This is a genomic window from Heyndrickxia sp. MSNUG (genome assembly GCF_049532715.1).
Lineage (GTDB): Bacteria > Bacillota > Bacilli > Bacillales > Cytobacillaceae > Mesobacillus.
In genome coordinates, this window is sequence record NZ_CP150978.1 from 4,162,443 (window position 1) to 4,220,113 (window position 57,671).

The window sequence follows — 57,671 nt, forward strand, 5'->3', positions numbered from 1 at the left end:
TCCGCGCTTTCGAGTCGGCTTCGAATTGAAAATTCTGGCACCCATGGTCGCGGACAATCTCACTTGCAAATTCAAGATCCCGGGCAAGGCCAGCTTCGTTACCGTGAAATTCCATAAATAGCGTCGTGCTTTCCTCATAACTAGTATCCATATACTGATTTACTTTTTTAATCGATTCAGCATCGACAAATTCTATTCTGGCTACAGGAATGCCAGCTGATAAAATCCCGACTACAGCGTCAACGGCATTTTTAACAGTCGGAAAAGCAGCTCTTGCCGCTGTAATTGCTTCCGGAATTCCATAGACCTTTAACGTTAATTCAGTTATGACGCCAAGTATTCCTTCAGAACCAACGAACATGCCGTTCAGGTGGATACCAGAGGATGATTTGGCTGACATGCTGCCGGTATGGATAATGTCCCCGTTTGCCAGTACCACTTCAAGGTCCCTGACCTGGTCTCTCATTATCCCATATCGCACCGAGGTCGTACCCGCTGGCATTCGTTGCAGCCATCCCGCCGAGCGTTGCATCTGCACCAGGGTCAACCGAAAAAAACAAGCCGTATTTTTTCAGCTCTTTATTCAACGCTGTTCTCGTTACGCCGGGCTGCACTTTTACAAGAAAGTCATTTTCCCTGATTTCGAGAATCGAATTCATCTGTGATAAATCTAGGGAGATGCCACCATGAACAGGGATTACATGACCCTCCAGACTCGTGCCCAGTCCAAACGGCACGACTGGAATCCTGTTCTCATTCGCAAACTTCAGTATCCGGCTTACATCCTCTTTCGTTTGTGGAAAAACAACTGCATCCGGGAGGCATGGTGTGTGCGATGATTCATCTTTGCTGTGAAGCTCAAGCACCGATTCATTCATAGTCACGTTCTCAGCGCCAACCATTCTTTTAAGATCTTCAAGATAGTTAGCCAAACTCATCTCCCCTTTTGATTGTTTGGTATGCAAGATTTCGTAATTAATTTTTGATTGTATTAGGAACCAAGATACCTGGCGTAATACGATTTTGCTTTTACCGTATCATTTGTTCCATGGACTAAAACCCTTCCATCCTGGAAGATGACCATTGTGATTTCAGCATCTGGCATGAAACGGAGCAAGTACGGATTTCCTTTTACCACACCATTGTTTTTCAAACGATCTGCGAGCTTCTCCAAATCGGTCTTTGCTTTTTGCCGCGGATTGATTTGTATTGTGTTCCTTCCGCATAACGATGCATAGTTAATTTGCTGTTCGGACGAACGGTCCAGGAACTCATATTGATGATGGATACAGGCTGGGCATTCAGGATTGCGGCCCTGGCTTACATCCATTTGCAAAAAGGAGTTAAACCAGATATCCATTTGCTCCAGATTTGGATTTGACTCAGCACCCACTAGTAGTTTAAGAGCTTCGACTGCTTCGAAGGAACCGATAATATCGGTGATTGGGGAAAGGACCCCTATGCTGTCACACGTTTCTCCCAAGCCCGCAGGCACTGAGGGAAACAGGCAGCGGTAACATGGTGTCTCACCCGGCTTGATGACAGCGAACATCCCCCTTGAGCTGACCGCGCCGCCGTATACCCAGGGAATTCCATGTTTGACTGCAACATCATTGATCAAATAGCGGGCCATGAAATTATCGGTCCCGTCGACGATGACATGGAATCCGGTGAGCAAGTCCTCGGCATTATCTAAAGTCAGGTCCGCGATGATGGGCTCTACTTTTACGCCGGAATTGATTTTCTTCAGTTTCTTTTCAGCCGCGATGACCTTCGGCAGGCTATCCTTCGCATCGTCCTCATCGTAAAGCGTCTGGCGCTGAAGATTCGACAGTTCCACGAGGTCCCTGTCAATAATCCGGACATGTCCTACTCCCGAACGGACAAGGTGATTTGAAATAACTGTTCCGAGCGCGCCCATGCCAACGATGACAGCAGAACTATTTAACAGCTTTTCCTGGCCTTCGCTGCCAATTTGCTTGAATAAAATTTGCCGTGAATAACGCTCCATTTCTGTCATAAAAAAATCCCCTCACTTCTAAGTTAAATTATAAGGTAAATAATGCTTTTTTTTGTAGATAAATTTAACTATACTAAATATTAAGAGATACTAAATTCTCTTAATAATCAAAAAGAAAGAGGTGGATTAGTTAAGATGAATCTTGGAGGATTTAAAAACAAAGAAGTTTTAGTTGATTTGACGGATGGTTCGATTGATTACAGAGGCATTAATGAAGAGGATGTTCGAAAGTTTATCGGCGGACGCGGTCTAGGTGTTAAGTATGTTTTGGACAATGGCCCTGAGGTTGAGCCTTTATCAGAAGAAAACATCCTTTGTATCATGACAGGACCTGTTACAGGATCACGTTCTTCGATGAGCGGACGCCTTGCAGTCGTAACGAAGTCTCCATTGACTGGTACGGTTACTGACTCTCATATGGGCGGCTGGACTGCAGCCCGCTTAAAATGGGCTGGAATTGATAATGTTATTTTTAAAGGGAAGAGCGACAAGCCTGTTTACCTTTACATCGAAAATGGCCAGGCAGAGCTTCGTGATGCTTCTGAATTCTGGGGCTTGAGCACACGTGCGACAGTCCAGGCTATGAAGGACCGCTATGGCGCGGATGACCTTAGTGTCATGACGATTGGCCAGGCTGGTGAAAATGGCGTGCGCTTTGCAGGCTTCATGAACGAGCATGACCGTTCAGCTGGACGCGGCGGCACTGGTGCGGTTGCGGGCTTCAAGAAATTGAAGGCAATCGTCATCAAGGCAGCTCAAAAGGGCAATATGCCTGAGCCAGCACAAAAGGATGACTACAACCAAGCTAACAGAAAAGCTGTTAAAGCGATTCTTGAAGGCGGATTGACGGCTCCGAACAAGGGCGGATTATCTGTATATGGAACAAACGTCCTTACTAACTTGATCAATGAAGTGGGAGCGCTTCCAACAAGGAACTCTCAGTTAACACACTGGGATGAGGCAGAAAAGCACTCAGGCGAGTATGTAAACGAGCACCTGCTTGTTGCGAACAATACATGCCACGCTTGTCCTGTCGCTTGTAAAATTGAAGTTGAAGTTAAAGAAGGAAAATACAAGACTCGCGTTGAGAGCTTTGAGTTCGAATCTGCATGGGCGCTTGGAGCAAACAGCGGACTAAGCGATTCTGAAGCGATCGCATACTTAATCGATATTTGTAATGAATACGGAATGGATACAATTGAACTTGGCCACGCAATTTCTGTCACGATGGAAGCGTATGAAAAAGGCCTAGTTGGCGAAAAGCTTGATTGGGGCGATGCAGACGGCATGATCGAAATCGCACGCAAGATCGCTTTCCGTGAAGGCTTCGGCGGCATTCTTGCTGAGGGACCTGCGCGCGCAACAGCTCTATGGGGAGCTCCTGAGCTTTCGATGTCTGTTAAAGGCCAGTCTATCCCGGCTTACGATCCACGCGGCATCCAGGGTATCGGCCTTGGCTATGCAACTAGTAACCGTGGTGCTTGTCACCTTCGCGGCTACACGATTGCGAGTGAAATCGCCGGTATTCCTGAGCCAACTGACCGTACTGTGGCAGAAGGAAAAGCTGAGCTTCTGAATGTATTCCAGAACTTGCTTTCATTCTCTGACTCTATGAATATCTGTAAGTTCTCTTCATTCTCAGAAAATGCAGAGCACTATGCAGAGCAGTACAGCACGATGACTGGTATTCCAATGACTGCTGATGAAGTAATGCTTGCAGGTGAAAGAATCTATAACCTTGAGCGCTACTACAATAACCTGGCTGGCTTCAATAAGCGTGAGGACGACTTCCTTCCTAAACGCTTCACAGAAGAAGCAGCTTCAGGAAACAGCTTAGGCTTGGTAAGCCGCATGGACATCATGCTTGATGATTACTATAACGTACGCGGCTGGGTAGACGGTGTTGTACCTGAACAAAAGCTTCGCGAACTAGGAATCATTGACGGATCAACGACTCCTGCTGCTGAAGAGGTTTAATTAGCTGATAAATCTGCTCCTGTTTTCAGGAGAGAGGCTGATTGACTGTAAGAATGATAGAAAACCAGGCGATATTGCCTGGTTTTTTATTTTAAATTGGTGACAACATGAATGTTTGAGAGGTTTTCTTTTAAAACGGGAGCTCAGACTAGGGATTATTTTAAAAGATAGCGGTAGGCCTGAATCTGGCGAAAATGAGGGGGAATCTGGCGATTATGAATGATAATCTGGCGAAATGGAAGATATTCTGGCAAATTGGAAAATAGACGCTATTATTTCCAATTCAGCCGCGCCCAAAGCTTTTTGCTGGAACAAAAAAAAGGCCCCAGCTAAATATTGCTGAACCCTTTCCTCTATCTACCCGCCAACCCGGGTCGTTTTATAACGGTACTTTTTAATGAGTTGTTCCAACTCTGCCAAACTCTCAGCAGCAAATCGAATATGTATGGCATTGACAATGAAGGTTTTTGTGAACGAGATTTCTTCCTCGCTTAAAATCTCCGCGCGCCATCCTTCTCCGTCATAAACAAACGGGAAAGTATTCGAGGTAAGGACTCCGCCCAATTCCTCGAAATAGGTACCGAGATGATCTCTATTGATACCACGAAACTCCAGGATTCGTTCAGCCATATTAACCCCCGGCTACCGGAGGGAATAACGCAAATTGGTCGCTATCCTTAACGAATGTCTCAAGTTCATTGTCATGGACGATGTTTCTGCCATTTATATAGACATGGACAAACGGCTTGAGCTGCTTTTCCTCCGTGAATATTTCCTCATCCAAATCTGGAAACATCTCGATCATTTTATCCAGAACATCAATCACGCGATCTCCATCCGGCTTGACTTCGACCGTCACGCCCCCGCAAATTTGCCTCAGATTCGCAAACACCTTCACCTGCATCCAAACCGCCCCTTTCTACTACCCTAATAATAAAATGAAAATTGCAAAATGTCATTATCTCTTTCTATCAAATTGGAAAGCTGACGGCGCTTCACCGCATTACCGTATTGGGGGTCAGACCCCCGCCGCTTCACCGCATTACCGTGCCGGGGGTCAGACCCCCAGCGCTTTAATGCGTTACTTTGTTATGGTTTCGGCGAATTGTTTGATGATGGAACGGGTTTCTGCATCGGCATGGGTGACGATATAGAAGGCTCTTTGATATGGCTCGAAGTGATCGATAATCTGGATTCGCCCGACTTTGGATGCTGGAAGTGCTGCAAGGCGTGAAATGAAACTGATGCCCAGCCCGGCTTCTACTGCTGCAATGACGGATTCGGTGCTTCCGGTGGAAATGGAAGTTTTTAAATCGGCAACGGAGAATCCTTTTACAGCAAGGAATTCTTCCATCATCTTTCTTGTGCCAGATCCCTCTTCCCTCATAACAAAGTCGTACCTTTTAATCTGGTCAAATTCTGGACTCGGCGATTGGACTAATGGGTGGTCAACCGGTGTGATCAGCACGAGTGAATCCGTGGCAATCGGCTTGCTCTTAATATTTTTGGAATCGTCATGCAGTCCGATTATGCCCACATCCACTTGATTAGCATGAATTTTGTTCAGAACTTTTCTTGAATCACCAATTTCCACACGTACCTCTACCTTAGGATATAGGCTCCGGAACTTCTTGATCCAACCTGGCAGCAGATACGTGCCGGGAATTGTGCTTGCACCGATTGTGAGAGTCCCGGTCAGTGTGCCTTGAAATTCACCCAGCTCGTCCTCAAGTGTTCTCCACCTTTTAAAAATGTCTTTTGCGGCGGTATACACGAGCATACCTGCAGGTGTCGGCCGAATTCCCGCTGCGCCTCGATCGAGCAGCTCGAATCCCAAATCTTCTTCAAGACTCTTGATTTTCAGGCTGACTGTTGGCTGGGAGCTTTTCAAGGCCGCAGCTGCTTCTGAGAAGCTATTTTTTTCAACAACCATTATGTACGCTTCTAGTTTTTTAAGATTCATTTTCAAACTCCATTTGAATTCCGACTTATTTAAATTTATTTTAATACGCAAAGTACCTTTTGGGGAAAGAGATTTTATGAGGACCGAAAACTAAAAGTAAAAATTTACATTACATATAGTGTTGACATATTATTGTCTGAATATTATTATAGTTCTTGTAAATGATTTCAGAATAATAAAATCGATGAAGAGAACACATCCTTTATGGAACTGATCCACAGAGAGCCGGTGATTTGCTGCAAGCCGGTGTTCAGCGAATAACAGGGTATCATCTCCGAGATGCAGAGCTGAATTGCAGTAAGCTTTCGCCGGTCTGTCCGCCGTTAAATGGAACACGTATGATGGTACGTTGATGAGGGCCGCATGTTTATGCGGAATCAGGGTGGTAACGCGAGCATGACTCGTCCCTATTTACAGGGGCGAGTTTTTATTTTTCTCTATATAATATTCCGTTCCGAAATTCCTATACTCTCAGTGCCAAAACATAATATTAGGAGGAGAAAAAGGATGGGAAGCTTGAAAAGAAAAGATACGTTAACAATCGGCCTTATGTTATTTGCATTATTTTTTGGGGCAGGAAATTTGATTTTCCCTCCATTTTTAGGACAGGAAGCTGGAGCTAACTTTTGGCCGGCAATGCTTGGTTTTGTTGTAACTGGTGTCGGACTGCCGTTACTGACCGTTGTCGTCATTTCAATGGCAAAGGATGGAATCCAGGAAATCGGTTCACGTGTTCATCCATTATTCGCTGTCGTGTTCAGCGCAGCGGTTTATTTATCGATTGGGCCATTCTTCGGGATTCCGAGAAGTGCCAATGTTGCATTTGAAATGTCTGTTAAGCCATTCCTGGCTGAATCAGGCTCACATTCTATGATGCTCATGATTTTCACGGTTGTATTTTTCGCTCTTGTGTACTGGGTGTGTCTAAACCCTTCCAAAATGGTGGAACGGATTGGCAGTATTTTGACACCTGTCCTGCTTGCTGCGATTGTCCTGCTTGTAGTAGCGAGTATTTTTAAGCTTGATGGTTCATTTGGAGCCGTATCTGAAAAGTACACAGCCACTCCATTTGTTACCGGGTTCCTTGAAGGTTACCTGACAATGGATACAATCGCGGCTCTCGCCTTTGGGATCATTGTCATCAGCGCAGTCCAGCACAAGAAACAACTTGAAAGATCTCAAGTGGTCAGAGAAACATTAAAGGCTGGATTGATTGCTGGGATTGGACTTACTTTCGTCTATGTTACAGTTGGAATGCTTGGAGCTAAGATGGCTTCAGTCGGCACTTTCGATAATGGCGGTACCATTTTAACAGAAGCAGCAAAATTGGTGTTCGGCACTCCTGGCATGCTGCTGCTCGGATTGATTGTAACCCTCGCCTGCTTTACAACGGCAGTTGGCCTTGTTGCAGCTACGAGCCAGTTTTTTGCCAAAATGATGCCAAAGGTTTCATATAAGACATTTACTCTCGCGATCACAGTGATCAGCTTGTTAATTGCGAACCTTGGTCTTAACCAAATCATTTCGATTTCAGTGCCTGTGTTGATCGTCCTTTATCCGATCACGATCGTGCTTGTTGTACTTTCCTTCCTTGACCGTTTCTTTAATGGTTCAAGAGGAGTTTATATCGGAGCTGTTTTCACGGCGGGAATGGTTAGTGTGATTGACGGCCTTAAATCATTCGGAATCGAATCAGAAGCACTTGCCTCCACGCTAAAATCGCTGCCGCTCTATGCGGAAGGGCTCGGCTGGCTATTGCCTGCCTTGATTGGCGGACTTGCTGGATGGGCATTTGAAAGATTCTTTTTATCCCGTTCTGTTAAAAAGAGTTTAAAACCAGCATCAGAATAATAAATGAAGCTATGATCTCTGCACAGCTTTTACAAAAGAAGCCTGACTGCACTTCAATTGTGCAGTCAGGCTTCTTTTTATTTATTGACCATGTAAAACTTGATTTTTGCTTCAATCAATAGAGTTTTTCAAATCAACAATCTAATGATTATTCTTTATGCCTTCCCATTCTGATCCCAAGATTCCCATCATAATCCGATCATGAATCTTGCCGTCACGGTGAACGGCTTGCCTCATCCTGCCCTCTATCTGGAATCCGGCTTTTTGGTAAGCTCGGATCGCTCCGGCATTGTATTCAATGACGTCAAGGCCGACGCGATGTAGATTCAGTTCATGGAAGGCATAGCGAAGAATCAGCTTCAAGGCATCCGATCCATACCCCTTGTTTCGATCCCTGGCATCACCAATTCCGATGGCCAGCATCCCCGCCCGGTTGTTCCACTCAATACTGTGGATTACGACAAATCCTATGAGCCTGTCCTCCTCAATCGTTCTTAAACGGAAATAAAAACTGTTCGGGCTTGGATTCCCCTCATTTTCAAAGCTTTGGTGCGGCCGGGGACGAGCAATGTCCGTATCAACATTCCGAAGGTATTCTGGATCTTCATCCCACTTGGCAATAATTTCAGCATCTCCGTCCCTTTTAGCTGTCAGCTTTAAAAATTGCCCTCGAAATAGATTGGTTGTCATTTGTAATCTCCTATTCTACTGTTATTGTCACCTCTTCATATGAAAAAAACGTTTTATATATCCGCAATATTCTATCCCCTTTATGGTTTGATATTCTTATCTTAAGATGCTGTCTTAACATTTGCAATATTGCATGATCCACCATTTCTTCTTACTTCCAACTCTCAAAACATAATTAATATATTACAATAACATTTCATTCGCGCTGCATCTCTCAAAAAAACCATTTCAAATTCCATTATTAATCAATATAAAAGGAAATATATCCTTATAGCACATAATTATCCACTCCTATGTGTCGTTATATTGCAATAACTAAACCGAAAGTCCTCATTCAGATTACTTTTCTTACAAATTAGCACTTATGAACCAACTTGAATCCTGAGTCGAATCGCTTTCATTTTTCAAAGGAATCGTTTCCATTCTTGTCAGAATCATAATTATGGGACTTATGACTAATCGCTCTAACTAGTATATACAGGCATTGACGTTAGTCTGCTAAATCAATAAAGTCAGAGAGGTGAAAACAATAGAATGGAGAGTTGTGAATATGAGAACAATGAACAGCACGCTCAGAGTGTTCGTCATTATAAGTACAGTTATGATGCTTGCACTTTCAGCAAACTTAACGTCTGCCTTCGCAGCTGTTACACAGCCAGAAGCCGATACTCCTTTAAAGAAGGAAAATCTGCAAAAGCTGTCAGCTCAAAGTGTCAAGAAATTGGACAATGGTGTTCAATTTGATTTAGGAGAATACAATGCATTTATCCGTATTTTTTCAAAGGATCTAGTAAAAGTCTCTATTCTAAAAGATGGAGAGAAGGAAGAGTTTTCTCCTGCCATCAAAAAGCAGGATTGGAAGACTCCTAGATTCAGTACACAGGATGGTAAAAAAGAGTACACAATTTCAACAGAAGAATTAACAATCAAAATCAGCAAAGCACCATTTGGTGTTAAGTTTTTAGACAAGCAAGGCAATGTGATCAACGAAGATTACTTGCAAAACGGAGCAGCTTCCGGCTATGAAAACGGCAAGCCTTATGTTTTCAAGAAAACGGAAAAAGGCGAAAACTTCTATGGTTTCGGTGAACAGGCTGGCTTGAATTTTAACCAGCGCGGCGAGAGCATCGGAATGTGGAACACGGATGCTTATTCATATAATAAAGATACAAAATATGTTTACACTTCTATTCCTTTCTTCATGGGACTGAAGGATAAAAAAGCTTACGGAATTCTTTTTGATAACTCATACCGCTCATACTATGAAATGGCGAGCGAGTCGGATGATTACTACTACTTCTATGCAAATGGCGGTCCGCTGACATATTACTTCATGAACGGACCTGAGATTTCTGATGTATTAGATATTTATACTGAGTTAACAGGTAAAATGGACCTTCCAGCTGAATGGACATTAGGTCTTCACCAAAGTAAATGGGAATACCAAGCGGAAGAGATCGTCAAAGTGGCGAAAACATACCGTGAAAAGAAAATTCCTTTAGACACGATGCACTTTGATATTGACTACATGGACGGCTACCGTGTCTTTACATGGAGCGAAAAATACAAGCAAGCTCTAAAAGAATTGAAATCAATGCCTGGATTCCACGCAATCGCGATTAACGATCCAGCTGTTAAAAAAGATGAAAACTACCGCCTGTTCCAGGAAGGCACAAAAAATGATTATTGGGCGAAAAACGCTGATGGCACTCCGTTCATCGGTCCAGTATGGCCTGGCGATTCTGCTTTCCCAGATTTCTCTAAAAAAGAAGTCCGCGACTGGTGGGCAAAGAACCATAGCGTACTTTTCGATGCTGGCATTGACGGCATCTGGAACGACATGAATGAACCAGCTGTATTCCTTGATGGTCCGGAATTCAATCACACAATGCCATTGAATTCTTATTTCGGTTATGAAAATGATAAGAAATTGCAAACTGAGTACCACAACCTATATGGACATGATGAAGCTGAAGCTACTTATAATGCTTGGGCTATGAACAAGCCAGCAGATCGTCCATTTGTTTTGACTCGTGACATGTTCGCTGGAACACAGCGCTATGCTGCGCTTTGGACTGGCGATAGCGTAAGTAACTGGGAACACCTGCAAATGTCGATTCCTATGAACACGAATATCGGTCTATCTGGGGTTTCATTCGTAGGTAACGATATCGGCGGTTTCGCTAAGCGTCCAGACGCTGAATTATTCGCTCGCTGGATGGAAGTCGGCGCATTCCTGCCATTCTCTCGTATCCACTATGATAGTGATGCAAAATCTGAGATCAAACAAGGTCAAGAGCCTTGGGCATTTGGTCCAGAAGTTGAAAAAATCTCTAAGAAATATATCGAAATGCGTTATCAGTTATTGCCTTACCTATACAATGCGTTCCAGGATTCTGCAGAAACAGGTAAGCCGGTTCAGCAGCCGCTTGTCTACCATTACCAGGAAGATGAGAACACATACAATATCAACGACCAGTTCATGTTTGGCGATTCAATGATGCTTGCACCTGTTGTGACACAAGGACAGACAAGCCGTAATGTTTACCTTCCAAAGGGTGAAACATGGGTAGATTTCTGGACAAGCAAAGAATATAACGGCGGACAGACAATCAAGGTGGACGCTCCACTTGCCCATCTGCCAATCTTTGTGAAGAAGGATTCTATGATCCCAACTCGTGAAGTCCAGCAGTATACTGGTGAAAAGGATCTTACAAATCTTGTTTTAGACACTTACCTTAAAAATGAAGCAACATACAGCTTCTATGAGGATGATGGTGAATCCCTTGACCATCAAAAAGGCGAATTCGATGTGACGGACTTCCACATCACGAAAAAGCATAACAAAATCGAATTCTCTAAAAAGATGTCAGCGGACAACTTCGATTCAGCACTTAAGCAGTACACACTTAAGCTGAATAATGAAAAAGCACCGAAGAAAGTCCAAGCTGCACGAAATCAATACAAAGCAGTTAAATCTATGAACGATATGACGAACACAAAGCGTTCATACTTCTACGATGCTGGTACGAAAACACTTTATGTGAACATTCCAGTTGAAGAAAGCAAAAACGTTCAAATCAAATTTTAATAGATAAGACGGAGGGACTAATCAAACGTTTGATTAGTCCCTTCTATTTCTTTTGCAGCAACACTTTTTAAGGCTGGTGAACAAATGATGAAGCTTAAAAAGAGGATATGGATTTTCCTTTTACTCCTTATTATTGGGGTATTGCTCCTTACCATAGAATGGCCAACTCCGAAAAAACTCCAACCCACTAAGAAAGGAACAGAGGTTTCCGGCCTGTTTTCCGATCTGCAAACGGACAAAGCCCGATACAATCCTGGTGAAAAGGTTATTTTCCGCCTGAATACAGACTATGATCCTATTAAATTTCAGGTCAGCTATTTTCATTTAAATAAGAAACTGAAAACAGAAACAATCACCAACAAACACTCCTGGTCCTGGCAGCCCCCTGAAGATGATTTTAAGGGTTATCTGGTTGAAGTGAAAATGACAGAGGAAAAGAAAGTTCATACCGAGACAATTGCTGTGGATGTTTCAAGTGATTGGAGCAGGTTCCCCCGTTACGGATTCCTGTCGGAGTTCAATGAAAAATCATCACAAGAAATGAAGAATACAATTGCTTCTTTGAATCGATATCATCTTAATGGTATACAATTTTACGATTGGCATTTTGAACATCAGCAGCCTTTGAAAATGGACGACGGCTCCCCTGCCCCACATTGGCAGGATGTTGCAAATCGGGATATTTCTCTTCAAACCATTGGGCAATATATTGAACTGGCGCACAACCACGGCATGAAAGCAATGGCCTATAATTTATTGTATGGATCGTTTGAAAACGGAGGATTGCCGTACGAATGGCATCTATTCAAAGACAATGAACGGAAAGAAATCGATCAGCATCCCCTTCCTGACCAATGGAAAAGCAATATTAACATCATGAATCCAACCAATCCTTGGTGGCAGGATTATATCATCAATCAGCAGCGGATGGTCTATGATCATCTATCGTTTGATGGCTGGCATATTGACCAATTAGGGGACCGCGGTGAAGTGTTTAATGAATGGGGAGACACCGTCTCGATTGCCGACAGCTTCGCTCCATTTTTAGCAAAAATAAAGGAGCAGCTTCCTGAAAAGGATATTGTCATGAATGCGGTGAATCAGTTTGGACAGAAGTCCATTTCCGATGCATCCCCTGCTTTTCTCTATACAGAAGTTTGGGATGAGTATAAATTTTACAATGACCTTAAAAGGATACTGGATGAAAATTTATCTTTGTCTGACGGTGCCGGCTCCGTGCTTGCTGCCTATATGAATTACCAGCTTTCAGATAATCCGGGTGAATTCAATGAACCTGGTATCCTGCTGGCTAATTCAGTGATCTTCGCAAATGGCGGTGCCCACCTTGAACTCGGGGAGCACATGTTGTCGAAAGAATATTTTCCGCATAATCAATTGAAAATGCCTGGGACACTGGAAAAACAGCTGATTACTTACTATGATTTCCTGACCGCCTATGAAAATCTCTTAAGAGATCAAGTGAAGGATTCATTTGTCAGCTTAGCTTCACAAGAAGGCATTCCTTTATCATTTAATATGCCCGAGCGAAATAAATTATGGATTATCCCTAAAGAGAAAGATCATAGAAAAATCCTTCACTTTATCAATTTCCTTGATGCCACTTCGATGGAATGGCGCGACACAGATGGAAAACAGGCAAAACCAGCGGTAAGAGAGGATCTCCGCTTCACTTATAAAGAAGCCCTGATGGTAAAAGAAATCTGGCTCGCTTCACCTGACATTCAATCTGGAAAAGCTGTATCCCTGGATTTCAATCAAAAAGAAGGAGAAATAAGCTTCACCCTCCCTTCACTCAGTTATTGGGATATGGTTGTTATTGAGTATGAATGAGATATTAGATCTTAACAAAATAAGAAAAGCGCAAAGGCATGACAGTGAAGTCGGTTTGACTTCATGTACAGAACCGAGGCGGCTCAAGGTGTTATAGGCTCTGGAGCTCGACAACTCAAAGTGAAGTTTATATTTTCTCCTTTTAAAAACGCCCAGAGTTTATTGCTCTGGGCGCTGATTATTTTATGGGTCCATTAAAATGGAAATTATTTTATCAAATACGACATAGGCGTAAACCTAATGCCATTCACAAACTGCTCATTGTCTGTTTCGATAAAACCAAGCCTTTTATATACAGTAACTGCAAATGGAGATGAATTAACGGTGATCTCGCTGATTCCATTCGTGTTTTTACATGCTTCCTCAACAGCTTGAAACAACCTTCTAGCTATACCCTGCCGATGATATTCTTTTTTAACAAAAAGCATACTGATATGATTCTTCCCCTTCGTTGCGATGACTCCTGCCATTTCACCATCCTCTTTCCAGCCCCAAAAGGATACCTTTCCATCTTTATATTGCTCAATATTAGAATGATAAAATATAAATTTTTGGAACTCCTCAATGCCTTGTTCAGAGTAATCCGGTGCCTGGAATTCCTGGAATACGGCCCATACTAAATCTAGAGCTGCTTTGATTTCTTCTTTTTGAAGCTGTATAATCCCCATCCTGATTCCCCTCCTTACTCTTTTATTCTATTCTTCCAGGGCATCTGGATTCCCTTGTTCACTTAAAAACAGGTTCAGTTCTTGTACTTCAAAATTCTTTTTGATAAAAATACTGTAAAATTGGCTGCAAACCATATGAAAAAGGCTGCCCACACGGACAGCCTTTTCCCATTGATTCTTATGCTCTTTTAAACGGCCACCAGTTTGCCTGCCCGAAGTTTTTCACGAGAACAGGAATAAACAGCGGCAGCATGACAAACGCATATAAGAAGAGGCCAACTAAAATAATCGATGCAATCTGGAGCAGTGACATCATTCCAGATGGCATCATCGCGGCGAATGTTCCGCCAAGGATGACGGCAGCGGAAATGATGACCGTGCCCATTTTTTTCATTGAGAGAAGCATGGCATCAGATACTGAAAGCTCCTTATATTCGTTGAATCGATCCATCAGGAAGATACTGTAATCGACGCCTAGTGCAACGAGAATGACAAAGGCGAAGAACGGAACAGCCCAGCTGATTCCTGAGTATCCAAGAATATTCACGAAGATAGTCTCATTGATTGCCATCGAAGTATAATACGTTAAAATCAATGATCCAATAATGTAAATCGGCATGATCAGTGAACGGAACAGGAACACAAGAATGATGCCAATTCCTAAGAGCATCAGCACGACTGTGCGCGAATAATCCTGATCTGACAATGCATCAAGATCAGCATTCGTGCTCGTGATTCCACCTACGGCAACATCAGCATTCTCAAGCTTCGTGCCCTTTGTTGCCCGGTCTACAGCTGCCTTGATTTCATCCACCTGGGCAATCGCTTCATTTGAATAAGGATTCGCCTCAAATATAACGTCCATCGTCATGACTTTGCGGTCCTTCGACATATAGACATCAAACACTTGTGCAAACTCTTCATTTTCTAAAGCGTCTTCCGGCAAGTAGAAGCTGTTTGAGTCTGAGTTCGACAGGCCTGCGAGATATTCCTGCGCTGAACCAAGACCTTCAGATACTTGATTCAACCCGTCAGCACTTTGAGAGAGCCCATCAGTCAGCTGGCTCAACTGGCCGCCCAGCCCTCCAAAACCAGCAAGGAGCTGCTGCTGGCCAGCATTGATTCCTGTCAATCCATTCGTCAATTTAGGGAAGTTGTCAACAAATTGCCCCTGGCCGTTTGCCAGCTGGTCCAAGCCTTGCTGCTGTTGTTCGATTCCATTGATCAGCTGCTGGAGTCCTGGGCCTATTTTCTTCTGTTCTTCAAGGATGGTACTGAATCCGCTGTTCGCTTTCTCCATACCATCAATTACCTTTGATAAATATGTGTTAATTTGGGATATTCCTTCAGAGGCTTCCCCCACTTTACCTTGAAGGACACCAAGACCGCCTTTCAATTCTTGATATTGTCCGTCGGTTTTTAAGCTCTCATCCCGAGATTCTAAATAAGTAAATAAAGTGTTATTTGTTTCTTCCAGTTTTGTTGATAGTTCGAACAAACCGTTGCTCACACCAGCGTATTGGCCTTCAAGCGAGACTAAACCACCTTGGGCCTCTATATATCCAGCTTGCAGTTTTTTATATTCGTTTAAAAGTCTCTCTGCGCCAGCCTTCGCTTTAGCCAATTCGGCTAACATCTGGTCTGAACCGGCAGAACCTTTGCGGATTCCATTTTCGATTTTCGCAAGGTTGTTCTGAATTTCTCCAAGTCCTGATTTAATTGCAGTAGTACCATTGATCAGCTCGTTGATGCCGTCTGCAGCACCGCTTAATTCAGGCTCTGATTTCGATAGCTCGCTTTCCGCTTCCTGCAAGCCTTCACTGATTTTATTCAGACCGTCCTTTCCTTCTCCAAGTCCGGACTCAAGTGTTTCAGCCTGTTTGGAAACGAAGAAGTCCTCAATTGGTTCTCCCGTCGGTCTTGTTACAGAGCGCACGGTCTCAACTAAATCAACCTTTTCTAACTCTTGGCTGATTTTTTCTGCGAGTTCAATGTATTCAGCAGAATCCATTCTTTCATCATTTTTCAAAATGACCTGGGTTGGCATGGATTCCCCTGGTCCAAAGCTATCGGCAATGGCATTGAACGCCTGGATGGAGTTCACATCGCCGCTGATTTCGTCCAATGAGTTGTAGCTAAGCTTCCCATCATAGGCAACCAGGAATGGTACACAAATTGCAGCTACAACCAGCAATGCCAGGAACGGACGTGCCAGTGAAAAGCGGCCGACAGTGCCCCACAGCTTGCTTTCACCATGCTCGGCACTGCTTTTCGAAGGCCAGAAAATCTTTTGGCCTAATACAGCCATGAAAAACGGCACAATGGTGAATAATCCAATTAGCAGGAACGCAACACCAATGGCTACAGCTGCAGCTGATTTATAGAGAATGAACTGTGAGAAACCAATCGCAGCGAAACCGATCATAACCGCCAGACCGCTGAAGAAGACCGTGCGGCCAGCGTTTTTATAGGTTTCTACAATGGCTGTCCCCACGCTTTCATGATGTGCAAGCTCTTCTTTAAAACGGCTTAACAGCAAGATACAGTAGTCTGTACCGATTCCAAACAGCACCGCAACAAGGAAGATTTGCGTGTAGTTGGATAACGGAAAATCCAGTTTATCGACGAGTACTGCTACTACTGATTGAGAAACGAGGTAGGCAAATCCCACTGTCACGAGCGGAATGACTGGCGCAATGACCGACCTGAACACGAGCAGAAGTACGACGAGGATAAAGACAACCGTGATTCCTTCTGTTTTCTTTACCCCTTCTTCTGAGCTCGTCATCAAGTCTTCATTGATCAGCCACTGGCTAGTATAGTAGTGATCGACTTTCACATCTCCAATTGTGTCATATAGAAGCTTGCTTACTTCTTTTGGTTCGCGGTCATTCCAGCTGACGGTCACCTGAGTCAAAATCGACTTACCGTCCTCAGAGACTAGCTGTTCCTTCAGGCTTTTTTCATTAAAATGAGTAAGGATATCCGTAATTCCAATCTCATCACTATTTTCTTCAAGCTTCCGGATTGCTTTCTCCGCTTCCTTGATCTCATCATCACTAAGCTTTTTCTCATTATGAAAGACTAAAGCGACCTTGGTTTCATCCCCGCCGCCTTCCTGCTTCCGTACGTCATCCATGATTTTACCAGCGAGAGTCGATGAATACTCATCCGGAACAGTAATCTGCCCTTTTTCACGAACTAATTCTGCCATGTTCGGGGCGGCCATAAACAGTCCTGCGGCAACCAATATCCACGCGATAATCACAAACCATTTTTGTTTAATTATGAAGTTCACGTTTATTCCACCTTACTCTTTCTTTCTAGTAAAATTTCATTCACTTTGTCATACGTCTTCAAGAACTGGACAATTTCATTCTGCTCGAATTTTGAAATAAAGGATTCCACCAGTGAGTGGATACGCTCCTCTGTTTTAAGGAACAATTCATTTCCTTTATCAGTCAGCGTCAAATAAACGACTCGGCGATCATTTTCATCACGTGTCCGCTGGATCAGCCCTTTTTCCCACATTCGCGTAATAATAGCTGTAATCGCACTTTTCTTTACGTCAAATACTTCAGCCAGCTCAGATGAGGTACATGTGCCAACCTTGTTGATATACCTTAATGTGTAGTGCTGGTCATTCGTTAAATCCGAACCGATTTGCTCTTTTACAAGACCCTCGGCAATTTTGTTAACGGAAAAGGAAACATTGATATAATGATCCACTAATTCCTTGATCGATTTTTCACACATATTTATATATTCACCTCGCAAAAAACTTATTCATTTGTTTAACTGTTCAACTATTTAACTATTAACCTTTTTAACTTTAATACGATTGGTTTTTTGTGTCAATATTTTTGAAAAAGAAAAGACTGCCCTTTTGAGGCAGCCTGAACTTTAAAACGTATTATAGATATTTTCGCATTCGGCTCCTGTTGGTTCATAAAAACAATGAAGTTTGAAGCGGCCTGCAAATGGCTGATTGTACCATGTTGGCGGACAGTCCCCTGGCGGCCTGAAATACCATAGACTGAATTTCGACGGCCACACGCGTTCGCCCCTGATCGCCCGTCTTGCGAGTCTTCTCTCGGCTTCCCTCGCCCGCTGATAAAAATATCCTTTTTGGACCGCTTCAAAGGCGTGCTCCTGGTAAACCATCTGCGGGATCGTCCTCAAATTTTTAAAATCCGAACAATTGGCTCTTATTCGGTTAATTCCTACATTTCCAACCATCAGCATTCCCTGCTGGCCTTCACCTTCAGCTTCCGCCCTCAACAGCCGCGCCAACAAATTCAAGTCCGCCTCTGTATGCTTTACTACTGCCATGGCATAACCTCCACCATTTTATTATTACATCATATTTTTCGACAGCTTGTGCTATAACTGATTTAATTTTCCCGCAGTAAACAGCAGCTGTTCCACTTCCGGCCTAACGATGTAAATCCAACTGATTCACCAGTTCCAGGTGTTTTGTCTATCGGCCGTCCTTGGATACTCCTCCATACATCAGCATGAACATATAGGCGAAGGTATGCATATAGTACTTTCAAAGACGTATTAAGGATGAAAAAACATGTCAATCACAATTAACCTGTTTTACATCAAAGTGAACAGTATCTCAGGAAATGGTTCGATTACGATAGGTAATGGAATTCATAACAGTCATACCGCCAATGATAAATCCCAAGGAATCAATGCTTCTTATGGAGATACATCACCAGCCGAGGCATTAATGGAAAATGTCTATATAGATCCTGATGTAAACGACCAGGCTGCCATCGCAACTGCAGATTCTACTTATCAAGGGGTTCCCCTCATCCCAGTTGACGAACCCATTCTTTAATGCTGTTTCAGACAGCATCTGTCTATCCTGCATGCAAATATTTTAATGTTCTTCCTGCATGTCTGATAGCATCATTATAAAAATTAAGGAGTTTTCCGATGCCTTATCAAATTAATGTCTTCAACATCAAGGTGAATGGTGTAACGCAAAATGGAAACTTAGATATTGGCCCCACCGTCCACAATAGCCATACCGCGAACAGTAAAAATTTTGGTGTCAATTTTTCACTAGGTGATTTTTCACCATCGTCCTCATTATTGAATACTGCCATATTGGATCCTGATTTCAGCGATCAAGATCAAATCGCAAACCCTTCTGCTCCAATAGCTAACCAGATATAGACAGGGATTTCAAAACAAACGGAGGGCCGTCATGGATATTGATAAAGTAAGGAAATGGCTTGAATTGACAAACCAATATCAGAAAAATGATTTTTGGCGGAATCTGTTCAGTCATTCTGTTCCGGAAAAAATGTTGAGAGCAGACGAAGCATTTCCCCTCTATGATATCTATCAAAATCAATCCTCCGTTTGCATAGTCATCGAAATTTCTGGAATGAACAAAAATGATCTTTCGATTTCCTTGAGACAGAAATCAACTTTAGTGGTAAAGGGAAAGGCCGTCCCCCTTTTCCCGGATGAAATGACGATTAAAAAAGAACGATATTACGGTGAATTTGAACGGCTGATTCCCCTGCCCGAACCTACAGATCCACAGCATATGCAAGTTCATTTCTTTGATGGGCTAGTGCAGGTCACCTATCCCCGGAAAAATGAAAACCTATCTGCAGCCGATTATGATGAATCATTATTTAATTAGAATCCATTAAGGGTTCCAGTGGCTGATGGCCTGTCAAAAAGTTAGGATTACCTTCATTTATGAGACTGTGAAGCAATTCCTTCAAAACAATAAAAAATGCCTTGCAGCTTTTGAACTGCAAGGCATTTTTTTCTATGCTTTTAATACATCATGGTCTACATAACGTTCGCCATTCAGTTCACTGATGACATTAATGGCAACCTTGGCGCCATCGCCTGCTGTGATGATGGTATGCATGCTCACGCCTGCGCATGTTCCTGCTGCCCAAACGCCTTCAACATTTGTTTTACCAGCGGCATCGACATCAAAAATAGTCTTGATTCTTGGCTCTGTGCCATCCTTTGTTAAAAGGCCAGATGCTTCCGCAACATCGGTCATCATGCCTGTTGCCAGGATGACATGCTTCGCTTCGAATTCGCCGTTTTCAGTTGCAATCTTAACGCCATTGTCTGTCTTGCTAATGGTCGTTACGGATGTTTCTACGAACTCTGCCCCAAATTTTTTCGCCTGGCTGATTCCTGTCTCAACCAAGTCCGGTCCTGTAACTTCAGGTGTGCCGTAGTGATTTTCAATCCATGCACGCTTCGTTACGCTTTTATTGCTGTCAAGAACGACTGTTTTCTTGCCTGCCTTTGCCGTAAAAATGGCTGCACTTCCTCCAGCAGGGCCTGCTCCAATAATTGCAACATCATACATAGGAAAATTCCTCCTTAATTTCAATTCATTTCTATCATATCAAACTTTAATTCTGTATACTAAATATTTTAAACTAGGACATTAGCAGTGAAAAACTCATCATAACGGATGAGTTCACCCTGCTATTCTACTTTTATACGGGGATCAACGACACCATATAAAATATCTGCAATCAGGTTTCCGATGATCATGATCGTTGAAAAAAGCATCGTCAAATTCATGACCATCGCAAAATCTCTCATATTGATCGACTTGATAAAGAGCTGGCCAAGTCCCGGATAAGTAAAAATGGTCTCGACAATGATGGCGCCATTCACGATATTTACCATATCAAAGCCAAGGAAGGTGACGATCGGGATCAATGAATTTTTCAGGATATGGACATTGTAGATCCTTTTTTCCGGTACGCCGATTGAACGCGCTGTGCGGACATATTCCTTACTGCTGTTTTCAACAATATCATCTCTCAAAAATTGCGTATAGGTTGCTGTTCCAACCACCCCGAGGACACATGCCGGCAACAGAAGGTGATGGATTCGATCAAGCCAATACTCGAACGTTCCCTCTGGAACTGTGATATCGACTGAACCATTGGATGGAAACCAGTTGAGTTCAAAAGAAAATAGATAGATAGAATATACGGATACCACAATGATCGGGAGTGATAATCCTGTATAATTCACACTGCTGATCAACCGGTCCCCAAGTTTATTTGGGTTGCGGCCTGCATACTTGCCCATAAAAAATGAAAGAACATACGTGATCATTAAGGAAGTAAACCCTAGAATAAGTGTATTCGACATTTTTTCCTTTAAAATCAGTGAAACGTCAACACGGTAATAGGAGGAAAAACCCAGCTCCCCTGTAATAAAATGGACAATCCATTTTTTATACTCCACCCAGATTATCGCCAAATCATAGCCTGTGCCCATTACCCCCGGCATCATCATGAATAGAAAAAAAACGACGATCGACGTAAGGATCAGGCTCGGAACAGCCAGTAAAATTCTTTTTAGAGAATAGTTTAAAACGGTCATGGTGAATCCTTTCAGAAACCAGCTTCTTTTTGTTCCTTATTCACAAATTGAAAGGAAGGATTGATAATGTCTCTTCTTTTAGAAGTGTCTTCTTCTCCTTCTTTTTCTTTATTTTACCAATAAAATCAATACTTTCATATGCCAAATGTCCCTCGAGTTCTTTTTTCATCATGTTCGTCACGGCGATGAGGAAAAAGAAAAAGAACATGGTACTTAATACAATCCATGGATATTGAATCATAACTTTGAAATTTTGGCCAATGAGGCCTCCCCATTCATTAGAAAGAGTTTCTGGTTTCGGTGGTCCCGGGTCCGGGCTGAAGATTCCTCCCTTTGTCTGTCCCCCAAGAAAAACATTGAAGATGCCAAGATGCATCATGATGATGATGGTGCTGAGCATCTGCTGGACGATCATCAACAATCCAATTGTTCTCAGGAACGGCCATATATGTTTTTTCAGTACGTGAAAACGGCTGCCTCCCATTAAATAGGAGGACACGACAAAGGATTTGCTTTGCAGTTCTTCAATAAAGTCGATTGTCAGCAGCACTACTGCAGGAAAGGCAACCAAAATGAGGACACCAATCTGATAGGCAGCTGCTGTCCAGACTGGAATGCCTGTGTATTTGTAGGTAACGGGAAACATCAGGAACAGAGCAATAATCAATGCTGGCACATATCTGAACCCAAGGAAAAAGTCCTTAAAATATATTTTCATTCGCGGCATCCAGATAGAGATGATGATTCCCGTTAGAACTCCTGTAGCTACTCGAAATAAAGTAATTACAAATGTGGCGGCAATGGTGAATTTCGCACCGTACAAATGAATGTACATCATGTCATTCCCATTTCGGTCTGTACCGAGAAGATGATCAAACGTTGGTGGTGTTGGGGCCTTGCCAATGACTTGCCCCTGTTCATCATAGAGAAAAAACTCTTCGTTATATTCCTCGTCGCCATATAAAGGATACGCCAAACTTACAAAGAAAAGAAACAGGATCAACGCAAAACCAATGAATGTTTTTTTATAGTTTTTCATAGCTGGACCCCATTTTTCCCTTGATAAAAGCTCGTTGTCATCCTTGCAAGCAAATCAATGAAAAGAATAGGTGCCGCAACCAGCAAGCAGAAGATGATGACTTCAGGAGCATCCATCGTATAAATGGTATTCAAATCCTTTGTAAATCCCTGCATGGCAAAGATGTATTCAATCAACACGAGATTCGAAAGCAGCACCCATATCAGCGTCCTTAATTGAATGACGGCCAAAGGGAAAATGTTTCGCAAGATGTGCTTGAAATAGATGGTCAGGTTGGGCAATCCCTTTGATTTTGCAAAAATCACATAATCCTTTTCCCACTCTTCTTCAATCTGTTTGATCAAAAATTGCGCCATAAAAAAGGACGGCAAAAGAGAAACAGCTACGACAGGCATGAGATAGGATCTTTCACTCAATCCATAAAGCCTGAACAGTTTTATCCCCGTTTCTTTGTATAAATAAAGGACCACGTACTGGAGGACAAAAATAATCAACAAATCAGGAACAGCTTCACTGAAATTAATAAAATCCTTCACTCTTGACTGGATTTTTTTCGGAGTCATGATAAAAATACCTGTCAGGATCACCCCGCCTATGATCATCGCCAGTAGTGAAAGCCCCAATATATCCAGTGTGTAAACATACCGATCAGCAATACTTGTCGTCAGCCACTGGCTGATAATCGGTGCAGCATCGAAATTATAAATTTGCTGGATCACTTCCCTCATTGATTGGATAAAAAATTCCGGACCATACAGCAGCATACTGCCATCAACGTAAAAAAGCCGAGGAATCGATAAGAACAGGATAACTCCTCCCAGAATGCAAGCAGCTCTTATTATGTAATGAATGAATAACTTCATTGGCTGTCTCCTTTTTGTGATGATAATTTTATGTATTTTAACGAAGGATTTAAATGGATTGTTACATGACTTTTAAAAATAATGGTTAAAGAATTTACACGGGGCTGTTAAAGGAAAGAAAGGCGTGGTGAGTTGTTATGAGAGGAGGTCCGTGAACAACTCATGCAGAAAAATGGGCGGCGAGTTGTTATGAGAGGAGATACGAGAACAACTCAAGTAGAAAAATGAACGTCGAGTTGTTATGAGTGGAAGTACGAGAACAACTCGAGCAGAAAAATGGACGGCGAGTTGTTATGAGAGGAGATACGAGAACAACTCATGCAGAAAAATGGGCGGCGAGTTGTTATGAGAAAGGGTTGCGAGAACAACTCATGCAGAAAAATGGACGACGAGTTGTTATGAGAGGAGGTCCGTGAACAACTCGAGCAGAAAAATGGACGGCGAGTTGTTATGAATCGAGATACGAGAACAACTCAAGTAGAAAAATGAACGGCGAGTTGTTATGAGAAAGGGTTGCGAGAAAACAGCTCATAGTTCCATTAGCTGGCCCTCTTCCTGGTGCTTTCATAACCCTGCTTCATCCCATATTCTTAAGGGAATCTGCTGATCGTATTAGCAATGCATATTCTCTCCCTCAAAAATATAATCGCATGACCTGTATGCAAATTAAAATTCAGATATGTCTGTTAATATGTTAGAGTAAGGGAAAACAGTGAAAAAATGGGAGTGAATAGCGGCGATGGGAGCATTCTTTGAACCTGGCAGTGAAAATGTCTTTCAACTTTTTTCAGCTGTGCATCTTTTGACATTAGGTGTTTTTGCGGCAGTGATTTTGTCTATGTTCTTGTTCCGCAAAACATTAAGAAAGGAATATGCTAATCGAACGGCTCGCATAGCATTATTCCTCATGTTGATTCTTTCCGAGGTGAGTTTGCAAGTCTGGCTCTGGTGGAGCGGACACTGGACTTCTCAATATTCCTTGCCATTACATCTCAGCAGCATCAGCATAATCCTCTCCGCGATCTTACTTTTAACAAGAAATTATCGACTATTTGAATTTACGTACTTTGCAGGAGTCGGCAGTGCTCTACAGGCCATGATTACTCCGGATATTAGCCTTTACACCTTTCCACATTACAGATACATTCACTTTTTCGTATCCCATGGAGGAACGGTCATAGCAAATCTGTTCATGGTATTTACAGCGGGGTTCAAGCCCACCGGGAAGTCTCTTTGGAGGGCTTTTTTATGGTTAAACGCGTACACTTTGATGATCTTTATTGTGAACTTCCTGATTGAAGGAAACTATATGTACATTTCTGAAAAACCGGTTAATCCCTCTCTCATTGATTATCTGGGGCCATGGCCCTGGTATATTCTATCTCTGGAGATAATCACGCTGGTGACCTTTACGATTCTGTATCTTCCTTTTTGGTTGTTAAATATGAAGGAAAATGAAAAGGCATTACCTCAGGAGGAGAAGTAATTGCCTTATAACTAGAGGTTCGTTTGATTATACAATTTTTCCCGGTCAGAAGATAATGGCGGCTGCTCCAGCCATCCTCTTTTAATCAGGAGGTCTCTGCCTTCATCTGCAAATGCAATAATTTCCGCAATGAACTTAGCATATTTAACAGCTAAATCCGACCTCATTGAAACAGATAAAGCAGTTGCCATTGCCTGTATGCCGATTTGATTGGAAGCAGAGATGAAGAACAGCATCAGCCTTTCAGAAAATGGAGAGACCGTTGAATTTGTCACCTCCATTGTCACTGGGTGAATTTCAAAACCATCATTCATTTTCAGGAACTTATTGAATTGCTCAATCTTTTTTTGCGAAAGTTTTTTACCCTTAAATAGAAACTCCATTATTTCCTGATCTTTTGAAGCCTGCAGGAGCCCCATAATCAATACAAGACCAATTCCATTTCTTTCGATGGCAAAAAATAACTCAGAGAGCTCGATTGCGTTAAGCGGCCTGCGGTCACCAAACCAATTTTCGATCAAGGAAGGTTCTTGCTTCACAATATGAGCCTGTTGAGGATAATCCATTTTAGGGGGCCGGTCATAAATTCCTTTTTCCAGCATTAGATTTAGAGATTTTTTATAAAGACTTACGGTCTTCGCCGAACACTCACTATAAAAATCCACAATATCTTTCCTGCCCACCTTTGACAGAGCATCAGCATAATACACCATGATCATTTGTCCGCCTCTGTAAACAAAGCTTAGAGCAAACAAATCAGTAAAAAGGGCAGGTGCAGAAAAATTATTATCCTCATCAGCGAAGCCTTTAGGTAAAGGGAAATTCTCTGCATCAAAAATCTCTTTAATTTTTAGGACAAATTCTTCAGAGAGAGTTAATGCTTCTTGAACAATCTGATTAATTTCCGGATCATCGAGATGCTGGAGGAAATGTTTATAGAAGCAACGAGTTGCTGTATTCTGTATATATGTAGACCATAACGATCCAATTTCGGCACTGGTCAACTTAATGTTATTTTTATCCATTGCATCGAACCCCTCGTTATATTACTTGTTAGGTTGTTCTAAATCAGAGAGATTATTCAAGTTACATGACATTAACGTAAAGCAAGCTCATAGTATAAACGGATAAAAAAATCCCCTTTCTCGCAATTGAGAAAGGGGATTTTTTATTTTGGCTCTGTTTAACAAGGCTGTTGATTTTCGTTCCAGGCGCTTCGCTTTCCACTACAATCAACAGGTTTTAAAAAACAACATTGGGCTTTAACATAGCCTTTATTTTTAAAGGAATAGCCCTACAATCGTTCCAGTCAATACTGATCCCATTGTAGCTACTAACAATACCTTTAATCCAACCTTAGCTAACTGACTTGCCTTTTCACCATTGATCGCTTGTACAGTTCCTAAGATAATTCCGATAGAAGAGAAGTTAGCGAAAGAAATCAAGAATGATGAAACGATCCCTACTGTCTTGTGATCCAATTTAGGAATCATTTTCATGAAGTCCATCATTGCAACGAACTCATTCGCAGCAACCTTTGTTCCCATCACTGAACCTGCTTTAACGATTTCAGATGAAGGGATACCCATCATGAAAGCGACTGGAGCAAACACATATCCGACAATTTCCTGGAATGACATTCCTACTAATTTATCAAGTATAAAGTTCAGCATCGCAAGCAATGCAATGTAGGTGATTAACATCGCGCCTACGATTAAAGCAGTTTTACCACCGATTAAAGCACCGTTACCAATTGCTTCGAATAAAGACTTTTCTGGAATCATTTCTTCGATGTCAATATCCTCATCTTCTTCTTTTGTTACTGGACAAACGATTGAAGAAAGAATCAAGCCGGAGAATACGTTAATTGGCAATGCTACCAATACAAACTCTGCAGGCACCATTTGCATGTAAGCACCTAAGATCGAGCATGACACAGCAACAAGTGATGACGTAACAACGATGAACAAGCGGTTTGGAGAAAGCTTGTGCAAATATGATTTAACCGAAAGGATTGCGGTTGTATCCCCGAAAACCATTGAGTTAACAGCCACGAAAGATTCTACCTTAGGAAGGCCAGTAACTTTGGCCACTGCACCGCCAATGTATTTAATGGCTAATGGTAAAATTCTTGTATACGTTAAAATTGAAAGTAATGCAGATACGAAAATAATCATCATCAGTACGTTGATAAAGAAGTACCCTTTTGTTGACAAATCACCGAAAACGAATGCGATACCTTCATTTCCGAAAGAAAGAACTTTGTTAAAACCATCAACTATTGCTTGCAAAACCTTTTTACCGATTGCAGTGTTAAGCATAAACCATGCTAAAAAGAGCTGAACAGCTAGCATGATTCCTGCTGCACGATAGTTTATGTTTTTCTTATCGTTTGACATTAGCCAAGCGATCCCGATGAGTGCAATGATCCCTAAAATTGCGATTAAGATTGACATATTATTTTACCTCCATAAGCGGATATTAGTGAGTTATTGGCTACTATTTACTCTTTACTCAAATAAACATTTTCATCCGAAAGGATTTACAACAAATATGAGTTTTTACAGGATACTAATACAGATCCGTCCTCTCTTTCCACCGATTCGTTAACGCTTTCATTTTTTTAATCATTATTTCACTATAAATATATCACACGAACTGAACAATTGTTAAGATTGATTTGAACAAAAATAAAGCATATTTTTTACCATTTTATGAATTATCACCCTGACAAAAAGAATTCTGTTGAAAAGTCATTATTTTTTAAAAAATACAGAAATTTTGTAAAGTAATTATAGAGCAATTGTAAATAAACATAATATTAAATCATACTTTTGTATCACACGTGTTACAAACGTTCATTTAGCTCTTATAACGGCACTTAGTCTGATCATTTTCCCCCAAAAATAAGACTCGCTCCAAAGAGCTCTTGGCTCTCTCAAGAGTCTTAAATACACTTATTACGAAATAACATTTGTAACCAGGAATAACTAATGAGGTCGATCCTTTGTTACTTTAGTTTGAATGATTAGCGTAGGCGAATTGCGCTGCCAAACAAATACTTTCCTCTAGAAAGGCTCAGATAAAAAACAATCAACAAGGAATATGTTGACAGTTCAATTTTCCCTCTGTTACAATAAATTCCAATAAAAGCATACAAATTCGTTGATGAGAAAAAGTAGCGTTTCTTCTTGATCCACAGAGAGCTGACATTTTGGTGCAAGTCAGTGTTCGAGTGTTACGTGAAAATCCTCTCTGAGAAGCCAGGCTGAATGTTTAGTAAGCTTGGACGGGAGTCCGCCGTTACAAGGAACGCGTATGATTGTACGTTGCTAAGTGCTATTGATCGGATCAATAGAATTAGGGTGGTATCGCGGTTAACCCCGTCCCTTACTAGGGACGGGGTTTTTTGTATGTTTTTAGACAGATCATTGTTAAATAGGAGCGATATCTATGAAGGCTGATGAGAGTAAGGAAACTGTTGTACAGCGCGAGGACCGGATCCGTAACTATTGGACAAAGGAAAACACATTTAAACAATCTATACAATTTAGGGAAGGCAGGGAACCGTTTGTTTTTTATGAAGGACCACCGACCGCAAATGGTCTTCCCCATGTTGGCCATGCCTTCGGGCGAACAATTAAAGATGTTGTCGCACGTTACAAGACCATGAAGGGGTTCCAGGTTGAAAGAAAAGCTGGCTGGGATACACATGGCCTCCCTGTCGAGCTTGGTGTTGAGAAGCAACTCGGCATTTCAGGGAAACAGGAAATTGAACGCTATGGTGTGGAGCCTTTTATCAGCAAATGCAAGGAGAGTGTATTTACTTACGAGAAGAAGTGGCGCTCTTTTACCGAAGAATTAGGTTATTGGGTAGATATGGACAGTCCATATTTGACCTTAAGTAATGATTATATCGCAAGTGTCTGGAACATTTTAAGTAAGGTCCACAAAGATGGCCTATTGTATAAAGGTCACCGTGTATCTCCTTACTGCCCTAGTTGCCAGACCACTTTAAGTTCTCATGAAGTTGCACAAGGCTATAAGGATGTAAAAGATTTATCAGCTACCGTGAAATTTAAACGCCTTGATGCAGACGAAGAATATTTCTTAGGCTGGACAACAACACCCTGGACCCTGCCTGCCAATGTTGCACTCGCTGTGAATCCTTCTTTAACGTATGTTCGTGCACAAAAAGAAAATAAGATCTATATTCTTGCAAAATCTCTCGTAGAAAAAGTTCTTGGTGATCACGTAAGTATTTTAAGTGAGCATAATGGAACCGAATTTGAAGGAATACGTTATGCCCCACCTTTCAATTATGCAACTGTCGAGAAAGGACATTATATCGTATTAGCAGATTATGTCACTGAAGAAAGCGGAACAGGTCTTGTCCATATTGCCCCGGCTTATGGTGAAGATGACTATAAAACTGTTCAGCAGAATGGGTTATCTTTTATCAATGTTGTTGATCAGCAAGGTCGCTATACAAGCGAAATCACAGAGCTGACTGGAAGATTTGTCAAAGACTGTGACGTGGACATTATTAAAATGCTGTCGGAACAAGGCACCCTTTTTCACAAGGAAAAATACGAACATAGCTATCCGCATTGCTGGAGATGTGATTCCCCATTACTTTACTATGCAACCGATAGCTGGTTCATCAAAATGTCCTTCTTAAAGGATAAAATGCTTGCAAACAATGCAACTGTTAATTGGTATCCAGAGCATATTAAAAATGGACGGTTTGGAAATTTCCTTGAAAATCTTATGGACTGGAATATAAGCAGAAACCGGTATTGGGGTACCCCTCTAAATGTTTGGGTCTGTTCTGTTTGCAATCATGAGGAAGCTCCTGGCAGTATCAAGGAGCTGCAAAAACTCGCGGCAAATCCAATAGCAAATGATATCGAGTTACACAAACCGTATATTGATGAGGTACAGTGTTCCTGTCCGAAATGCAAAGGGCCTATGCATCGAACGCCTGAAGTGATTGATGTTTGGTTTGACAGTGGATCGATGCCATTCGCACAGTATCACTATCCGTTCGGAAATAATGGAAAATTCGAATCGCAATTTCCTGCAGATGTAGTGATCGAAGGTATTGATCAGACGAGAGGATTTTTCTACAGCTTGCTTGCAGTTTCTACCCTTTTTACCGGAAAACCATCTTATAAAAATGTCTTATCACTAGGACATATACTCGATGAAAATGGCCAGAAAATGTCTAAGAGTAAAGGAAATGCTTTAGAACCTGTAGAACTGATCGGAGAATACGGTGCAGATGCGCTTCGTTGGGCATTCTTAGTCGATAGTTCACCCTGGAATCCAAAACGCTTTTCAAAGAAGATTGTGCAAGATGCAAAATCAAAATTGATTGACACATTGGATAATACCTATAAATTTTATGCAATGTACGCAAAAATAGATGGCTTTGTGTACGATGGCCAGCAACCCGGCAAGAAAACCATTTTGGATGAGTGGATCCTTTCCCGTCTGCATAGTACCGTTAAACTTGTTAATGATCACATGGATCGGTATCAATTTACTCAAGCAACTCGTGAAATAGCATCCTTAGTTGATGAATTAAGTAATTGGTATGTACGGCGCTCAAGAAATCGTTTCTGGGCTTCCGGACTCTCAGACGATAAAATAGCAGCTTATTCAACGCTATATGAAACACTTACTACAATATGTCGCTTGCTCGCACCTTTTGTACCATATGTGGCCGAGGATATTCATTTGAAGTTAACTCAAAATAGTGTTCATTTACAAGACTACCCAATCTCAAATGAGTCATTGATTGATCTAGATTTAGAAACAGATATGAAAACGATCCTGAAAATAGTTGAACTTGGCCGCAGTATCCGTAATGCAAAGAACTTAAAGGTTAAACAGCCTTTACAACAAATCATTGTATGGCGCAGTAACGGCCTTCGCGTTTTAAATTCCTATTCAGGTATCATCAAAGACGAGCTGAATGTTAAAGATGTTGTTTACACAGAAAATCTGTCACCATACCTATCAACTAGTTTTACATTAAATTTCAAAACTGCTGGTGCTGCATTCGGAAAGCTGGTAAACACAGTTAAGGACTATGTTAACCACATGGAGGATGCGGATAAAAAGTCATTATTAGATCATGGTCAGCTAAAAGTGAATGTTACGGGACAATCGGTAACATTGGAGAAGGAACATGTAAATGTTGAATATGAAGTATCTCCTGGTTTTGAGATGGCCGGCGATGAACAACTTAAGGTGGTTTTAGAAGTAACACTTACACCTCGACTAGTTGATGAAGGTCAAGTTAGAGAATTAATCAGAGCCGTACAAGACACTCGAAAAAAATTAGATTTACCGATTGAAAAATATATCTCAATCAATATTTCAGCAACAGATGAGAGTAAAGAAAAAATCAAACATTTCGAAGAGCTAATTAAAGAAAACGTACTCGTTCACCACATAAGCTTTGAAACGCCAAAAAAACCTGAAAACCAAATTGATGTGAAATTTGGAGATGAGTTGATTAGGATTTCTTTAGGATAGATTTTAGTTTAAGTGAAAAAAAAGCACTGCCCGCAGTTGTATTAAACTGCGGGCAGTGCTTCTTTTTATTGATCTAATGTAATCATGAAGTAAATTAATAAAAGGTTGTTGAGCGACCTAATAGTGCTTTTTTGCACAAGTATATTAAGGTTATGGTCATATATCTTTCTTTTCTAAAAAGTAGTATAATGGAATTAAATAAGAACAAACGTTCCATTTAGAGGAGTGGATAAAAATGGAAAAATAGGAAGCCAGCTATGTTGCTGGGATTATAGACGGTGAAGGCAGTATTAACCTGACTCGAATGCACAAAAAGGAACATCGTCGGCCTACTATCACAATTCCCTCTACAGACAAAGAATTACTTGTTTATTTACAAAGCCTAATTGGTGGTATCATAAATAATAAAAAGAATTATTGCCCCGATAAACATAAAGACTCCTACACCTTAAGCATAAAGAAGAAAGAAATTGTCTTAGCCGTCTTAAAAGATGTTCAACCTTATTTGAGAATTGAACGGAAAAGGCTAAGAGCACTTTGGATTATTAACGAGTATCAACAGGTCACTCCAAGGAACGGGAAATACACCTTGGAAATGTTAGAGGCAAAAAAACATTTTGAGGAACTTTTTTTTCAAATTTAATCGATAAGGCAGGAGAGAAGCTGAGAGAAGAGCCTGAAAACGAATAGACGGTAATAAAATTTGATATAAAAAGTACTTAGTATTACCAACCTCCTAACAAAAAAAATAAAGCATAAGCTTGCCAATTGGCAAACTAATGCTTTAGGTCACACAATAAAATAAAAATCCACCAACATATGTATTGGTGGAGACGGTGGGACGTGCTATTCCATGCTTTCGTCATGGCACTGACTATATCTTGAACCTGGCTGGCAGGTCCTCCGGCGTATTATGCGTTATTGAGTTTTACCTGGACTCCCAGGCAGATAACGCATCCTAGTACTGCCACTTGGGCAGCCTATAAGTCGATACACGGCTGTTGGATTGCTCCACATACCGCTCGGCATTGCCTTATCGCTATTCACGACTTAGGTTTCACCGATAAAGCCGGATTTTCACTTGCGTGTTGCCACGCAAGGCGACTAATTACTAATCGAACCCACGTCCAAAGATATTGGCACTTAAGCTTCTACGAGTGTAGTCGGCATATTGGCGATTCGCTGGTCCTTTTGCCTACCGACAGGCGGCCGGCCAGCTAGCCTGGTTGTTCTCTTCCTTCATCCTCAGGCGGTGGAATCCGGCGTAGCCCACTTAGAGTGAGTCCGCTACCCTACCACATGGGCGATGGAGGGGCGAACCGCTATGCAGTATTAAGCTGCGAAAGCGAAGTTGTTGTTTTGTTTGCCAGTTATAGGCGTTGACGTTTTAACGAGGCCGATCCCCTCGACTCGCCACCTAAGCTCAAACTACCCCTGTCGAATCCGTAACGTCCCCATATAAAAGGTTGCTGTATCTGTGATACAGACGTTAGGAAAACTCGGAAAGCCGAGCATAAGTTATGTTGTCACTCGCTGGTGACAGTTTTTATTATATCACATTGAGTGTTTTTTTCAACTGGTACACTCTTCCTCAGCTGACAAGCTTACATTTTTTGGCGTTCGCGGAATGCACGCTCGATATCACGGCCCGCTTCCTTTTTCTTCAGCGTTTCACGCTTGTCATAGTTCTTTTTACCCTTACCAAGGCCAATTAAAACCTTTGCGAAGCCATTTTTTAAATAAATCTTCAACGGAACAAGGGCATAGCCTGCTTCCTTCGTTTCACCAATCAGCTGATTGATCTGACGCTTATGAAGCAGCAATTTTCGCGTCCTTAAAGGATCATGGTTATAGCGGTTCCCTTGTTCATAAGGACTGATATGCAGATTGTATAAAAACAATTCACCATTGTGGACCTTTGCATAAGAATCTTTCAGCTGAACTCGCCCGTTGCGGATTGATTTAATTTCTGTACCCTGAAGGACGACACCGGCTTCATATGTTTCTTCTATAAAATAGTCATGATTCGCTTTTTTATTCTGGGCGACTACTTTTCCCTCACCTTTTGGCATAAAAACTTCCCCCTTCTCTGTCATTTCATTTTAGCAAACATCCTCATCTCCCACAATTCCAAGCCGAACCTAAGTATTTCATGTTCGTTTTTTATAAGTTTCAGTACGATAGATTTCTGCTTCAGGCAAAAATCAGTATTAAAAGTCCGGCTTAAAATCAGGACAAATCATTATAGGATAGAAGAGAGCCCCTTAGCAGGAGCTCTCTTTTCAGAGTTGCTTATTTTCTCTTTTTTGATTTTCGTTTTGCGGCTGGAGCATTTTCAAAGAATTTCTTCTTTTTGTTCTTTGGTTTCGGTCCAGAACCAGAGCCTGAACCTGAACCAGAACCATTCCTGCCGCTGCCGGCTCCTCTGCCGCCTCTTGATTTTCCTTCTTCTTCTTTGCCGTGGCGCGGTTTTTTCTGGTTGCTGCCTGTCTTAAAGATTTTTGGCACAGCGGGACGTTCTCGGCGAGGAGTTCCCTTCATGCCGACTATCTCAAAGTCGATTGAACGCTCGTCTTTATTGACGTTGATGACACGAACTGTGATTTCATCACCGATGCGGAAAACATTGCCCGTCCTCTCACCGATCATTGCCAGCTGCCGCTCTTCATAACGGTAATAATCATCTGTCATGTAGCTGACATGTACAAGACCTTCAATCGTGTTTGGAAGCTCGACGAACATACCAAAATTAGTGACCGAACTGATAATACCATCATATTCAGTCCCAACTTTGTCCTCCATATACTCTGCTTTCTTCAATTCATCTGTTTCACGCTCAGCTTCAACAGCGCGGCGTTCCATGTTTGAAGAATGCTCGGCAATATCAGGCAGCATCGCATTCCATTTTTCCTTCGTTGCCTGATCCAATTTCCCCTCAATCAAATAAGTCCTGATTAACCGGTGGACAATTAAATCCGGGTAACGGCGGATTGGCGATGTAAAATGCGTATAGAATTCAGTTGAAAGTCCGAAGTGACCAAGGCTTTCAGGATAATATTTCGCCTGCTGCATGGAGCGAAGCATAACGGTGGAAACAACCATTTCTTCGGGTTTCCCCTGGACTTCTTCAATGATTTCCTGAAGCGCCCGAGGATGTACTCCATTCGCAGATCCTCTGACAAGATATCCAAAGTTCGTGATGAAATCGAAGAACTTTCTTAGCTTATCTTCCTTTGGATCTTCGTGGATACGGTAGATAAATGGTACATCAAGCCAGTGGAAATGCTCAGCAACTGTTTCATTGGCTGCAAGCATGAACTCCTCAATCAATTTTTCAGCTACAGAACGTTCACGCAGCACTACTTCCGTTGGATGGCCTTCTTCATCAACAAGTACCTTCGATTCCTTGAAGTCAAAGTCGATGGCACCTCTATCCATCCTCTTTTTACGAAGGATCGCAGCAAGCTCTTCCATCATTTCAAACATTGGCACAAGAGTTTCATAACGAGAACGTGTTTCTTCGTCTTTGTCGACAAGAATTCTGTTCACATCAAAATAAGTCATTCGCTCAGTTGTCTTGATCACACTTTGATAGATTTCATGGTTAACCACTTGTCCATCCGGTGAAATCTCCATATTACATGACAATGTCAGTCGGTCTACTTTAGGATTCAAAGAACAGATTCCATTCGACAAGCGGTGTGGAATCATCGGGATTACCCGGTCAACTAAATACACACTAGTAGCACGGTCCTCCGCCTCACGGTCAATTGGTGAATCTTCAGTTACGTAATAAGTAACATCCGCAATATGGACACCAAGCTTATAATTGCCATTTTCAAGCCTTGTCACCTGGACAGCATCATCCAGATCCTTTGCATCTGCGCCGTCTATTGTGACGATCACTTCATTACGCAGGTCACGGCGGTTGGCAATCTCACTCTCATTGATTTGGTCTGGAGCATCAATAGCTTGTTTTAATACCTCTGCAGGGAATTCGGTCGGCAAGCCATGTTTATGGATTACTGAAAGAATATCCACGCCAGGGTCATTTTTATGCCCCAGTATGGCGATGACCTCGCCCTCGGCACTCTTGCGGCCCTCAGGATAGGCAGTCAATTTTACAACGACTTTATGTCCTTCAACAGCACCCATCCCTGCGTCTTTTGGGATAAAAATATCGCTTGCGAACTTTTTATCGTCAGGCAGAACAAAACCGAAATGTTTGCTTTCGGTGTATGTACCAACGATTTGCGAAACGCCTCTTTCCAAAATGCGCACGACTGTACCTTCACGACGCTGACCGGAACTGTCAGAAGAAACTCTTACGAGAACCGTATCTCCGTTCATTGCATTGCCAGTTTCGTTTGGCGGTATAAAAATATCATCCATGCCAGGTTCTTCGGTAATGACGAATGCAAATCCTTTGGCATGGGCGCTCAGGCGTCCGCGAACGAGATTCATCTTTTCAGGCAGACCGTACCTGTCGCTGCGGGTCCTGACAACCAGGCCTTTTTCTTCCATGACAACAAGAGCTTTTACAAACTCCTTAAATGTCGAAGAATCCTGTATCCCGAATGCACTTTCAAGTTCCTGGACGGTAAGCGGCTTGTAAGCCTCGTCTTTCATATAATGCAAAAGCCTGTCTATATGGGCTTTAATATTCTCATCCATTTAAAAATCCCTCCCTTTATTAAAGTTTCTATCCTTTTATTCTTTCCAATTTAACGTTTCTAAAAACGTATAAACATCTTCGTGGAGCTGGTCACGCTCTTTATCGAGCGTAATCACATGCCCAGATTCCTCATACCATTTTAGTTTTTTATTATCCGATTCTACCGCATTGTAAATGATATTCGCACTATCTGGATTGATCATATGGTCATTGCGTGCCTGAACAACAAAAGTTGGCGCATAGATCATGTCAACATTCTCCCTGACTTCCGTAATCAAGCCCTGAAGTGCTTTAAGAGTGACCATGGATCCGTTTCTTAAGACATCGACTTCAGACTCAATCTGTTCAGGCGGTTTTCCTTCCATCCTCTTATACTCTTTTGCATACTCAAGTACACCGTGATACATGATTTCCTCTGTTTTGATATACATAGGTGCACACATTGGGACAATTCCCATCACAGGAACTGTATAACCTAATTTCAGGGAGAAAACTCCGCCCAATGACAAACCTGCTACGGCAATCTCTTCGTAGCCCTCGTTCTTAAGGAATTCATAGCCGCCAATGGCATCCTGCCACCAATCTTCAGGACCAGTATGTATAAGTTCTTCAGGCGGTACTCCATGTCCTTTGAAAATTGGCGCGTGGCAAGTGTATCCCTTTCCTTCCAAAAATCTCCCCAGCATCCGCACATCAGCAGAATTGCCGGTGAAGCCATGCAGCAGCAGAACTGCTCTTTTTCCAGCTTTAAATGTAAAAGGTCTTGGTACTAACTTTCTCATTTTCCTACTCCCTCTATATTATGAATCTTAGTATGGATAAATTATCTTCCTTAGTTTTAACAAACCACCAGTTAACAATCCAATAAAAAGCCTTTAAATGTGAACATCGTTACAGCTATTTTTCCTCTTACATACCAATGACGCCAATTGGAACATCGGTGTAGCTATTTTTCCTCTTTCATTGTTCCAATGACGCCTATTGGAACATCGTTGCAGCTATTTTTCCTCTTTCATTGTTCCAATGATGCCTATTGGAACATCGGTGCAGCTATTTTTCCTCTTTCATTGTTCCAATGACGCCTATTGGAACATCGGTGTAGCTATTTTTCCTCTTTCATTGTTCCAATGACGCCTATTGGAACATCGGTGTAGCTATTTTTCCTCTTTCATTGTTCCAATGACGCCTATTGGAACATCGGTGTAGCTATTTTTCCTTTTTCATTGTTCCAATGATGCCTATTGGAACATCGGTGTAGCTACTTTTCCTCTTTCATTGTTCCAATGACGCCAATTGGAACATCGGTGTAGCTATTTTTCCTCTTTCATTGTTCCAATGACGCCTATTGGAACATTGCAGACTCAATATATTCGTTCTAACCATGCCTATATATGTAAATACCCATTATTACGAGAAATATGTAAACCACTCTGCTGCATTAACGCGCTGGGGGTCAGACCCCCAGCGCGTTAATGCGCCAAAGCACAACAAAACCCGGCCTCTTCTGAAGCCGGGTTCTGTGTATTATAGCTTGAAATAAGTAACGGCAATAGTTATAACAAAGAATAAAACGGATAGAACTACAGTGATGCGGTGCAGGATCAAATCAAGTCCTCTTGCTTTTTGCTTTCCGAACAATTGCTCAGCGCCGCCGGAAATGGCACCGGATAGACCAGCACTCTTACCTGATTGAAGCAGAACGACTCCGATCAGCCCAATGCTGACAATCACTAATATAACAGTTAAAAATGTATGCATGACGTACCTCCCGATAAAACCTACTTAACAGTATTTTAAATTTATCACATTTTGAGGAATGAAACAACACTTGTCCGAATAGTTGTGAATTTTTACAAAAAAAGAAACACAATGGATTGTGTTTCTTAAAAGATGTCTGTTTAACGGATTGAGGCTGGCAGGAATGAGTTTGACCTGAACAGCAAATCCGATACTGTTGTGCACTTATAGCCTTTCTTATACAGGATTTCAAGAATCTGCTCGAGAGCTTTGACTGTTTGGGTCCTGTCACCGCCAGCATCGTGGAAGATAATCACATCTCCTGGCCTCGTATCTGAAATGACATTTTCGACGATTTTGTTGGCACCCGGCTTGCTCCAGTCTCTCGTTTCCTGATGCCAGGACCAGAGAATTACATTATACCCTTCAGCAACTGCTGTATCGATAATTTCTTCATCATAATATCCGGCAATAGGGCGGAATAGCGTAGGCTGGTAGCCAGTTAATTCCTTGATGACTTTCTCGCTTTTTTCCAATTCCCTTTTTAGCATAGCCGGCGAATGTCCGTCACGGAAATGATGGCGATATGTGTGATTCGCCACTTCATGCCCTTCCCTCGCCTCGCGCTTTACGATCTCAGGATATCTTGCCGCTTCTTCACCGATGACGAAAAAGGTTGCTTTCGCATTGTATTTACCGAGGGCATCAAGAATTTGGGCTGTATAAAGGGGATCAGGTCCATCATCGAAGGTTAATGCCACCAGCTTTTCATCCACTGGAATATCCCAAAATACGTGTCCTGTCTTTTCGAATTTGTCTCTTTTCACGGAAGAAGGTGTTGAATCAGCTTCCACCCTCGGCTGTCCGCCTATTATGCAAAATATGATCATACCAGCTAAAAGTAATCTCTTTTTCATATCAACTGGCTCCTATCTTTAGTTGGTACAACATATTTTGCTCATTTCCGTTTGTTTTTGGTCACGAAAATACAAATGGATATATTTAACCTTGGAGCAATGAGTAAGGAACTTTACAAAAAGAAAAAAGTCTTTTTTATTTACCGAAAATTGATTTCTTCTCCATTAGGGGCAGGAAAGAATACCATAAAAAAAACGCCGGCAGCATCGTCATGTTGTCGGCGTTTTATTTTACCTAATAGAATTACTTCTTAAGGTTGTAGAAAGATTTGATTCCGTTAAAGCGAGCTGTTTCGCCAAGCTGGTCTTCGATACGAAGAAGCTGGTTGTACTTCGCTACGCGATCTGTACGTGATGGAGCACCAGTCTTGATTTGGCCAGCGTTTGTTGCAACAGCGATATCAGCGATTGTTGCATCTTCTGTTTCACCAGAACGGTGAGAGATGACAGCTGTGTAACCTGCACGCTTCGCCATTTCGATAGCGTCGAAAGTTTCAGTCAAAGTACCGATTTGGTTAACTTTGATCAAGATTGAGTTGCCAACGCCTTGCTCAATACCTTGAGAAAGCTTCTTAGTGTTTGTAACGAACAGGTCGTCACCAACAAGCTGAACTTTTCCGCCAAGGCGCTCAGTCAATAGCTTGTGGCCTTCCCAGTCGTTTTCATCCAAACCGTCTTCGATTGAGATGATTGGGTATTTAGAAGACATTTCCGCGTACCAGTCAACCATTTCTGCAGATGTTTTAACAACGCCTTCACCAGAAAGGTGGTACTTGCCGTCTTCTTTGTTGTAGAACTCAGAAGAAGCAGCGTCCATAGCTAGCATCACTTGCTCGCCTGGCTTGTAGCCAGCTTTTTCGATTGCTGTAACGATTGTTTGAAGAGCTTCTTCGTTTGAACCAAGGTTTGGAGCGAATCCACCTTCGTCACCTACAGCTGTGTTCAAGCCTTTTTCTTTAAGAACTGACTTCAGGCTGTGGAAAATTTCAGCACCCATGCGAAGTGCTTCACGGAAGTTTTCAGCGCCAACTGGCATTACCATGAATTCCTGGATGTCTACGTTGTTGTCAGCGTGCTCGCCGCCGTTCACGATGTTCATCATTGGAACTGGAAGCTGCTTCGCGTTGAATCCGCCAAGGTATTGGTATAAAGGAATGTCTAGGTAGTCTGCAGCAGCGTGTGCAACAGCCATGGAAACACCAAGGATTGCATTTGCGCCCAATTTACCTTTGTTTTCTGTTCCGTCTAACTCGATTAGCGCGTGGTCGATGCCAACCTGGTCAAGAACGTTGAACTCTTCGCCGATTAAGAATGGAGCGATGATTTCGTTCACGTTTTCAACTGCTTTAAGAACACCTTTTCCAAGGTAGCGGCTCTTGTCGCCGTCACGAAGCTCAACTGCTTCGTATTCGCCTGTTGAAGCACCACTTGGAACTAGCGCGCGTCCGAAAGCGCCTGATTCTGTGAAAACTTCTACCTCAACTGTTGGGTTACCGCGGGAATCCAATACTTCACGTGCATATACGTCTGTAATAAATGGCAAAGTAATCTCTCCTTATTTTTTAATTAATGATGTTCCAGTCATTTCTGCTGGCTGTTCGAGTCCTAAAAGTTCAAGTATGGTTGGTGCAAGGTCGCCAAGAATTCCGTCTTCACGGAGTTCAACGCCTGATTTCGTCACGATGACAGGCACCGGGTTTGTCGTATGTGCTGTCATTGGTGAGCCTTCAAGTGTCACAACTTCATCCGCGTTTCCGTGGTCAGCTGTGATAATCGCAGTGCCGCCTTTAGAAACAATCAGGTCAACAATGCGTCCAAGGCATTCATCCACTGTTTCAACAGCCTTGATTGTTGGCTCAAGCATGCCTGAATGTCCAACCATATCCGGGTTCGCAAAGTTCAAGAGAATTGCATCGAAATTGTCAGCTTCGATTTCCCCGATCAACGCATCCGTCACTTCGTATGCGCTCATCTCAGGCTGCAAATCATAAGTCGCAACCTTTGGAGAGTTGATGAGAATTCTCTGCTCTCCAGGGAACTCCTTCTCACGGCCGCCGCTCATGAAGAACGTTACATGTGGATACTTTTCCGTCTCCGCAATGCGCAGCTGGCTCATGCCTGCCTGTGAAATCACTTCTCCTACTGTATTATCGAGGTTTGTTGGCTTAAATGCAACAAAACCATCGACTGTCTCACTAAAATGGGTTAAGCATACAAAGTGAAGATTTTCAGGATGCCCAGGTCCCCGGTCAAATGAACGGAAATCTTTATTTGTAAAAGTGTTAGAAATCTGGATTGCGCGGTCAGGACGGAAGTTGTAGAAAATCACAGCATCGTCATTCTTAACCGTTGCAACAGGTGAACCATCTGGCTTCACAAGGACAGATGGAACAACGAATTCATCGAAGATACCATTGTTGTAGTTATCTTCAATGAGCTCCATTGGGTTTGAATACGTAGGTCCGTCGCCGTACACCATTGAACGATAGGATTTCTCTACACGTTCCCAGCGCTTGTCACGGTCCATTGAATAGTATCGCCCAGAAATAGTCGCAAATTCACCGACTCCGATTTCACTCATTTTTTCTAATGTTCGTTTGATATAGCCTGGCGCCGTTTGAGGTCCAACATCGCGACCGTCAAGGAAGCCGTGTAAGTAAACCTTTGTAAGGCCTTCACTTGCCGCAAGCTTCAAGAGAGCAAACATGTGCTCAATATGGCTGTGAACGCCGCCATCTGACAGCAGTCCCATTAAGTGAAGGGCAGTACCTTTTTCCTTTGCATGCTTGATTGCCGCAAGGAATGTTTCATTCTTTTCAAATTCGCCTTCACGGATTGAAATATTCACGCGTGTAAGGCTCTGGTAAACAATGCGGCCAGCACCGATGTTCAGGTGTCCAACCTCAGAGTTTCCCATTTGGCCCTCTGGAAGACCAACCGCTTCACCACTCGCAATCAATTGCGCATGCGGATAGTTATTCCAGTAGCGGTCAAAATTCGGCTTTTTTGCCTGGGCAACGGCATTCCCCATCCGTTCGCCGCGCAATGCGAAGCCGTCCAGAATGATTAAAGCTGTTGGTGACTGTTTACTCATGAGTACCTGCCTCCAATAATTGTACGAAGGAATCTGTCTCTAAGCTTGCACCGCCGACTAATGCGCCGTCGATATCAGGCTGTGACATATATTCCTGGATGTTTCCTGGTTTTACACTTCCGCCGTACTGAATACGTACCGCTTCTGCTACTTCCGGAGAAAACAGTTCTGCAATCACATTACGGATGTGTGAACAAGTTTCGTTAGCATCTTCAGCAGTAGAAGATTTGCCAGTTCCAATCGCCCAGATTGGCTCATAAGCGATGACCGTCTGCTTTACTTGCTCGTCTGAAAGGCCGTTAAGAGCAGCTTTGATCTGGCCGCCAACAAATTCGTTGGTTTCGCCATTTTCACGTTGTTCCAGCGTTTCACCGCAGCAAACGATTGGAGTCAGATTGTAGTTGAATGCAGTTAAAGTCTTTTTATTAACACTTTCATCCGTTTCATTGAACATTTCACGGCGTTCTGAGTGTCCGATGATAACATATTTCACACCGATGTCTTCCAATGCTTTCGGGCTGACTTCGCCTGTAAAAGCACCGTTTTCTTCAAAGTGCATGTTTTGTGCGCCGATTTCAAGTTCTGATCCATTTGTTAGCTCAACTAATTGTCCAAGGAACAATGCTGGCGCGCAAACTACAGATTCAACCTTATCCTTTGAAGGAACAAGACCGCTTACTTTCTCAATGAAATCCTTTGCTTCAGGCAGCGTTTTATGCATTTTCCAGTTACCTGCAATAATAGGTTTTCGCATGCTGACACTTCCTTTCGAGTTTCCTGCTTTACTTAAGCAGTATGGCTTATTAACCTTATCTTACATGTGTAAAAGTTATTAAAATTCCCCATTGGATGTTGGGCTGTCGTTGTTTATCAGAGCGATCGTGCAGCAGCTGGCAGGATCCGCACCCTTGCACTGCTGCTGCAGTGCTCCTGAATATCTCTAAATCCGATTACTTATCGTTCAATGCCACAACGCCTGGAAGCTCTTTGCCTTCCATGAATTCAAGGGAAGCACCGCCGCCCGTTGAGATGTGGCTCATTTTATCAGCAAGGTTGAATTTCTCAACTGCTGCCGCAGAGTCTCCTCCGCCGATGACCGAATATGTATCGCTCGCATCGGCTAACGCTTGTGCTACAGCTTTTGTTCCTTCAGCGAATGTATCGATTTCAAACACGCCCATCGGCCCGTTCCAGATGACCAATTTAGACTTTTGAATCACATCGCGGTAAGTTTCAGCTGTTTTAGGTCCGATATCAAGAGCTTCCCAGTCAGAAGGAATTTCTTCAATCGATACGACCTTTGTATTTGCATCAGCAGAAAAATCATCAGCAACGATGACATCAACAGGCATATAGAAGTTAACGCCCTTTGCCTTTGCTTTTTCCATGAAGCTCTTAGCCAATTCAATTTTATCTTCTTCTAAAAGAGATTTACCAACCTCGTGGCCTTGTGCTTTTACGAATGTATAAGCAAGACCGCCGCCGATGATCAGGTTATCTACTTTTTCTAATAGGTTATCAATAACGCCGATTTTATCTTTAACCTTCGCTCCGCCGATGATAGCTGTAAACGGACGCTCAGGGTTTGATAAAGCTTTCCCAAGAACCTCAAGCTCTTTTTCCATCAAGAAGCCTGAAACAGCTGGAAGGTGCTTGGCAATACCTTCTGTTGAAGCATGCGCACGGTGTGCTGCTCCGAATGCATCGTTCACATACACATCTGCAAGCTCAGCAAATGCTTTTGCAAGTTCAGGATCGTTTTTCTCTTCGCCTGGATAGAAGCGGACATTCTCAAGAAGAAGGACATCGCCCTCGTTCATGCTGTCGATTTCAGATTTTACAGAGTCGCCATATGCTTCATCTGTTTTCTTTACATCTTTTCCAAGCAGCTCAGACAAACGCTTTGCTACTGGAGTCAAACGCAATTCTTCAACAGCCTGCCCTTTTGGACGGCCAAGGTGGCTTGCAAGAAGGACTTTCGCTCCCTGCTCAACTAGATACTGGATTGTTGGAAGTGCAGCACGGATTCTTGTATCATCCGTAACCTGTCCATCCTTCATCGGCACGTTAAAATCAACGCGGCAAAAAACTCGTTTTCCTTTTACATCCACATCTTTAACTGTCTTTTTATTCAAGGCTAGAGACCTCCTTTAAAATAGCGCCTGAGCGCTTTTAAGCAGAAAAAGAGGAGAGGGACTTTTCCCCGCTCCCCAATTCACACCACTACATTATAGTCGTTAATGGATGGTTTATCCAATGATAGCTTACAGACCTTTTTTAGCGATGAAATCAACAAGGTCAACTACACGATTAGAGTAACCAGACTCGTTGTCATACCAAGAGATTACTTTTACCATGCTGCCTTCCATAACCATTGTTGAAAGTGCATCGATTGTAGAAGAGTTTGCACAGCCATTGTAGTCGCTAGATACAAGCGGCTCTTCGCTGTATCCAAGGATACCTTTAAGTTCGTTTTCAGAAGCCTTCTTGAATGCTGCGTTGATTTCTTCAACTGTTACGTCTTTTTCAAGCTCAGCAACAAGGTCAACTAATGATACGTTTGGAGTTGGAACACGCATAGCTCCACCGTTCAATTTGCCTTTAAGCTCAGGCAATACTAGAGAAACTGCTTTTGCAGCACCAGTTGTTGTAGGAATGATGTTTTCCGCAGCCGCACGTGCACGACGGTAGTCTTTGTGCGGAAGGTCAAGGATTTGCTGGTCATTTGTGTAAGAGTGAACTGTTGTCATCATACCGCGCTTGATGCCGAAGTTGTCGTTCAATACTTTTGCAAATGGAGCCAAGCAGTTTGTTGTACAAGATGCATTAGAGATTACATGGTGGTTAGCTGCATCGTACTTGTCGTCGTTAACACCCATAACGATTGTGATATCTTCGTCAGATGCTGGAGCAGAAATGATAACTTTCTTAGCGCCTGCTTCTAAGTGTTTCGCAGCGTCAGCACGCTTAGTGAAACGTCCAGTTGATTCTACAACTACTTCTACGCCAAGGTCGCCCCAGCCAAGTTGTGCAGGATCTCTTTCAGCAAGAACCTTTACTTTGTGGCCATCAACTACTAGGTAGTCTCCGTCAACTGTAATTTCTTTATTTAAAGTACCGTGTACAGTGTCATATTTTAAAAGATGAGCAAGCATGTTTGCATCAGTTAAATCGTTAACTGCCACTACTTCTACGTTAGGGTTGTTAAGTGCTGCGCGGAAAACTACGCGTCCAATACGTCCAAATCCATTAATACCAACTTTTACTGCCATGTTTATTTCCTCCTTCGAGTCCTTAAAGATGTTTTTTATTGACTTTGTTAACTCAGTAGTGATTAACAAAGCCTTTATATTAAGGTGTTACCCTTGTAACAATTGTTTGGCGGCTCCCTCATCCGTAATGAGGATTGTTGAGGAAGGTGCCTGTTTCATATAAGCTCTGATCGCCTTTGCCTTTGATTCACCGCCGGCAACCGCGATAACATCGCCTATATTCGCGAGGTCATTGAGCTGAAGACCGATCGTCAACACTTTGTGGACGATTTCCCCTGCTTCGTTAAAATAATAGCCGAAAGCCTCGCCGACTGCTTTGCCTTTGAGGATGTTCTGCAAATCCTCAGGGCTGGTATTACGACGTTCCGCCATTGTTATAGCGTCTCCAATACCATGTAAAACCATGCTCGCGGATTTAACTAAATTCCATACCTCGTAAATCAGTGGTTCTTTAATGAAAGAGTCGTAAATCTCGCTGCTGACTTGGTCTGGCACATAAAATACCCTGTGACGCGATTTTGTATTGTCCGCCATATTTGCGCAAATCGTGTTTGCCTGATTCTTGACGTCCTCACCAATCCCACCCCTTGCCGGCACAAACAGCAAATCCTTTTCGCCAAAGTCTGGTGTCAGCATATTCGCTACCGCCGCCATCGTCGATCCGCCTGTCACAGCAATGATATTCTTGCTATGCAGAAGACTTTGCATGCAATCGGCAGTCGCGCGGCCAAGTTCGCTTTTCACCCATGGTGAGCGGTCACTATCCCCAGGGACAACAATCACCCTCCGGATGCCCATGCTCTCCTTTAGCTTGCGCTCTAATGAGTTAATACCCATTATATCGCGCATTACACTATCAAGACTTTCCAGTATATCTTTTCCCTCATTCGTCAGTGTCATTCCCTGAACCGACATCGAGATCAGATTCTGGTCCTTCAAAAATTCCACCTCTGAACGCAAAACCCTCTCTGTCAGGTTCAAGCTGACGGAAAGGTTTCTCCTGCCTACTGGCTGCATCACGTTTATGTACTGCAGGATGAGGTATCGTTTTTGCATAACTTGCATTAAATCGGGCAATATTCTTTTTTGAATATCAATGAGCGAATCGTGCATAATGATATTCTCCTTTTTCACTGTTGGTCATAAAATGTCCCGCTAAGACATATTATGTCCCACCTGCGGTAAAAAAAATCACCCCTGCTACAGATTTCATTTTAACAGGAGTGAAAACTCAATTCAACTAATAAACTCAAGGTTTTTTCTTGTAAACGCTTCACTTATGAATTTTTTGTTCACAATGCCATATTGAAGCTCTTCCCCGTCCAATTCCACGACCGGAATCATGATTCCATACTTTTCTACGAGCTGATCATCAAGGTCAATGTTGATTTCTTCTATTGTAAAATTCCACTGTTGCTGCAAGTCCTCAAGTACTTCCCTGGCTGTCTCGCACAGGTGGCAGCGTGGCCGGGAATAAAGTTTGACTGTTTTTTTCATGAGTTCTCCTTTAAATGATTTCTTTTTTATCTTGGCTCTGTTAAAGCTCAATGTTGTTTTTTAAACCTGTTGATTGTAGTGGAAGGCGCGAAGACTCCTGCGGGCGCAACTGGTCAGGTGAGACCCCGCAGGAGCAAAGCGACGAGGAGGCTCAGCGCCAGCCCCGCGGAAAGCGAAGCGCCTGGAACGAAAATCAACAGCCCTGTTTAACAGAGCCTTTATCTTTGAATTGACTAAGCAATACCTAATATTTATTCCGAAAAAACCGATTGGATTATATTCCGGAATTTTGCGTTTTATTCCGGAAAAATCAATTATATTCCGGAATTTTGCGTTTTATTCCGGAAAAATCAATTATATTCCGGAATTTTGCGTTTTATTCCGGAAAAGTCAGTTATATTCCGGAATTCTATGTTTTATTCCGAAATCATAAAAAACAAACCATGTAAAATCAATCAAAACGTTTCCGCTTTGAGGAAGAAGGGATGCCAAGCTGGTCACGGTATTTGGCTACGGTTCTCCGGGAAACCACCATGCCTTCCCTCTCTTTTAACATTTCGACGATATCCTGATCCGAAACTGGCTTTTGCTTATTTTCTTCTTTTATATAAGCTTCGATCGCTGCTTTTACCTTTTGCGATGAAGCTTGATCGTTTTCTGTAGTTTGCACAGCACTTGTGAAAAAATATTTCAGTTCATAAGTACCGGCTGGTGTCTGCATATATTTTTCCCTGACGGTCCGGCTTACCGTAGATTCATGGATTTCAAGTTCCTCAGCGACTTCCCTCATCGTCATCGGATTCAAGTGGGCGGGTCCAATCAGGAAAAACTCCCTTTGCTTTTCAATGATCTTCATCGAAACCTTTAACAGCGTCTCCTTCCGTTGCTCAAGGCTGCGCTGGATCCATTGAAAATCCCCCTGTTTTTCCTGGAGGAATTTATTCACTTCCTGATCTTTATGGTTTGAAAGCTGACGGTAATATCCTTCATTAAATGAGATTTTGGGGATCAAGGCATCAAACACACTGACTGACAGCTCTTCGCCGTCACGCTTCACCACCACGTCAGGTACGATGTAAGCGGGCTTCTCTCTTTGAAAAATAGCTCCTGGCTTTGGATTTAGCTGCTGGACATAATCATGGACTTTTTGGATGTCCTTTATATCAATACTCAGCATTTTCGCCAGTGCTTTCCACTTTTTCTCGGCAAAAAGCAGGAAGTGTTCAGCGATGATCCTTTTGGATAGCTCATTTTCTGGTGTTGGGTTCTTACGCTCCAGTTGAAGGAGCAGGCACTCTTGAAGGTCCCGAGCGGCGATTCCCGCTGGATCCAGGGCCTTTAGTTTTTTCAGCACTGAATTTACGGCTTCTTCTGGCTGGTTCAGTCTTTTTGTAAGGTCATCCTTCAGGTAACCGTTTTCATCTATCGTTTCAATTAATACATGTAAAATTTGTTTTTCTTCAGGTGTAACATGAAGCAGATTTAATTGTGAAAGGAGATAGTTTTCGAGAGTCTCGCTTTCACTCGAGCCAATTTGCTCAATCAGGTTTTTCTGATCACGCTCGAAAGTCTTTTTCAACGTCTTTCTCGTGCGGTCCATACTTGAATCAAAAGTAGTGATATTTTTAAAGTCAACTTGAATCAGGGGATTTTCCATTGATTTAGCTTCAAGAAAAGCAGCAAGCTCCTGAGCAGAGTACTGCAAAAGCGCAATCGCCTGAGAAAGCTCTTGAGTCATTGCCAATTTTAATGTCTGCTTCTGCCATAATCCGGCTTTAAGATCCATCTAAATCACCCCTGCACTTATTTTACATGATAAATAGACATTGGTGTATGGAAAGAATTTGGCATCGCTTTCAAAATTGGCCATAATGCTTTGGTCAAATCGAAATAAGAAAAAACCCCTTGCCTAAAATCAGACAAGAGGTTTTGGCAGCGCCCTCGGCAGGAATCGAACCCACATTAAAAATAATGAAAGAGAAACACCTAAAACATTCCTCAAAACAAGACTAACTTTGACCTAAGCTTTAATCCCAATTAAAGCAAATATTAATCCTAACAAAACGAAAATCATAGGTAAAAATATGCTTACACTAGGATGTACTCCATTATTGATTACTAGGCAACATCCTTTATGGTAACTCATTTATCATTCTTAAAGTAATGAACAGGACGGATTTCAATACGCCAGCCAAACTCTTCCCCTCTGCTGATTTGTGTTGTCGGATGCAGAGAGGCTAGCTGGATCGCCTCATCCATTCCCTCTGCTTCAAAAATAAATATGCTGCCGATCAGCTCTTTCGTTTCTGTAAACGGACCATCTGTTACGATAACCTTACCGTTTACACGGCGTAAGCTTTTGGTCTCTGACTCCAGACCAGCATCAATCAGCACCTTACCGCTTTCATAAAAATTCTCAACGACAGGCTGGCATTCACTCATAACGGCATCAATCTCTGCCCTTGGGCGTGCATCCATTTTTTCAGGGTTGAAATAGCCCATACATAAAAATATCATTATCATCTCTCCTAGATCACTCAGATTTTTGTATCTATTGAAAATTGTTTATATCAACAGCCGTTCTTCTAGATTTTTTTATTACCTTCTCTTTATTTCCATAAAAAGTTGCCATTCTCCTTTAAGGAAAAACGCATCCATTGTTTTTCGTCATTTATATTCACGAGCATGTATTCAAATATGTTCTCCCTCAAGCATTCAAAATTCGCCCTGGCTACGTAACATTCTGCCGTAGTTGCCCTCTGGATTCTGGATATGATTTGTATTGATTTTTCAGATGTCCGTTACAGGAATATCAAGATCTACGTAAGCACTAACCGTTTGCATTCACTTCTTCTGATAATACTTAACGGTTTCGCTCGAAAGTCAACAATAGGAAAAAAATTCATTAACTGCGTCGTTAAAGGTTACTGATTTATTCTGAGTAGTTGTTGGAATAGTGTCTAGCGCTCGAGCTAAGGGATTAGTAACGCCTTTTCTGCGCCGCATAGAAGAGCCCCCTTCGAAAAGATTCGTAAGGCTGGCTATATATTTACGTGGTAATATCGTGGTTTTTCTAACGGTAAAATAACGCAAAAAAAATGCCCCCACGTTCATAATAGAACGCAGAGGCACTGCAAACTAACGAAAATATAAGCGCCCTCGGCAGGAATCGAACCCACATCTCAAGAACCGGAATCTTACGTGCTATCCGTTGCACCACGAGGGCCTATTTTTAATAGTTGTACCGCTTAACCAAGTTAGCGTTACGCTTACCTATTATAGGGTAGATTCATTGGCTTTGCAAGACTGATTTTTTGTTTAAAATGTGCAATCATGGGTAAGATGGATACGGTAGAGTTAATTGGTCAAAATGATCAAATTTATTGTCGAACAGTTTCTAAAGGCTTTGTAAGCGATTCGTTTGACCTTTATTGACCATGCGTGTATCATTAAAATACATAGCTATTCTGGCAAACAAACCAATTACTGCCAGCTTGCTTACTGCCGTTACATGGCACTGAAGATCTTTATGCTAAAGGAGGAAAACAAACATGAACTTGATTCCTACAGTTATTGAACAAACGAATCGTGGCGAACGGGCATATGACATTTATTCCCGCCTTTTAAAGGATCGCATCATTATGCTAGGAAGCGGGATTGATGACCATGTCTCCAATTCAATCGTAGCCCAGCTATTATTCCTGGAAGCTGAAAACCCAGAAAAAGACATATCCATCTACATCAATAGCCCTGGCGGCAGCATCACTGCCGGTATGGCAATCTACGATACAATGCAGTTCATCAGACCGGATGTACAAACAATCTGTATCGGTATGGCTGCATCAATGGGTGCATTCTTACTTGCTGCTGGAACTAAAGGGAAGCGTTATGCCCTTCCAAACAGTGAAGTCATGATTCACCAGCCACTTGGCGGTGCCCAAGGTCAAGCGACTGAAATTGAAATCGCTGCTAAGCGCATTCTTTTCCTTCGTGAAAAATTGAATACCATCCTTTCTGAGCGCACTGGCCAGCCTCTTGACGTAATCGCTAAGGATACAGACCGCGATAACTTCATGACAGCTGAGCGTGCAAAAGAATATGGTCTAGTAGACCAAATCATTACACGCAACGTGCTTGAAGAAAAGAAAGATAAGTAATTTTTAAAAAAACTCGTTCCTTTAAAGGGAACGAGTTTTTTGATTAATTTTCTTTTTGGATATATTCAGCAAGCTTTTCCAAAGCTTCCTCTTCATCATTGCCTTCCGCGATTAAGTTTACAGATGCACCGGCACTTACGGCAAGGCTCATCAATCCCATGATGCTCTTCGCATTTACCTTTTTCCCATCCTTCTCAAGGAAAATATCGGATGAGAAGCGGTTCGCTTCCTGTACAAACAATGCTGCCGGGCGAGCTTGTAAACCAGTTTTCAACTTCACTTCAACCTGTTTTTCTACCATTTTGTTATTTCCTCCTCTAACCCTCTATTTATTTATGATCTGTCCGGCTCGCAGTTTGTCTGCGATTTCATCGATCTTTCTCAGCCGGTGATTGATTCCTGATTTACTGATGGCACCGCCGGTAACCATCTCCCCGAGCTCTTTCAACGTAACATCCTGGTAATCGACCCGAAGCTGGGCGATCTCCCTTAGCTTATCCGGTAAAATGTGCAGACCTACCGTATCCCGGATATAACGAATATTTTCAACCTGACGAAGAGCTGCGCCAATCGTCTTGTTCAAGTTAGCAGTTTCACAATTCACCAGGCGATTAACCGAGTTTCTCATATCCCGGACAATCCGGATATCCTCGAATCTCATCAACGCATTATGTCCGCCGACAATGTTCAGAAACTCTGTAATTTTTTCCGCCTCTTTTAAATAGGTGATAAATCCTTTCTTCCGTTCGAGCGTTTTGCTGTTCAGTCCAAAAGTATTCATCAATTCACATAACGATTCATTATGCTCCTGGTACATGGATGCAATCTCCAAATGGTAGGAAGAAGTCTCCGGGTTATTGACGGAACCTCCGGCAAGGAATGCACCTCTAAGATAAGAACGCTTACAACATTTCTTTTTCACTAGTTCTTGGGAAATATCATGAATGATTTCAAAGCCTTCTCCTAAAATCTTCAAATCCTCCAGAATTTCTCGGGCCGATTCCTTCAAGCGGACAATATAAACATTATTCTTTTTCAGCCGCATTTTTTTGCGGACAAGCAGTTCTACCTGGACCTGATAGCTTTTTTTGATCAGGGTATAGATCCGCCGTGCAATGGCAGCATTTTCAGTCTGAATGTCTACGATGAGCTTACGATTTGAGAAGGAAAGGGAACCATTCATCCTGATCAGGGCGGAAAGTTCCGCTATGGAGCAGCAGCCCTTTGTATCAATGTTCGTGAGTTCCTTTTTTGTTTCCGAAGCAAACGACAACCTTCTCACCCCCTAAATATAGAAAGCACAAGCGCTTCTGATTAGCCTAAAAAGTTCCATACATCGATTTTCTCGGTGTTTAAGCAGAACTTAAGAGGACTGGTCTCTCAAGTAACTGATGGAATGGCATTCACTGGACAGAACGACCTCTTCAGGCGCTTGAACTGTTTTTGACAATACTGTCTATTTTTTCGGCTATGCTAGTTGGTTTCCGCTCCAATCACCAGGTGCTAAAAATCAACATTGACCTTAACACAGCCATTTTTTAAGGAGACAAACGCTTGCATCTTATATTACGCGTTATATCTCTTTTTAGTTTCATTTAAAATCATAGAATACAAAATTTCTGATACTTTTTTGGTATCATGCCTGATCACATTTCCATCAAGCTCTGCTATTTCCTCCTGAACGATCTCAATCCCAAGAGCCATCAACTTTTCCAAATCAAAATGAACGGGTTGTGCGAGCTCCTCTTTATAACGCAGCTCGACATCTGGAGGGATTGTTTCATTATTCACAAGAATCGTATCGATAAATGCACAATCCATATGGTCATAGATTGCCTTGATATGGTCACTTGCTGTAAAGTTATGCGTTTCCCCTGCCTGGGTCATTAAATTGCAAATATATACTTTACGAGCCTGGGCTTTGCATACTTCCTGTCCAAGCCTTTTAACAAGCAGGTTTGGCAAGATACTTGTGTACAGGCTGCCCGGTCCGATGACAATCAAATCTGCTTCCCTGATTGCCTGAAGTGTTTCCGGAAGCGGCTTGACGTTTTCTGGATTCAAAAATACTCTTTTGATTCGCTTGCCTGAATAAGGAATTTTCGATTCCCCTCGAACAATGCTGTCATCTTCCATAACAGCATTTAACATGACACTTCGATTCGCAGCAGGCAGTACTTTTCCTCTGACATTCAAGACCTTGCTCATTTCCTGAATCGCGTGGACAAAGTTTCCTGTAATCGATGTCATTGCAGCCAGGATGAGGTTACCAAGCGAATGTCCGGATAATTCATTGGACGTATTGAAGCGGTGCTGGAACATCTCCTCAATCAACGGTTCTACATCGGAGAGTGCAGCCAGGACATTCCGGATATCTCCAGGGGGAGGAATTTGCATATCCTCCCGGAGCCTGCCGGAGCTGCCGCCATCATCGGCAACCGTCACGATCGCCGTAATATCTACTGGGTGCTTCTTCAATCCCCGCAGCAGGACTGGCAGGCCGGTTCCACCCCCGATGATGACGATTCTTGGCAGTCCATTCGTACTCATGTTGGCTGTCCCTTCCTTTTATCTATATCCCTATGCGTGACACGGGTATGATAGTCCTTTTCGAAAAACTTGGCGATATTCTCAGCAAGGGCAACAGACCGGTGCTGGCCGCCAGTGCAGCCAATAGCGATAATAAGCTGTGCCTTCCCTTCACGCTTGTAATGAGGGAGCATAAAGCTTAAAAGGTCCGTCACCTTTTCTAAAAACTTATTCGTTTCACTCCATTTAAGGACATAGGTTGAAACTTCTTCATCTAGGCCGGTTTTAGGGCGCATATGGTCAATGTAATGCGGGTTCGGCAAAAAGCGAACGTCGAAAACAAGATCCGCATCAATCGGGATGCCATGCTTAAAACCAAATGACATCACATTCACAGTGAATGTCGCCTGCTTATTCTCCGAAAATTCCTCAAGGATTTTTTCCCTGAGCTCCTTCGGCTTCATATCTGTCGTTTTGTATATCGTTTGGGCTCTTCCTTTTAATTCCTCAAGCAATTCACGTTCAAGCCTAATTCCTTCAAGCGGAAGGCCTGATGGAGCAAGCGGATGCGAACGTCTCGTCTCTTTATATCGGCGTACGAGGGTTGAGTCATCAGCGTCGAGGAACAAAACCTGTGGTGCCACCCACGATGTCTCAGCCAAATCATCCAGCGCTTTAAATAGCGAATCAAAAAATTCACGGCCGCGCAAATCCATGACGAGGGCCACTTTATTCATTTTTGTGCCTGATTCCTTCATCAGCTCCATGAACTTTGGAAGCAATGTAGGCGGCAGATTATCAACGCAGAAAAACCCTAGATCTTCAAAACTCTGGATGGCAACAGTTTTCCCCGCTCCAGACATCCCTGTAATAATCACCAGCTGGGTATCGGTAGTCGATCCGGTACTCATTTCTCTTTCCCCCTGAAAGTGAAGTAGTTATTTTTATAGCTATTATTAAGAAAAGCGCAAGCGCCTTGGTCTGCCCCGACAAGCGCTGGAGGGCCGACCAGTGAAGTCGTTCTTTGACTTCATTGGGCGGACCGAAGCGACTCGAGGGGCTAGGCGCTGGAGCTGGACATTTCTCGAAGTGAAAATTTTACTTTCTTATCTTATTAAAAAATCAATTTGGATCGAGCCTGTAGTTAATCAGCTCAAAATCCGGTGTATAAGTAAAGGCTCCATAGATAATGCCCTGTCCATGGACCATATAATCCAGGATATGATAATCCCCCGCTGCCATCGGAAGCTCTTTAATACGATCAAGTTCATGCCAGGAGATCGTTCCCTCTTCCGATTCATCGAGATTGATGCCGTCTGCCTCGGTCGCATAAAAAGTAAACATCATCCACTCAGAAATAACTTGATCATCTTCCTTGATGACAAAAGTGAAAATCCCTTTAATCTGGGGATTCCGAAGGTAAATTCCTGTCTCTTCACGAAATTCGCGGATACAGGAGTCCTTTACTGTTTCCCCCGGTTCCATTTTTCCGCCCGGAGCCACCCACCAATTGCGGCGCGGCTTTTGCAGCAGCAAAATCTTATTATCTTTAACCAAAACACAATTCGTCACGCGCTGCATCAATTCCACCTCAAAATATGGTTTATCACTAAATGGCCGAACTTTTATTCTTTCCATTATACTATTTTTAGATTTTCGCCACAATGAATACAAAAATGATATTTCTGTTAATGAATTTTTTAGCTGGAAATATTAATATTATCCAAAGTAAAACGTTGAGGAACGATTCTCTAAAGCTGAAGTCATAAGGCAGGATCTCTTGATGGAAATTCGGGGTGTTATACCAATGTCTGAAAGCCTGTATTAATTTTTTACAAAAAAAGGAGCACAGGATAACCTGTGCCGTCAAAGGATTATATTTTTAAAAGGGGGTCAATTTCTATTCCTATAATACCCCATGATTGTTTCACTACTGTTACAGAAGAATTAATATATAATTACGTTTTGTTAATTTATACCGCAAGGAACTTTTTTTACCAGCAAAAAGGAAATTTTTATTAATTCACTTGTATTTTTATTCCGCACAAAACTAATTCCCCGCAGGCAAAGTTCCTGCGGGGGATTTTAAATTGCTTGTTTTAAGCGTTCGCTTTTAATTCTTCAAGCAATTCTTCTACATAATGCTGTGCGTTCTGTGCAGCGATACTGCCATCGCCAGTAGCTGTTACGATTTGGCGAAGTGTTTTTTCACGGATATCGCCAGCTGCGAAGATGCCTGGAACTTTCGTTTCCATAAGCTCGTTCGTTTCGATATATCCGCTGCTGTTTGTGATTCCAAGGCTTTCGAATGGCTTTGTTAAAGGAACCATTCCGATGTAGATGAATACACCGTCAGCCGGGAATTCCATTTCTTCGCCATCTTTTGTCGATACAAGCGTCACGCTGCCAACCTTGCCGTCTTTATCGTTGATTTGCTTAACATTGTGACTCCAGATGAAGTCGATTTTCTCATTAGCAAACGCGCGATCCTGAAGGATTTTTTGCGCGCGAAGCTCATCGCGTCGGTGAACGATTGTTACTTTTGAAGCGAAACGTGTTAAATAAACGCCTTCTTCAACCGCAGAGTCGCCACCGCCGACAACTAGAAGTTCCTTATTTTTAAAGAATGCTCCATCACATACAGCACAGTAAGAAACGCCGCGTCCGCCCAATTCCTGCTCGCCAGGAACACCGATCTTTTTATATTCTGCACCTGCAGAAATAATAATTGAGCGTGCTTTGTATTCTTTGCTGCCAGCTTTGATCGTTTTGTATTCTTTGCCGTCGATGACTTCTTTTACATCACCATAAGCATATTCAGCACCGAATTTTTTAGCGTGTTCGAACATTTTAGTTGAAAGCTCAGGTCCAAGAATGTGATCAAATCCAGGATAGTTTTCAACTTCTTCCGTATTGGCCATCTGTCCGCCAGGAACGCCGCGTTCAAGCATCAATGTAGATAAATTCGCACGCGATGTATAAACGGCAGCCGTCATGCCTGCCGGGCCGGCACCGATAATGATGACATCATAAATTTTCTCTTCTGACATGGTGTACAACTCCTTTAAAAATCAAAATCCGCATTAACTTCCGTTTTCATTCGAAAATAGTATTTCCTGCCTAAACATATCCTATAAAACAAGAGGCATATAGTCCAAAAATATGCTTAGAAAATTTGGCTGTTCACGTAATTGACAATAATGATTTGAAGCGAAAAAAATTCATTAGTTGAGGTCATAGGTTCCTTGTGAACTTTTTTTCTGATCAGCTTTATTCTTTGACAATTTTCTGAAGGGTGTTATGCTGATTTACAGATAATAATTAAATACGCAAAATTCATCTGCTAGGGGAGCCTTTTGTTAAGGCTGAGATTAAAGTGAAACTTTAAGACCCTTGGAACCTGATCTGGATCATACCAGCGTAGGGAAGTGGAGTATCTGGAGCTTTTTTTGTTTCACCATGCCGCCAATACAACCACTTTCTGCCTAAAGAAAGTGGTTTTTTTATTGGGAAAAAGCATCCTTTGCCGGCAGGATGTTGAATCTTTATAAACCAGGAGGTCTTTTATGTCTACTTTTACACAGTTGATTCGCCAAGAAGCAAATGAGATTTGGGAAGCGAATTTTAACCACCCATTCGTCCAGGGAATCGCCAAGGGGACTTTATCTCTTGAAAGCTTTAAATATTATATTTTGCAGGACTCTTATTACCTCTCCCATTTTGCCCGTATCCAGGCAATTGGTGCATCGAGAGCTGAGGATTTATCCATAACGGCAAAAATGGCTGCCCATGCCCAGGGTACATATCAGGCCGAGCTTAGTTTACATGAAAGTTTTATGGGACAGCTTGGGGTCACGAAGGAGGACTTGAAAAGCTTCGAGCCAGCTCCGACTGCCTACGCCTATACTTCACACCTTTACCGAGTTGCTGCCTCGGGAAGCCTGGGGGAAATCATTGCCGCTATCCTTCCCTGCTACTGGATTTACCACGAGATTGGAGAACTGCTTAAGAATGCTGCTCCTGAAACGCCAGTTTACCAGGAATGGATCGCCGCTTATGGAAGCGACTGGTTCACCGAGCTTGTGAACGAGCAGATCAATCTTCTTGATGCTCTTGCAGAAAAAGCTTCAGACTATGAAAAAGAAAAAATGAAACAGCACTTTTTGATCAGCTGCCATTACGAGCTGCAATTCTGGGAAATGGCCTTCACGCTGGAAGGATGGTCTACCAATCAATTAAAGTCCATCGCAAAGTAAGCATCCTCAAAAGAAAAAAAGTGTCATACCCATTTGGGCATGACACTTTTTTGCAAAAATCGCTAACCACATTCTGCAAGCAGAAGGATTA

At 42.4% G+C, this 57,671-nt stretch carries 46 protein-coding genes, 1 tRNA gene, 1 other RNA gene, 2 pseudogenes, 1 riboswitch and 2 other annotated features (1 of these 53 only partly in view); of the genes and pseudogenes, 12 read left to right on the top strand and 38 right to left on the bottom strand.

Annotated elements, in window-relative coordinates; all coding sequences use genetic code 11:
• Together AABM38_RS21095 and AABM38_RS21100 are read right to left on the bottom strand one after the other, a co-directional pair.
• A pseudogene (locus AABM38_RS21095) lies at window positions 1-938 on the bottom strand (FAD-binding oxidoreductase); it reaches 437 nt to the left of the window's first position.
• Window positions 939-991: 53 nt separating this feature from the next.
• Window positions 992-2,020 (bottom strand): ThiF family adenylyltransferase, encoded by a 1,029-nt coding sequence (locus AABM38_RS21100; RefSeq protein WP_423408129.1) that lies wholly within the window; start codon window positions 2,018-2,020, stop codon window positions 992-994.
• A 135-nt stretch (window positions 2,021-2,155) separates the two neighbouring features.
• Between AABM38_RS21100 and AABM38_RS21105 the strand changes: the two genes are divergently transcribed.
• The gene (locus AABM38_RS21105; protein WP_423408130.1) at window positions 2,156-3,997 is read left to right on the top strand and encodes an aldehyde ferredoxin oxidoreductase family protein; all 1,842 of its coding nucleotides are present in this window, start codon (window positions 2,156-2,158) and stop codon (window positions 3,995-3,997) included.
• 357 nt (window positions 3,998-4,354) lie between these two features.
• Here the strand turns inward: AABM38_RS21105 and AABM38_RS21110 are convergent, their stop codons facing one another.
• The 3 genes from AABM38_RS21110 to AABM38_RS21120 form a co-directional block, all read right to left on the bottom strand.
• Window positions 4,355-4,627, bottom strand: a complete 273-nt coding sequence (locus AABM38_RS21110) for a hypothetical protein (protein WP_423408131.1) — start codon at window positions 4,625-4,627, stop codon at window positions 4,355-4,357.
• A gap of 1 nt (window position 4,628) precedes the next feature.
• A complete protein-coding gene (locus tag AABM38_RS21115; RefSeq protein ID WP_335374809.1) occupies window positions 4,629-4,901 on the bottom strand; it encodes a ubiquitin-like small modifier protein 1 in 273 nt (90 codons plus the stop codon).
• A 177-nt stretch (window positions 4,902-5,078) separates the two neighbouring features.
• The gene (locus AABM38_RS21120) at window positions 5,079-5,960 is read right to left on the bottom strand and encodes a selenium metabolism-associated LysR family transcriptional regulator (protein ID WP_423408132.1); all 882 of its coding nucleotides are present in this window, start codon (window positions 5,958-5,960) and stop codon (window positions 5,079-5,081) included.
• Window positions 5,961-6,135: 175 nt separating this feature from the next.
• Window positions 6,136-6,372 (top strand) — a binding site (T-box leader).
• Window positions 6,373-6,467: 95 nt separating this feature from the next.
• Here AABM38_RS21120 and brnQ point away from each other — a divergent pair.
• A complete protein-coding gene (gene brnQ / locus AABM38_RS21125; RefSeq protein WP_423408133.1) occupies window positions 6,468-7,811 on the top strand; it encodes a branched-chain amino acid transport system II carrier protein in 1,344 nt (447 codons plus the stop codon).
• Between the two features lie 141 nt (window positions 7,812-7,952).
• Here the strand turns inward: brnQ and AABM38_RS21130 are convergent, their stop codons facing one another.
• Complete coding sequence (locus tag AABM38_RS21130) at window positions 7,953-8,501, bottom strand: GNAT family N-acetyltransferase (RefSeq protein WP_423408134.1); 549 nt, start codon at window positions 8,499-8,501, stop codon at window positions 7,953-7,955.
• Between the two features lie 550 nt (window positions 8,502-9,051).
• Here AABM38_RS21130 and AABM38_RS21135 point away from each other — a divergent pair.
• Together AABM38_RS21135 and AABM38_RS21140 are read left to right on the top strand one after the other, a co-directional pair.
• Window positions 9,052-11,592 (top strand): glycoside hydrolase family 31 protein, encoded by a 2,541-nt coding sequence (locus AABM38_RS21135; RefSeq protein ID WP_423408135.1) that lies wholly within the window; start codon window positions 9,052-9,054, stop codon window positions 11,590-11,592.
• A gap of 84 nt (window positions 11,593-11,676) precedes the next feature.
• Complete coding sequence (locus tag AABM38_RS21140) at window positions 11,677-13,443, top strand: glycoside hydrolase family 66 protein (protein WP_423408136.1); 1,767 nt, start codon at window positions 11,677-11,679, stop codon at window positions 13,441-13,443.
• 206 nt (window positions 13,444-13,649) lie between these two features.
• Here AABM38_RS21140 and AABM38_RS21145 read toward each other — a convergent pair whose 3' ends face one another.
• From AABM38_RS21145 to AABM38_RS21160, 4 genes are all read right to left on the bottom strand, one after another.
• A complete protein-coding gene (locus AABM38_RS21145; protein WP_423408137.1) occupies window positions 13,650-14,111 on the bottom strand; it encodes a GNAT family N-acetyltransferase in 462 nt (153 codons plus the stop codon).
• A 178-nt stretch (window positions 14,112-14,289) separates the two neighbouring features.
• Entirely contained in the window at window positions 14,290-17,409 is a 3,120-nt protein-coding gene (locus tag AABM38_RS21150) for an MMPL family transporter (RefSeq protein WP_423408138.1), read from the bottom strand.
• 2 nt (window positions 17,410-17,411) lie between these two features.
• On the bottom strand, window positions 17,412-17,867 hold the full coding sequence (locus AABM38_RS21155; RefSeq protein WP_423408139.1) for a MarR family winged helix-turn-helix transcriptional regulator: 456 nt from the start codon (window positions 17,865-17,867) through the stop codon (window positions 17,412-17,414).
• Between the two features lie 147 nt (window positions 17,868-18,014).
• Window positions 18,015-18,443 carry a cell wall hydrolase gene (locus AABM38_RS21160; protein ID WP_423408140.1) on the bottom strand — a complete coding sequence of 143 codons (429 nt, stop codon included), beginning with the start codon at window positions 18,441-18,443 and terminating at the stop codon, window positions 18,015-18,017.
• 247 nt (window positions 18,444-18,690) lie between these two features.
• Between AABM38_RS21160 and AABM38_RS21165 the strand changes: the two genes are divergently transcribed.
• The 3 genes from AABM38_RS21165 to AABM38_RS21175 all read left to right on the top strand — a co-directional run bounded on the left by AABM38_RS21165 (window position 18,691) and on the right by AABM38_RS21175 (window position 19,779).
• Complete coding sequence (locus AABM38_RS21165; RefSeq protein ID WP_423408141.1) at window positions 18,691-18,960, top strand: spore germination protein; 270 nt, start codon at window positions 18,691-18,693, stop codon at window positions 18,958-18,960.
• A 98-nt stretch (window positions 18,961-19,058) separates the two neighbouring features.
• Window positions 19,059-19,301 (top strand): spore germination protein, encoded by a 243-nt coding sequence (locus AABM38_RS21170; RefSeq protein ID WP_423408142.1) that lies wholly within the window; start codon window positions 19,059-19,061, stop codon window positions 19,299-19,301.
• A gap of 31 nt (window positions 19,302-19,332) precedes the next feature.
• Window positions 19,333-19,779, top strand: a complete 447-nt coding sequence (locus AABM38_RS21175) for an Hsp20/alpha crystallin family protein (protein WP_423408143.1) — start codon at window positions 19,333-19,335, stop codon at window positions 19,777-19,779.
• 132 nt (window positions 19,780-19,911) lie between these two features.
• Here the strand turns inward: AABM38_RS21175 and AABM38_RS21180 are convergent, their stop codons facing one another.
• The 4 genes from AABM38_RS21180 to AABM38_RS21195 form a co-directional block, all read right to left on the bottom strand.
• Entirely contained in the window at window positions 19,912-20,475 is a 564-nt protein-coding gene (locus tag AABM38_RS21180) for an FAD-dependent oxidoreductase (protein ID WP_423408144.1), read from the bottom strand.
• A gap of 122 nt (window positions 20,476-20,597) precedes the next feature.
• Complete coding sequence (locus AABM38_RS21185) at window positions 20,598-21,512, bottom strand: ABC transporter permease (RefSeq protein ID WP_423408145.1); 915 nt, start codon at window positions 21,510-21,512, stop codon at window positions 20,598-20,600.
• Window positions 21,513-21,552: 40 nt separating this feature from the next.
• Window positions 21,553-22,551: a hypothetical protein gene (locus tag AABM38_RS21190; RefSeq protein ID WP_423408146.1), complete on the bottom strand. Its 999-nt coding sequence runs from the start codon at window positions 22,549-22,551 to the stop codon at window positions 21,553-21,555.
• Window positions 22,548-23,414 carry an ABC transporter permease subunit gene (locus AABM38_RS21195; RefSeq protein WP_423408147.1) on the bottom strand — a complete coding sequence of 289 codons (867 nt, stop codon included), beginning with the start codon at window positions 23,412-23,414 and terminating at the stop codon, window positions 22,548-22,550. The genes AABM38_RS21190 and AABM38_RS21195 overlap by 4 nt, the downstream gene beginning before the upstream one ends.
• Window positions 23,415-24,153: 739 nt before the next feature.
• On the opposite strand from AABM38_RS21195, the gene AABM38_RS21200 reads away from it, so the two are divergent.
• Window positions 24,154-24,900 (top strand): TIGR02206 family membrane protein, encoded by a 747-nt coding sequence (locus tag AABM38_RS21200; protein WP_423408148.1) that lies wholly within the window; start codon window positions 24,154-24,156, stop codon window positions 24,898-24,900.
• Between the two features lie 11 nt (window positions 24,901-24,911).
• Here AABM38_RS21200 and AABM38_RS21205 read toward each other — a convergent pair whose 3' ends face one another.
• The gene (locus AABM38_RS21205; RefSeq protein WP_423408149.1) at window positions 24,912-25,925 is read right to left on the bottom strand and encodes a DUF3231 family protein; all 1,014 of its coding nucleotides are present in this window, start codon (window positions 25,923-25,925) and stop codon (window positions 24,912-24,914) included.
• Between the two features lie 255 nt (window positions 25,926-26,180).
• A complete protein-coding gene (locus AABM38_RS21210; RefSeq protein ID WP_423408150.1) occupies window positions 26,181-27,356 on the bottom strand; it encodes a NupC/NupG family nucleoside CNT transporter in 1,176 nt (391 codons plus the stop codon).
• Window positions 27,357-28,056: 700 nt separating this feature from the next.
• Window positions 28,057-28,294, top strand: a binding site (T-box leader).
• A gap of 59 nt (window positions 28,295-28,353) precedes the next feature.
• Here AABM38_RS21210 and ileS point away from each other — a divergent pair.
• Window positions 28,354-31,446, top strand: coding sequence for an isoleucine--tRNA ligase (ileS, locus tag AABM38_RS21215; protein ID WP_423408151.1), 3,093 nt, complete (start codon window positions 28,354-28,356; stop codon window positions 31,444-31,446).
• Between the two features lie 262 nt (window positions 31,447-31,708).
• Window positions 31,709-32,089 (top strand): annotated as a pseudogene (locus AABM38_RS21220) (LAGLIDADG family homing endonuclease); the annotation flags it as partial.
• A gap of 469 nt (window positions 32,090-32,558) precedes the next feature.
• Here AABM38_RS21220 and ssrA read toward each other — a convergent pair.
• From ssrA to AABM38_RS21300, 16 genes are all read right to left on the bottom strand, one after another.
• Window positions 32,559-32,894: a transfer-messenger RNA gene (gene ssrA, locus AABM38_RS21225) on the bottom strand.
• A 156-nt stretch (window positions 32,895-33,050) separates the two neighbouring features.
• Complete coding sequence (smpB, locus tag AABM38_RS21230; RefSeq protein WP_079506883.1) at window positions 33,051-33,518, bottom strand: SsrA-binding protein SmpB; 468 nt, start codon at window positions 33,516-33,518, stop codon at window positions 33,051-33,053.
• Between the two features lie 220 nt (window positions 33,519-33,738).
• A complete protein-coding gene (rnr, locus tag AABM38_RS21235; RefSeq protein ID WP_423408152.1) occupies window positions 33,739-36,120 on the bottom strand; it encodes a ribonuclease R in 2,382 nt (793 codons plus the stop codon).
• A 36-nt stretch (window positions 36,121-36,156) separates the two neighbouring features.
• Window positions 36,157-36,903 (bottom strand): alpha/beta hydrolase, encoded by a 747-nt coding sequence (locus AABM38_RS21240; RefSeq protein WP_423408153.1) that lies wholly within the window; start codon window positions 36,901-36,903, stop codon window positions 36,157-36,159.
• A gap of 742 nt (window positions 36,904-37,645) precedes the next feature.
• Window positions 37,646-37,879 carry a preprotein translocase subunit SecG gene (gene secG / locus AABM38_RS21245; protein WP_335374789.1) on the bottom strand — a complete coding sequence of 78 codons (234 nt, stop codon included), beginning with the start codon at window positions 37,877-37,879 and terminating at the stop codon, window positions 37,646-37,648.
• A 140-nt stretch (window positions 37,880-38,019) separates the two neighbouring features.
• Window positions 38,020-38,775 (bottom strand): polysaccharide deacetylase family protein, encoded by a 756-nt coding sequence (locus AABM38_RS21250; protein ID WP_423408154.1) that lies wholly within the window; start codon window positions 38,773-38,775, stop codon window positions 38,020-38,022.
• 244 nt (window positions 38,776-39,019) lie between these two features.
• Window positions 39,020-40,318 (bottom strand): phosphopyruvate hydratase, encoded by a 1,299-nt coding sequence (eno, locus tag AABM38_RS21255; protein WP_335374787.1) that lies wholly within the window; start codon window positions 40,316-40,318, stop codon window positions 39,020-39,022.
• Window positions 40,319-40,330: 12 nt separating this feature from the next.
• Window positions 40,331-41,869, bottom strand: a complete 1,539-nt coding sequence (gpmI, locus tag AABM38_RS21260) for a 2,3-bisphosphoglycerate-independent phosphoglycerate mutase (protein WP_423408155.1) — start codon at window positions 41,867-41,869, stop codon at window positions 40,331-40,333.
• Window positions 41,862-42,623 (bottom strand): triose-phosphate isomerase, encoded by a 762-nt coding sequence (gene tpiA / locus AABM38_RS21265; protein WP_423408156.1) that lies wholly within the window; start codon window positions 42,621-42,623, stop codon window positions 41,862-41,864. Before tpiA ends, gpmI begins: the two co-directional genes overlap by 8 nt.
• Window positions 42,624-42,819: 196 nt before the next feature.
• The gene (locus AABM38_RS21270) at window positions 42,820-44,004 is read right to left on the bottom strand and encodes a phosphoglycerate kinase (RefSeq protein ID WP_423408157.1); all 1,185 of its coding nucleotides are present in this window, start codon (window positions 44,002-44,004) and stop codon (window positions 42,820-42,822) included.
• Window positions 44,005-44,133: 129 nt separating this feature from the next.
• Window positions 44,134-45,141, bottom strand: a complete 1,008-nt coding sequence (gene gap / locus AABM38_RS21275; RefSeq protein ID WP_335374783.1) for a type I glyceraldehyde-3-phosphate dehydrogenase — start codon at window positions 45,139-45,141, stop codon at window positions 44,134-44,136.
• A gap of 87 nt (window positions 45,142-45,228) precedes the next feature.
• A complete protein-coding gene (locus AABM38_RS21280; RefSeq protein WP_423408158.1) occupies window positions 45,229-46,254 on the bottom strand; it encodes a sugar-binding transcriptional regulator in 1,026 nt (341 codons plus the stop codon).
• Window positions 46,255-46,377: 123 nt separating this feature from the next.
• Window positions 46,378-46,638, bottom strand: coding sequence for a glutaredoxin family protein (locus tag AABM38_RS21285; protein ID WP_423408159.1), 261 nt, complete (start codon window positions 46,636-46,638; stop codon window positions 46,378-46,380).
• 451 nt (window positions 46,639-47,089) lie between these two features.
• Entirely contained in the window at window positions 47,090-48,424 is a 1,335-nt protein-coding gene (gene rpoN, locus AABM38_RS21290) for an RNA polymerase factor sigma-54 (protein WP_423408160.1), read from the bottom strand.
• Window positions 48,425-48,780: 356 nt separating this feature from the next.
• Complete coding sequence (locus AABM38_RS21295) at window positions 48,781-49,155, bottom strand: YciI family protein (protein WP_423408161.1); 375 nt, start codon at window positions 49,153-49,155, stop codon at window positions 48,781-48,783.
• 637 nt (window positions 49,156-49,792) lie between these two features.
• Window positions 49,793-49,864, bottom strand: a tRNA-Arg gene (locus AABM38_RS21300).
• A 325-nt stretch (window positions 49,865-50,189) separates the two neighbouring features.
• Between AABM38_RS21300 and clpP the strand changes: the two genes are divergently transcribed.
• The gene (gene clpP, locus AABM38_RS21305) at window positions 50,190-50,795 is read left to right on the top strand and encodes an ATP-dependent Clp endopeptidase proteolytic subunit ClpP (protein WP_335374778.1); all 606 of its coding nucleotides are present in this window, start codon (window positions 50,190-50,192) and stop codon (window positions 50,793-50,795) included.
• A gap of 43 nt (window positions 50,796-50,838) precedes the next feature.
• Here clpP and AABM38_RS21310 read toward each other — a convergent pair whose 3' ends face one another.
• The 6 genes from AABM38_RS21310 to trxB form a co-directional block, all read right to left on the bottom strand.
• Entirely contained in the window at window positions 50,839-51,096 is a 258-nt protein-coding gene (locus tag AABM38_RS21310; protein ID WP_423408162.1) for an HPr family phosphocarrier protein, read from the bottom strand.
• A 24-nt stretch (window positions 51,097-51,120) separates the two neighbouring features.
• Window positions 51,121-52,068 carry a DNA-binding protein WhiA gene (gene whiA / locus AABM38_RS21315; RefSeq protein WP_423408163.1) on the bottom strand — a complete coding sequence of 316 codons (948 nt, stop codon included), beginning with the start codon at window positions 52,066-52,068 and terminating at the stop codon, window positions 51,121-51,123.
• A 293-nt stretch (window positions 52,069-52,361) separates the two neighbouring features.
• Window positions 52,362-53,345, bottom strand: a complete 984-nt coding sequence (locus tag AABM38_RS21320) for a YvcK family protein (protein WP_335374775.1) — start codon at window positions 53,343-53,345, stop codon at window positions 52,362-52,364.
• A complete protein-coding gene (gene rapZ, locus AABM38_RS21325) occupies window positions 53,342-54,235 on the bottom strand; it encodes an RNase adapter RapZ (protein WP_423408164.1) in 894 nt (297 codons plus the stop codon). Before rapZ ends, AABM38_RS21320 begins: the two co-directional genes overlap by 4 nt.
• A gap of 211 nt (window positions 54,236-54,446) precedes the next feature.
• Window positions 54,447-54,905 carry an NUDIX hydrolase gene (locus AABM38_RS21330; RefSeq protein WP_423408165.1) on the bottom strand — a complete coding sequence of 153 codons (459 nt, stop codon included), beginning with the start codon at window positions 54,903-54,905 and terminating at the stop codon, window positions 54,447-54,449.
• 518 nt (window positions 54,906-55,423) lie between these two features.
• Window positions 55,424-56,374, bottom strand: a complete 951-nt coding sequence (trxB, locus tag AABM38_RS21335) for a thioredoxin-disulfide reductase (RefSeq protein ID WP_423408166.1) — start codon at window positions 56,372-56,374, stop codon at window positions 55,424-55,426.
• A gap of 285 nt (window positions 56,375-56,659) precedes the next feature.
• A riboswitch (TPP riboswitch) is annotated at window positions 56,660-56,768 on the top strand.
• A 122-nt stretch (window positions 56,769-56,890) separates the two neighbouring features.
• On the opposite strand from trxB, the gene tenA reads away from it, so the two are divergent.
• Window positions 56,891-57,580: a thiaminase II gene (gene tenA / locus AABM38_RS21340; RefSeq protein ID WP_423408167.1), complete on the top strand. Its 690-nt coding sequence runs from the start codon at window positions 56,891-56,893 to the stop codon at window positions 57,578-57,580.
• Window positions 57,581-57,671: the final 91 nt, after the last annotated feature.

Excerpts from the sequence above, each read along its gene's own strand:
- AABM38_RS21100 (WP_423408129.1), bottom strand. The coding sequence starts at position 2,020 with ATGACAGAAATGGAGCGTTATTCACGGCAAATTTTATTCAAGCAAATT.
- AABM38_RS21105 (WP_423408130.1), top strand. The coding sequence starts at position 2,156 with ATGAATCTTGGAGGATTTAAAAACAAAGAAGTTTTAGTTGATTTGACG.
- AABM38_RS21110 (WP_423408131.1), bottom strand. The coding sequence starts at position 4,627 with ATGGCTGAACGAATCCTGGAGTTTCGTGGTATCAATAGAGATCATCTC.
- AABM38_RS21115 (WP_335374809.1), bottom strand. The coding sequence starts at position 4,901 with ATGCAGGTGAAGGTGTTTGCGAATCTGAGGCAAATTTGCGGGGGCGTG.
- AABM38_RS21120 (WP_423408132.1), bottom strand. The coding sequence starts at position 5,960 with ATGAATCTTAAAAAACTAGAAGCGTACATAATGGTTGTTGAAAAAAAT.
- brnQ (WP_423408133.1), top strand. The coding sequence starts at position 6,468 with ATGGGAAGCTTGAAAAGAAAAGATACGTTAACAATCGGCCTTATGTTA.
- AABM38_RS21130 (WP_423408134.1), bottom strand. The coding sequence starts at position 8,501 with ATGACAACCAATCTATTTCGAGGGCAATTTTTAAAGCTGACAGCTAAA.
- AABM38_RS21135 (WP_423408135.1), top strand. The coding sequence starts at position 9,052 with ATGAGAACAATGAACAGCACGCTCAGAGTGTTCGTCATTATAAGTACA.
- AABM38_RS21140 (WP_423408136.1), top strand. The coding sequence starts at position 11,677 with ATGATGAAGCTTAAAAAGAGGATATGGATTTTCCTTTTACTCCTTATT.
- AABM38_RS21145 (WP_423408137.1), bottom strand. The coding sequence starts at position 14,111 with ATGGGGATTATACAGCTTCAAAAAGAAGAAATCAAAGCAGCTCTAGAT.
- AABM38_RS21155 (WP_423408139.1), bottom strand. The coding sequence starts at position 17,867 with ATGTGTGAAAAATCGATCAAGGAATTAGTGGATCATTATATCAATGTT.
- AABM38_RS21160 (WP_423408140.1), bottom strand. The coding sequence starts at position 18,443 with ATGGCAGTAGTAAAGCATACAGAGGCGGACTTGAATTTGTTGGCGCGG.
- AABM38_RS21165 (WP_423408141.1), top strand. The coding sequence starts at position 18,691 with ATGTCAATCACAATTAACCTGTTTTACATCAAAGTGAACAGTATCTCA.
- AABM38_RS21170 (WP_423408142.1), top strand. The coding sequence starts at position 19,059 with ATGCCTTATCAAATTAATGTCTTCAACATCAAGGTGAATGGTGTAACG.
- AABM38_RS21175 (WP_423408143.1), top strand. The coding sequence starts at position 19,333 with ATGGATATTGATAAAGTAAGGAAATGGCTTGAATTGACAAACCAATAT.
- AABM38_RS21180 (WP_423408144.1), bottom strand. The coding sequence starts at position 20,475 with ATGTATGATGTTGCAATTATTGGAGCAGGCCCTGCTGGAGGAAGTGCA.
- AABM38_RS21185 (WP_423408145.1), bottom strand. The coding sequence starts at position 21,512 with ATGACCGTTTTAAACTATTCTCTAAAAAGAATTTTACTGGCTGTTCCG.
- AABM38_RS21190 (WP_423408146.1), bottom strand. The coding sequence starts at position 22,551 with ATGAAAAACTATAAAAAAACATTCATTGGTTTTGCGTTGATCCTGTTT.
- AABM38_RS21195 (WP_423408147.1), bottom strand. The coding sequence starts at position 23,414 with ATGAAGTTATTCATTCATTACATAATAAGAGCTGCTTGCATTCTGGGA.
- AABM38_RS21200 (WP_423408148.1), top strand. The coding sequence starts at position 24,154 with ATGGGAGCATTCTTTGAACCTGGCAGTGAAAATGTCTTTCAACTTTTT.
- AABM38_RS21205 (WP_423408149.1), bottom strand. The coding sequence starts at position 25,925 with ATGGATAAAAATAACATTAAGTTGACCAGTGCCGAAATTGGATCGTTA.
- AABM38_RS21210 (WP_423408150.1), bottom strand. The coding sequence starts at position 27,356 with ATGTCAATCTTAATCGCAATTTTAGGGATCATTGCACTCATCGGGATC.
- ileS (WP_423408151.1), top strand. The coding sequence starts at position 28,354 with ATGAAGGCTGATGAGAGTAAGGAAACTGTTGTACAGCGCGAGGACCGG.
- smpB (WP_079506883.1), bottom strand. The coding sequence starts at position 33,518 with ATGCCAAAAGGTGAGGGAAAAGTAGTCGCCCAGAATAAAAAAGCGAAT.
- rnr (WP_423408152.1), bottom strand. The coding sequence starts at position 36,120 with ATGGATGAGAATATTAAAGCCCATATAGACAGGCTTTTGCATTATATG.
- AABM38_RS21240 (WP_423408153.1), bottom strand. The coding sequence starts at position 36,903 with ATGAGAAAGTTAGTACCAAGACCTTTTACATTTAAAGCTGGAAAAAGA.
- secG (WP_335374789.1), bottom strand. The coding sequence starts at position 37,879 with ATGCATACATTTTTAACTGTTATATTAGTGATTGTCAGCATTGGGCTG.
- AABM38_RS21250 (WP_423408154.1), bottom strand. The coding sequence starts at position 38,775 with ATGAAAAAGAGATTACTTTTAGCTGGTATGATCATATTTTGCATAATA.
- gpmI (WP_423408155.1), bottom strand. The coding sequence starts at position 41,869 with ATGAGTAAACAGTCACCAACAGCTTTAATCATTCTGGACGGCTTCGCA.
- tpiA (WP_423408156.1), bottom strand. The coding sequence starts at position 42,623 with ATGCGAAAACCTATTATTGCAGGTAACTGGAAAATGCATAAAACGCTG.
- gap (WP_335374783.1), bottom strand. The coding sequence starts at position 45,141 with ATGGCAGTAAAAGTTGGTATTAATGGATTTGGACGTATTGGACGCGTA.
- AABM38_RS21280 (WP_423408158.1), bottom strand. The coding sequence starts at position 46,254 with ATGCACGATTCGCTCATTGATATTCAAAAAAGAATATTGCCCGATTTA.
- AABM38_RS21285 (WP_423408159.1), bottom strand. The coding sequence starts at position 46,638 with ATGAAAAAAACAGTCAAACTTTATTCCCGGCCACGCTGCCACCTGTGC.
- rpoN (WP_423408160.1), bottom strand. The coding sequence starts at position 48,424 with ATGGATCTTAAAGCCGGATTATGGCAGAAGCAGACATTAAAATTGGCA.
- AABM38_RS21295 (WP_423408161.1), bottom strand. The coding sequence starts at position 49,155 with ATGATATTTTTATGTATGGGCTATTTCAACCCTGAAAAAATGGATGCA.
- clpP (WP_335374778.1), top strand. The coding sequence starts at position 50,190 with ATGAACTTGATTCCTACAGTTATTGAACAAACGAATCGTGGCGAACGG.
- AABM38_RS21310 (WP_423408162.1), bottom strand. The coding sequence starts at position 51,096 with ATGGTAGAAAAACAGGTTGAAGTGAAGTTGAAAACTGGTTTACAAGCT.
- AABM38_RS21320 (WP_335374775.1), bottom strand. The coding sequence starts at position 53,345 with ATGAGTACGAATGGACTGCCAAGAATCGTCATCATCGGGGGTGGAACC.
- rapZ (WP_423408164.1), bottom strand. The coding sequence starts at position 54,235 with ATGAGTACCGGATCGACTACCGATACCCAGCTGGTGATTATTACAGGG.
- AABM38_RS21330 (WP_423408165.1), bottom strand. The coding sequence starts at position 54,905 with ATGCAGCGCGTGACGAATTGTGTTTTGGTTAAAGATAATAAGATTTTG.
- trxB (WP_423408166.1), bottom strand. The coding sequence starts at position 56,374 with ATGTCAGAAGAGAAAATTTATGATGTCATCATTATCGGTGCCGGCCCG.
- tenA (WP_423408167.1), top strand. The coding sequence starts at position 56,891 with ATGTCTACTTTTACACAGTTGATTCGCCAAGAAGCAAATGAGATTTGG.